Genomic DNA, 56,785 nt, shown 5'->3' with positions numbered 1-56,785 from the left:
CCGGGCCTGCTCGTCGGCACCCTCTGGGGCCGCGAGGAGCTGCGCCGCGGCACTCCCGACCGCCGAGTGACCGTCCTCCCGAACCTCAACGATCTCCGCCGGATGCGCGCCGACGGGACAGCCCCTCGGGCGGAGGACGGCCTCGTCGAGCCGACGCGCCCCGTCCTCGAGGTGCTGGGTGCGATCGCGGCGAGCGACCTCGTCGTCGGCTCGTCTCTGCACGCGATCGTCGTGGCGGAGTCGCTGGGGATCCCGGCCCGGCTGGTGGCCTCGGCGAGCGAGCCCGACTTCAAGTACCGCGACTACTACGAGGGCTCCGGCCGCGCGGGCTTCACCCCGGCCGCGACCGTCGCCGAGGCGATCCAGGCCGGGGGCGAGCCGCCCCTGCACTGGCGTCCGGACGCGCTGCTCGAGGCCTTCCCGCGCGATCTCTGGGGGAGCGTCGTCGAGGCCGCGCGGTGACGATCGCCGGTGACGCCGCCCGCGGCGCCGCTGCCACGCTCGGCGGGCAGTGGATCCGCTTCGTCCTGCAGCTGGGCGCGCTCGCGGTCCTCGCGCGCCTCCTGAGCCCGGACGACTACGGCGTGGTCTCCATGGTGCTGGCCATCGCCGGAGTCGCGACGCTCCTGGGCGACTTCGGGCTCTCCATGGCGTCGATCCAGTCCAGCGACGTGACCGACGCCCAGCGCAACAACCTGCTCTGGATCAACGTCCTCCTCGGGCTGGTGCTGGGCGGGATCGTGTTCCTGCTCGCGGTGCCGATCGCGGCGTTCTACGGGCGCGACGAGCTCGTCCCGGTCTGCCAGGCGCTGTCCGCGGTGTTCGTGGTCAACTCCGTCACGGCCCAGTTCAAGGCGGAGGTCTCCCGCCGCTTCCGGTTCCGCTGGCTCGCCGCCTCCGACGTTCTGGCGCAGCTCGTCGCCTCCACCGGCGCGGTCCTGCTCGCGCTGTCAGGAGCCGGCTACTGGGCCCTCGTCGCCCAGCAGCTGCTGGTCGCGGTCACGACCCTGGTCGTCCTGGTGATCGGTGCCGGCTGGCTGCCCGGCCTGCCCTCGCGCACGCAGGGCATGCGCGCGTTCCTCGGCTTCGGCGCGAACACGGTCGGGGTGCAGCTGGTCAATTACATCAGCGGCAACGCCGACAGTGTGCTGATCGGTCGGGTCTGGGGCGCCGGCGCGCTGGGCGTCTACGACCGTGCCTACCAGATCTTCCGGATGCCGCTCCAGCAGATCGCCGCGCCGATGACCAGGGTCGCCTTCCCCGTGCTCTCGCGGATGAAGGACAGCCCCGAGTTCGAGCGGTACGTGCAGCGGGCTCAGCTCGTGCTCGCCTACGTCATGGGCGGAGTCTTCTTCGCGGCAGCCGCGCTCGCCGACCCGATCATCGAGATCGCGCTCGGCCCCGGCTGGGACGAGTCGAAGACGATCTTCCGGATCCTCGCGATCGGCGGCGTCTTCCAGGCGCTCGGGTTCGTCTACTACTGGGTGTTCCTGGCGAAGGCGTTGACCGGGCTCCAGCTGCGGTTCAGCATCGTCTCGCGCTCGCTCATGGTCGTCTTCATGGCGATCGGAGTGGTGTGGGGGCCGATCGGCGTCGCGATCGGCAGCACCGCCGGCCTCGTCCTGAACTGGGTGGTGCTGTCGTTCTTCGCCGTGCCGCGCGCCGGCATCGACGTGAGGGCGCTCCTCCTGCAGGCCTGCCGTCCGCTCGCGCTCGGTGTCGCGATCGTCGTCGTCTCTCTGCCCGCGCTGGCGCTGACCACCGGCCTCGGCGCCCTGGGCCAGCTGCTGATCGTGGGCGCGATCGACCTGGCGATCGCCGGGCTCGCCGTCCTCCTCCTCCGCGCCTACCGGGAGGACGCGCGGCTCCTCCAGCGGACCGTCCTGGCGATCCGCCGGCGCTGACGGCGCGGAGGCGCCCTCGAGGCCCCCGGTCGCGGAGGACACCCGGCCCGGGTGCCCCGGCGGTCAGAGGGCGAGCGAGCCGCGGAGCCCGGCGAGGCGCTCCCGCCCGACGGCGAGGTCGGCCAGGAGCCGGTCCCTCTGATCGAGCAGGGCCTGCGCCCGCTCCAGGGCGTCCGCCTCGCCGGTGACGTCCTTCTCGGAGAAGGCCACCGGCAGGGTCGTGACTGCGGCGAACGTGCGGCGCACCTTCTCCGGGTCGCTCGTGGTGAAGCCGATCGGGACGGCGCCCTCGGTCATCCCGAGGATGAGGGCGTGGATCCGGTCGCTGACGACCGCGGCGCAGTCGCGGTAGAGCTCGCGCACCCGCTCCTCGTGGTCGGCGTGCGAGACGGAGGCGTCCCAGCCCAGGACCGTGCCGTCCAGGTCGCGGGCGAGCTCGGCGCAGCGCTGCTCGTCCTCCTGCATCTGATCGACGACGACGATGCGGGCGTCGAGCGAGCGGGCGAGTGCGCGCACCGTCCCGAGCCAGACTCCGGTGGGGGCCGGGCGATCGCCCCTCAGCGCGACGGCGATCGTACGGCGCTGATCCGCAGGGCGGAACCGCTCGGGCGCGCTGCCCAGCGCGAAGGCCCAGTCCGGAGCGACGGTCCCGATGCCCAGGTCGGACCGGCTGTCCGGGTCGCGCCAGCTGGTCGTCCCGGTCAGGGAGAGCATGCGTCGGAACCACCGGCGGGGGAGAGCTCCCTGGTCCCGCCGCAGCGCGATGCCGAGGGCGACGGGACGGCCGCCGCCGAGGCGCGAGCGGGTCAGCAGCGCCGTCTGCCAGGCGGAGTTGACGAGGAAGCGGCGATCGAGGACCCATTCGCCCGCGTTCAGCGCGAAGCCCATGCGGGAGCCGCGCGGGCCGACGGCGAGGGCGGCGCGGAGCCAGCTCGAGCGGGAGTGGTAGACGACGTCCTCCGCGGACAGGCCCAGTCCCGAGATGTACGCGGAGTGGGTGCCGGCGTAGACGTGCAGCTGTCCCTGGTCGCGCAGTGCATCGAGGTACGCCCGGCGGAGCACCGAGTCGCCCAGGTTCTCCTTCTGGCCGCTCGGATTGACGAAGATGCGGGTGTTCATGAGGTCCCTCTTGTTCGGCGGGCACGAGCGACGGGGGCGTCGACCGCGAGGTGGTAGGCGCGGGCGTAGGACGCGCCGACGGCGCTCCAGTCGCGTCCCGCGAGGACGGGTCCCGACGCGGGGAGATCGGCGGTCGCGCGGACGGCGGCGAGCAGGTCGTCGCGGTCGATCCCGCCGTCGAACATGCGTACCCACTCCTGCCCGACCTCGTCGGCGAGCAGGACGTTCGCCGGGGTGCGCGGCACGAGGACGGGGCGGCCGAGCGACAGCGCGACCAGCAGGATGCCCGAGTTGTGCATCTCGGTGTACGGGAGGATCACCAGCTGCGACGAGGTCATCTCGGCGACCATCTCCTCGTCCGGCACGAAGCCGAAGCGCGTCGCGACACGGGCGTCGAGAGCGGCGGCCCGCGCGATCCGCTCGGCGAGGGCCGCGGGCGCCTTGCCGACGACGCCGAGGACGAGCTCCGGATCGTCCAGCTCCCGGAAGACCTCGACCAGGCGCTCGACGTTCTTGTAGGGCTCGATGCGGCCGAAGTACAGCAGTCGTCCCGGCTGCACCGGAGCGCTGTGCTCGAGCGGGAGCACGTCCCGGTAGTGGCCGTGGGGGATGAGGACGGAGCGTGCACCGCGCGGCACCGGCGTCACCCCCGTCAGGGTCACGAAGAGGTCCGTGCGGCGCTCGAGAGCGGACAGGAGCGCCGTCTCGATGCGACCGCCGGGGGCGTGCGGCTCGAGGTTGTGCAGAGTGCGGACGATCTTTCCCCGGGAAAGCGACAAGCGAGCGAGAAAGAGCGCGAACAATGCCGTCCGTGCCGCGGCTATCGGCTTCGATCTCCCTCTCATCAGGAATTCCGGCCAGTGGACGTGGAACACGTCCCATCCGCCGATCAACGCCTTTCTCCAGGAGAAGAAGGAGAAGTCGATCTCTTCGGGAGCGAAGCGCGTCACCTGGTCGACGAATCGCGTGGTTCCGTCCGGCGGAGCGACGGAGAGGAGGACTCGGACGGTATTCCTCTTCGGGGCCGGATCGGTCACGCGTGATTCCCTTTCAATGTGTTCAGGATATGAAGTCCCCTTTGGGAATCCGATGATTGTCGGTCGGACGAACGGGTGTCATGCCACCGTCCTGCACTGTCTGTAATACTCGACGAACCGAGGTGAAGGCTAATCGATCGGACTCACGAGCGAGGTGAACGATTCTCGCCCCCATGACCCCCCAACGGGTAGCCGAACCAGTCTCGGACCCGAATTGCCCGGTGTTACCGTCAAGTGATCCGTCTGGAGAGCATCGCCCCGTGAAAGCACTGTATCTATCCGGCGCTCCGCGCCTGTCGACCAAGCCCTCCACCGAGAGTCTGGGCCCGCGCTCGCACATCCTCGGCGTGATCAACGGCCTGGAGCAGAGCGGAGTCGAGGTCGAGCGCTTCATCGTGGGGGACACCATGCCGGAGGCGGTGCACGGTCAGGGGTCCGAGAGCCGCATGTCCGGCTCGCGCCTGTCCATCGTGGCGACCGACGTCTTCCGGCTGGTCTCCCGGGTGCGCTCGCGCTTCCAGCTGAAGCGCCGGGTCTCCGGGTCGACCGCCGTCTTCGCCTACGAGCGTTACGCGCTCTTCCAGGAGCTCGGCTCCCTCGCCCGTCGCCTCACCGGGGCCGTCTGGGTCCTGGAGGTCAACGCCCTCCTCGCCGTCGAGGCGACCAGCGAGCGGCGGGCGACCACCAGCCGCGTTCTCGCCGAGTGGATGGAGGGACGCACGCTCCGCCGCGCCGACCTGATCGTCGCCGTCACGGACGCCCTCGCCGACCAGCTCACCGCCCGGTACGGCATCCCCCGGCAGCGCATCCTCGTCGTCGCCAACGGCGTCGACCACACCGTGCACCGCCCCGCAGAGATCGTGGACGGGACCCGCACCCCGCGGATCGGGTTCCTCGGCACGCTCTACCCGTGGCAGAACGTCTCCTCGCTGATCGAGCTGCTCGCCTCGGAGGACCTGGGCGAGGTCCACCTCGAGATCGCCGGCGACGGACCGGTCCGCGCCGACCTGGAGAGGCAGGTCCGCGAGCTCGGCCTCGCGGATCGCGTCACCTTCCGCGGACGGGTGCACCCCGACGACGTCCCCGCCTTCCTCGCCGGCGTCGACCTCTGCTTCGCCGGCCATTCCAGCGCCAACGGCAGCTACTTCTCCCCGCTGAAGCTCTGGGAGTACCTCGCCGCGGGCAAGCCTGTGGTCGCGAGCCGGCACGACGTGACGGCGGGCCTCCAGCGCGAGGGCTACCCCGTCGTCTGCTACGACTCGGCGGGAGAGAAGGACCTGCGCAGCGTCCTCACCGAGAGCGTCCGCTCGCTGCCGGAGCTCTCCCGGGTCGCGGCCGACCGCCAGCGCGACGTCTGGGCCGAGCACTCGTGGGCCCGCCGCGTCGAGACCATCGTCACCTCCGTGAAGGAGACCGCATGACAGCCGCTGCGCGCACCGCGCTCCCCTTCGACCTCGGTCATGTGGACGCCCGGACCGCTCCGGAGATGATCGCCGAGATCCTCGCCGGCGAGCACCGGGGCCGCATCATCGGGAACCTGAACCTGCACGGGCTCTACATGGCGCAGACCGATGAGCACTTCCGCCGGTTCTGCGAGCAGGCCGACACGGTGCTGATCGACGGCTGGCCGATCCTGGCGCTCGCCCGAGGAACGGCGGTCGACTCGCCTCTGACGCCTCAGCACCGCATCGGCAGCACCGACTGGCTGTTCCCGCTGATCGAGAACGACGAGCCTCTGGTGGTGGTCGCCGTGGGCGGCACGCCGGAGTCGTCGGCCGCAGCGGCGGAGGCGGTCGCCGCCCGCACCTCCCGGATGACCTGGCTCGCGTACGACGGATTCGACCAGCAGTGGCACGGCGCCGGCGAGGAGCGGCCGCTCGCCGAGTCGCTCGCCCGCGCCGACCTCGTCCTGGTCGGGATGGGCATGCCCCGTCAGGAGCGCTGGATCCTGGAGAACCGGGAGCTCGCCCCGCGAGCGGCGTTCGCGAACGTCGGCGGCTGCCTCGACTACATCGCCGGCACCCAGGCGCTCGCCCCGCGGTGGATGGGCGCCCTGGGCGTGGAGTGGCTGTTCCGTCTGGCCCGCGATCCGCGCCGCCTCGCGGCCCGCTATCTCCTCGAGCCGCTGCAGCTGCTCCGCATCGTCCTGTCCGGTCGTTTCCGCGCGAAGCGGACCCCCGGCCCGTGCGACGCTCCGCGGCCCTCGGGCCGGGTGTCGACCGGAGTCGGTCCGCGCTGATCCGAGCCGGCGGGCCGCGTCAGGCCTGAGCGGAGTACTTCTTCTCGGTGGCGGCCTTCGCGGGGCGCCACCAGTCCTCGTTGGCGCGGTACCAGTCGATGGTGGCGGCGAGTCCTGCGTCGAAGTCGGTGTAGCGGGGGCGCCAGTCGAGTTCGGTGCGCAGGCGGGTGGAGTCGATGGCGTAGCGGAGGTCGTGTCCGGCGCGGTCGGTGACGTGGTCGAAGGCGTCCTCGGGCTGTCCGAAGGCGGTGAGGATGCGGGTGACGACGTCGAGGTTGCTCTTCTCGCCGTCGGCGCCGATGAGGTAGGTCTCGCCGATCTCGCCGCGGTCGATGATGGCCCAGACGCCGGTGTTGTGGTCGTCGACGTGGATCCAGTCGCGGACGTTGGCGCCGGTGCCGTAGAGCTTGGGGCGGATGCCGTCGATGGCGTTGGTGATCTGGCGGGGGATGAACTTCTCGACGTGCTGGTAGGGGCCGTAGTTGTTGGAGCAGTTGGAGATCGTGGCGCGCACGCCGAAGGAGCGCACCCAGGCGCGCACGAGCAGGTCGCTGGCGGCCTTGGTCGAGGAGTAGGGGCTGGAGGGGTTGTAGGGGGTGCGCTCGGTGAAGCGCGCAGGGTCGTCGAGCTCGAGGTCGCCGTAGACCTCGTCCGTCGAGATGTGGTGGTACCGCACGTCGTGCGCGCGCACCGCCTGGAGGAGCGCGAAGGTGCCGATGACGTTCGTCGCGAGGAAGGGCGTCGGGTCGTGCAGCGAGTTGTCGTTGTGCGACTCCGCAGCGAAGTGCACCACGAGATCCGCATCGGCGACCAGCCGGTCCACGAGCTCGGCGTCGGCGACGTCGCCCTCGACCAGCCGCACGCGGTCGGCGACGGGGGCGAGGGAGTCGCGGCTGCCCGCGTAGGTGAGCTTGTCGAGCACGGTGATCCGCGCGTCGGGACGCTCGCGCAGGGTCAGGTGGACGAAGTTGCTGCCGATGAAGCCGGCACCGCCGGTGACGAGGATCCGCACGGGGTTCTCCTGGAGGTCGGGGAGGTCGGGGAGGCCGGGCTCAGCGGCCCGCGTTCACGCCTTCGAGTCTGAGAAGGCGGTGGAGGTAGGCGCCGTAGCCGCTCTTGACCAGCGGTGCGGCGAGCTCGGCGAGGCGGGTGTCGTCGATCCAGGAGTTGCGCCAGGCGATCTCCTCGATGCAGCCGATCTTGAACCCCTGCCGCTGCTCGATCACGCGCACGAACTCCGTCGCCTCGATCATCGAGTCGAAGGTCCCGGTGTCGAGCCAGGCCGTTCCCCGGTCGAGCACCTGGACGTTCAGCCGCCCCGCCTCGAGGTAGCGCTCGTTGATCGTCGAGATCTCGAGCTCGCCGCGGGCCGAGGGCGTGATCGTCCTCGCGATAGCCACGACGTCGTTGTCGTAGAAGTAGAGGCCGGGCACGGCGTAGTTGCTGCGCGGCTGCTCGGGCTTCTCCTCGATGGAGACGGCTCGGAAGTGCTCGTCGAACTCGACGACTCCGTAGGCGCGCGGGTCGGCGACCTGGTAGGCGAAGATGACGGCGCCCTCGATCGTGGTGTTCGCCGCGAGGGCGGTGCCCAGGGCGGTGCCGTGGAAGATGTTGTCGCCCAGGACCAGGGCGACGGACTCGTCGCCGATGAACTCCTCACCGATCAGGAACGCCTGCGCGAGCCCGTCGGGGGACGGCTGCACGGCGTACTCGATCCGCATGCCCAGGCTCGACCCGTCGCCCAGCAGGGCGCGGAACTGGTCGTTGTACTCGGGCGTCGTGATCACGAGGACCTCGTCGATCCCGGCCATCATCAGCGTCGACAGCGGGTAGTAGATCATCGGCTTGTCGTAGATCGGCATCAGCTGCTTCGAGATGCCCTTGGTGATCGGCCACAGGCGCGACCCCGATCCGCCTGCGAGGACGATGCCCCTCATGAGGCGACCGCCCGGGCCGCCGCGATGGGACGGAGGAGCGGCAGGCTCCCCGATCGGCGAGGAGCGGACGAGTCGGCGCGGAGTCGGATGTGCAGCACGGTCGCAACGCTACACAAGGCGATCGGTCCTCGAGAGGAGCCGACGCCCCGGAGGCGCGAAAGAGCGCAGCGGGCCACTCTTCTGACGGAACGCGCCATTGCTGCGGACCGTCCTGGGCCCGCGAATAGCCTTCGAGCGCTGTGCTCCCGTCCGTCATTCTCGACGCGAGGCGGCCCGAACCAGTGAGGAGGCGGTCCCGATCAGTCCGCGATCCGCCGGTGTCAGATCCGCCGGTGCACGATCCGCCGGTGCATCGTCTGCCCGACACGCGCGCGCGTGCGCTTCGCGCCGGCGCACAGTCAGAACGAACCCGTGCTGCACACCGCGCCCGCCGTCCCGATGACGGCCGGGTCTCCCCGGGCCGTCCCGCTTCCCGCCGCGGTCCTCCTCTGTCATGCGCTCGTCGCGGCGGCGGCCGACCGGGTGGGCGTGCGAGTGCTCTTCGTCAAAGGTCCGACGGCGCAGCTGCAAGGTCTGCGCTCCCCGAGGATCTCGTCCGACACGGACGTCCTCGTCCCCGAGGAGAGCCTGTCAGCCCTGGTCGCCGAGCTCAGCAGCAGGGGATGGCTCGTCCGCCCCGAGGATCCTGACAAGGCCTTCCTGCAGCCGCATTCCATCACGCTGTACAGCCCGAGCTGGCCCTGCGACATCGACCTGCACTTCCGGTTCCCCGGGATGGAGGAGGAGTGGGGCGCGGTGTTCGACCGTCTGTGGTCGCGACGCACGAGGGTCGATGTCGCGCACCGGGCGATCACCGTGCCGTCGTCCGGGGACCACCTCGGGATCCTCCTGCTGAACGAGCTCCGCTCGCGGTCCGACGGCTCCGCCCAGCTCGACGAGATCCGGGACCTCGCAGTGGAGCGCCCGCACGAGCTGCTGGACTTCGCGCTCGGGACGGGAGCCGTCGGTCCGCTCCGCCAGGTGCTCGAGCTGCTCCCTGAGAGCCAGGGCGTCGTCTATCCGCGCCTCTCGCGGAACTGGCGGTGGCACACCCGTACGAGCTCGGATTCGGCTCGGCGCATCATCGCCGTACTTCAGGCTCCGTGGCGGGAGAAGCCGCGGCTGGTCCTCCACTCCGTGTTCGCCCCGCTCGAGGTCGTGCGCATCACCGACCTCCGCGCCGACGCTTCACTGCGGTCGCTCGCCGTCAAGAACCTCCAGCGATGGTCCCGAGCGCTCACGCACCTGTGCGGGTCGCTGCGAGAAGTCGTCCACTACTTCCTCGCTCCACCGCGCCGCTGAGCGCGCACTGATCGGAAAGGCCACCATGCGCATCCTGTTCCTCGCGGACGACCTGCTCTTCCCCACCACCAACGGCGGACGCGTCGAGCTGCTCGGAGAGATCCGGTGCCTGGTCGAGGCGGGCCACGAGCTCGACCTGGTGGTCTTCCACCGGGAGCCCGTCGACTCCGCTGTCCGAGACCTGCATACGGCACTGGTTCCAGGTGCCGTGCTCGTTCCGCGTGGCGGGCTCGGTCACACGAGTCTCCGCCGGCCTTCACAGCCCTACCAGCTCGCATCGCGTCGTGCTCCGCGCCCCGTCCCGGAGTACCACCCCGATGTCATCGTGGCCTCCCACGAGTGGACTCTGCGCGCCGCCCGCACCTGGAGCCGGCGCACCGGGGCACCGGTCCTCCTCCGAAGCCACAACGACGAGAAGGCGTTCCTCCGGTCCCTCGCCCGCCACGCAGGAGGCGGACACGCTCTCTATCTCCGGGCCGAGGCGGCCCGCCTCGGCCTCTCCGTCCGCGCCGGCCTGCTCCACGCCGTCGCCGCGGTCGGAGTCATCTCGCCGGAGGACTCCGGCGCCTACCGTCGGTTCCGCGGCCCTGTGGAGTACCTGCCTCCGGTCTTCGACGACGCGCGGCTTCCGGTGGGCCCCACGGTCGTTGCAGAGGACCGAGTCGCCTTCGTGGGATCCCTCGACCAGTCGCACACCGAGACGGGGCTGCGCTGGTTCATCGCGGAGGTCCTCCCTCGGATCCGCCGGATCCGCCCCGACGTCCGGCTCCTGGTCGCGGGCCGCCGAGCCTCCGGCTCCCTCGCTTCCTTCCTCCGCGAGACTCCCGGAGTCGATTTCGCCGGGGAGGTCGATGATCCCGGCCCGTTCTACGCCGCGAGGGTGTTCGTCAATCCGATCTTCTCGGGCAGTGGAGTGAACATGAAGATGGGAGCACCGGGTGCGGCCGGCCAGCCGGTCGTGTCGACACGCCACGGGGTTCGCGGCCTCGGGTCCTTCGAGTCGGCCGCGCTCGTGGCCGACACCCCGGAGGAGTTCGCTCGGGCGTGCTCCCTGCTCCTGTCCGATGACGACGAGTGGGCGGATCGGTCGGCGCGGATGCGGCGGGCGGCCTCTGCGCACTCTCCTGCTCGAGTGGGCGAGGCCTGGACGCAGCTGCTCGAACGCGTCGCGGGCTGAACCGCCTCACGCGGAGCTGCGCTCGAGGAGCCCGTGCTCGAGGAGCTCGGCCAGGAAGCGCTCGACGTCCCCGGCGATCTGCTCGCTCGCGACGCGGTAGGCGTCTGCCAGCGCGTCGACGACGAGCTCGGTCGTGCAGTGGCGCGGGTCCGCCGCCGCGACCACCGACCAGATCGAGGCGGCTGTGTCGCTCAGCACCAGCGGCTCGGCGGCGCCGACGATGAGAAGCGCCACCACGGCGTCCTCCGTCCGGACCCATGCGGCGTCGTCGGAGATCCGCCATGACCAGGGCATGGTCGGAGTCACCGCCAGGGGGCGGCGCGCCGCCCGGACGGCTCGCTCGGGGTGCGCGGCGGGTCGAGGCGATGAAGGGCGAGCGGCGGCGTGACCGCACGAGCACGGCTTCTGTCGGCAGTGCCGGCGACGAGCGGACCCTCGGATCCGGTCACGGCGAAGAAGCAGAGCACCAGCGGCAGCCAGGTGCACCAGGCCAGCAGGTCGACCGTGTCGATCCGCAGCGGCGTCTCCGCGATCGAGATGCCGATCAGGGTCAGCAGGAAGTACGACACCGTGCGCATCGGGCGTCCGATCGGGAGCATCAGGACGCGAGCGACAGCCAGTCCGAACAGGACGGCGAAGAGCACGGCGGCGACGAGACCCGAGGTCGTCATCAGAGTCACGAACTCGTTGTGACCGTGATAGGAGGGAGCGCCGAGGGCCGTGGCGATGGCACCGCCGATCCCGTAGACATCGAGCCCGCTGCCGAACAGGAGCGCCGTCGGAGACCCCCAGTGCTCCCTGGAGTAGATCCAGATCTGGCCCCGTGCGGTGAAGGCCAGTGGATCGGTCGTGAGGATCGGGAGGGCCACGACCACCGACGTGATCGCCACGGCACCGAGGACGGTGAGGATCCGGAGGACCCGGCCCTTCCGCGCGGCCAGCAGGACGAGCACGACGGCGGTGCTCACGGCGAGGCCTGCCCAGGAGGTGCGGCTCGCGGTCAGCAGGAGCGCCCACAGACCCACGGCGAACGAGGCGAGGCCGAGAAGCCTCCGCTTGAAGAGGAGCATCAGAGGCATGGTCGAGCTCAGGACCATGCCGAGGATGTTCCCCTGCGGGTAGATGCCGCCGAGCGTCCTGTCGCCGATCAGCGCCTTCTCGTTGAGGGTGGCGTAGCTCTCGGACATCCACCCGGTGCCGGAGGGGATGAGCGCGAGGCTGGCGACGGCGACGAGCAGCCCGACGGCGCCGATGATCCCGAGGTCTTCGAAGCGCGGCTGCACGCTCCATCCGACGACGAGCAGGACGGCGATCGCGTAGTAGGAGAAGCGGAGGCCGGACGCCTCGTTCGCGACGAAGTCGGCCACCGTGACGACCGCGAAGAAGACGAGGAAGAGGATGAGAGCTGTCAGCTGCGGGAAGCGCCGCACCTGCGCGACGTTGGCGACGACGACGCCGAGGCAGGCCAGGACGAAGGCGGCGGCGGCGACGTTCCCGGCGAGCTCGCCCGCACCTGTCGCGACCACGGTGCCGGTCGAGGTGGCGGTAGCTGCGGCCCGTCCGCCGACCAGCAGGTTCACGACGCTTCTCGAGGACCCCAGCGCAAAGGTGACGAGCGCGATCACGAGGACCTGGCCACGCCGTCTCCGTCGATCTCTCGCCTCGGCGAGGTCCGCGGGAGCAGCGGCACCGAGCGTTGCGGGTCCGCGTCCGGTGGGCGGGACGGTCCGGGCGGTCACGATCGATCGTCTCCTTCGGATCCAGCCGAGAGGCGCCTCCCGTGCAGCGGAGGCGGCATCCGGCTTCGAGCGTCCGCCGTCCGCACTGCGGCGAGTGTAGGCGCGCTGCGGTGCCCTGAGACGGTCGGTGGCGCGTTCTGTGCGTCGGACGTGCGCGATCGGTCGCGAGGCGGCTGCGGCCTCCTACGCTGGGCGGGCTTCCTCGTCGAGGAGGCGCTCGCCGTGCGGTCCCGCGGCCGGGCCGGCGCCCTCCGGCCGGCATGCCGCCGAGCGCGCGACCATGCGTTCCCGGGCCGATCAGACGACAGAACGAGGAGATCCCGTGCCGATCCTGCCCTTCATGCGCCATGCGGCGAGCGCCGCTGCGAAGCGCGCGCGCTTCGCCCTCTGGCGGGCCACCGGCGCGGTGCGGTCGTCGCCGCTCACGGGCACCGCGCCGGTGGCCGTGTCCCTCACCTCGTTCGGGCCGCGCATCCCGGACGTCGACCTCGTCATCGAGTCGATCGGCTCCGGCTACACCCGCCCGCGCAGGCTCGTGCTGTGGCTGAGCGAGTCCGACCTGTCACGCCCCCTGCCCCGTCGGCTGCTCCGCCTGCAGCGGCGAGGACTCGAGATCGCCGCCTGCCCCGACTACCGCTCCCACAAGAAGTACTACCCCTATGCCGTGGAGGCCGAGCGGATCGAGCTCCCGCTGGTCACGGCCGACGACGACGTCCACTACGGGCGCGACTGGCTGGCGGGGCTCGTCCGGGTCAGCGCGGCCCATCCTGACGACGTCGTGGCCTACCGGTCGAAGGAGATGACGTTCGACCGCGAGGGCCGGGTGCGGCCCTATGATTCGTGGCCGATGAGAGCGTCGACCGAGGCGTCCTCCCGAGTCTTCAACACGGGAGTCGCGGGCGTCCTCTATCCCGTGGCGGTCCTCGAGGAGGCGCGGCGGCACGGCACCGCCTTCATGGACCACTGCCCCGACGGCGACGACCTGTGGCTGCACCGGTGCACCCTCCGCGCCGGAGCGGTCTCCCGGCAGGTCCGAGCTCGTGCGCTCGACGTGCCGGGGATCCCCGGCGCTCAGCGGGTCTCGCTCATGTCGGCGAACATCGAGCAGGGCGGCAACGACCGGCAGCTCAGGGCGACCTACTCCGACGCCGACCTGGCCGCGATCCGGGACGATCCCCGTGCCTGACGCGGAACAAGGACACCGGGGGGACCGACCGCGCCGCGACGCCCGCTCCCGCCCGGGCGCGCAGACCCATGAGAGCCGCGCGGTGGCCGGTGCGAAGTGGACGGCGTTCTCGGTGATCGGCGGGAGCCTCGGCCAGATCCTGCAGATCTTCGTCCTCGCCCGGATCCTCGGTCAGGAGGAGTTCGGCCTGGTCGCCATGATCACCATCCTCAACTCCCTGCTCGACGTCTTCATCGGCCTCGGCCTGACGAACGCGCTGATCGTGCGCCGCTCGGTGACGTCGTCCGAGCTGTCCTCGGTGCACTGGTTGAACGTCGGGTTCTCTGCTCTCGTCGTGCTGATCGTCGCGGGCGCGAGCCCGGCCGTCGCCGCGTTCTTCCACGCCCCGGGGGCCTGGCCCCTGCTCGTGATCGGCTCCTCCGCGTTCCTCATCACCTCCTGGGGACAGGCGGCACGGGCCATGCTCGAGAAGCGTCTGCTGTTCAAGCCGCTCGGGGTCGCCGACGTGCTCTTCGCCGCCCTGCTCCTCTCGGTGTCGCTCGTTCTGGCACTGGCCGGTGCGGGCGCGGCGAGCGCCGCCTGGGCGGTCGTCGTCGCCTCCGCCGGGCGGACCGCGGTCTTCCTCGTGGCGGGACGACGCTACTTCCGCCTCCGCCGGCGGTTCCGGTGGTCCGATACCCGCAGATTCCTGAGCTTCGGCGTGCTCCAGTCCCTCGACGGAGTCCTCAACTACATCGGCAACACCCTCAGCTCCATCTCGACCGGCCGGTTCGTCAGCACCGCCGCTCTGGGCGGCTACAACCTGGCCTTCAACGTCGGCGTGAGCATCCCCGGGCGGATCAATCCGATCATCACGCGGGTCCTCTTCCCCTACTTCGCACTGATCCAGGACGATCTCGGCCGCATCCGGCAGAACTATCTGCGCATGGTCACCCTCTGCGGTCTGGCGAGCATCCCGCTGCTCGTCGGTGTCGCACTCACCGCGGAGGACGTCATGGTCCTCGTCTTCGGGCGCACCTGGGCCGGGTACGGCGAAGTCCTGGCCCTGCTCGCGGTCGTCGGAATGCTCCGAGCACTGGGGAACCCGCTCGGATCGCTGCTGCAGGCGACGGACAACGTCCGGCTCGGCCTCGCCTTCAATCTCGTCCGGACCACTGTCAACATCCCCCTGGTCATCGTGTCCACGATGACCGGGGGAGTCCTCGGCGCGGCCTGGTCGATGGTCGCCATGGGCGCGATGAGCTACGTGATCGGATTCCTCTGCTTGCGCCGCATCACGCGCGCCACCCTCCGCGAGTACCTCGCCTCGACGCTCTCGCCGTTCCTCCACTCGGTGCCGCTCGCGCTCGCCGTGGTGGCGGTCGGACTGCTCCTGCAGTCGTCGCCGACCGTGCTCCGCTTCGCCGCGCAGGTCGTGGCCGCAGTGCTCGCGCTCCTGATCACCCTCGTCCTCTCGCGCGACGCCACCGTCGTCCTGCTGGTGGGCACGGCGAGGGCGCGGTCGTCCCGCGCGCCTGCTCGCACGGTCGCCGTGCTGCTTCCCGTCGAGGAGCGGTTCGACGGGACCGGGGGCGCCGTCGCGAGCTGGGTCCGCAACGCCTACCGCCCCCTCTCGTCCACCCTCTCCGTCGAGGTGTTCTGCCCGGCGGCCTCCCCGGACTTCGCCTCAGGGGTGCCCCTCGCACCGCTGCGCTCGTACTCCGCTCTGGACCGGCTTCTGCGCGGGGCGAGCCGCGCGGCGGGCGCTCTGACGCGGCGGAATCCCCACGGCGTCCTGCGCCTCCTCACGCTCCAGGGCGTCGTCTGGGTCTGGTGGTGCTCGCCCTCCCTCGCGCGCGCGGACGTGGTCCACATCCACAACCGTCCCGGCTACGCGGTCCAGCTGCGACGGTCCGGGTACGCCGGCCGGATCGTCCTGCACATGCACAACGACGCGGTCGACTCGGTGGAGAGCTGGGTCCGCCGCGGCTTCGGCGCTCGCCGCGGAGTCGATGAAGTCCTCCGCTCGGTCGACGACTGGGCCTTCTGCAGCGGGTACCTGAGGCGCAGGGCGGTCGACCTGCTCGGTCTACCCGGGGACCGGTCGAGCGTCCTCTACAACGGAGCCACCGTGGTGGCGGGGGCCCGGTCGGATCGTAGGCGTCCCGAGGTGGTCTCGGCGCTGTTCGCCGGGCGCCTGATCGCCGAGAAGGGAGTGGTGGAAGCTGTGCGCGTGTGCGGTGCAGCCAATCGGATCGCCCCGACGACCCTCGACGTCTACGGCGGCAAAGCGACGGGGAGCTCGACCGGGGACTCTCCGTACATCCGGCGGGTCCGCGAGGAGGCGCGGCGCGTGAACGAGGAGTGCGGCGTCGAGCGGGTGCGCGTCCACGGCTTCGTGACCCCCCATGTCCTGCTCGAGGAGATGGCACGAGCGGACGTCCTGCTCTACCCCTGTCGGTGGGAGGAGCCGTTCGGCATGGTGCTGGTCGACGCGATGTCGGTCGGGACGCCGGTCGTCGCTCCCGCCCGGGGCGGCATCCCCGAGATCATCGATGACGGGCTGGACGGTCGCCTGCTGCCACCCGATGCCGATGATCAGGAGTTCGCCGAGGCGATCGTGGGGTTGGCGCTGTCGGACCGCTATCCCGCGATGGCGCGTCGAGCTGTCGAGAAGGCGTCGACGCTGTTCTCCTGGGACTCCATCGCGGAGGAGCTGCAGCGGGTGCTGCGCGCCGATGGACCGGTACTCACAGGTGACCGGCGATGACGCGCTCGAGCGACAGCATCGCCGTGTACGACCGTGCGCGCACCGTGCACCTGGAGCGCTTCGCCCACCTCGGAGTCCGGCTGGTCTTCCGCGCCCGCAACTACGACTTCGACGAAGCCGTCGCAGGTCGGGCCTCGTACCGTCGGCTCGGACGCGTCCGGACCGCGGTGCACCTCCTCCGCACCCCGTACAGGACCGTGGAACTGAACGAGCCGTTCCAGCTGAACGCCTGGCCGGGACTCCTCCTGCACCTCGCCGCGATCCGGACCTCCGACGCGCTGCGCCGCAGGCACACCGTCGTGAGCGCGTACGCCATCGGCAACGACGATCTCGCTGCGAACATCGCGGGCTACACCCGCCTCCCTCTGTCCGTGTGCCGCCCGATCGCGGCCGCGATGATGCGGCTGCTCGTCGGCGGCTACGACCGCATCGCGTTCGGCATCCCCGCCGCGGAGCAGGTCTATCGTCGGCTGGCCGGCGCCGCTCTCGACGGCGTGAGGACCCGGCTCTTCGGCGCTCTGGCTCCGGCCTGCACCGAGCATCCGCTTCCTCCGACCCGACAGCGGCGGCTCGTCTTCCTCGGCTCCCTCGAGGCCCGCAAAGGCGTCGAGCACCTCCTCAGAGCCTGGCCGGCGATCGCCGACGGCGCCGACGGCGCCAGCATCCTCGGCAAAGGCGAGCTGGCTCCACGCGTGTCCGACCTCGCCGAGTCCGACGACAGGGTCGAGTTCCTCGAGGACCCGCCGGGGGAGACGATCCATGCGCGGCTGGCGGAGGCCTCCGTGCTGGTGCTCTTCTCGCAGCGCACCCCGCGGTGGCGCGAGCAGGTGGGCCTCCCGATCCTCGAAGGGCTGTCGCACGGGTGCACCGTCGTCGCGTCCACCGAGACGGGTATCGCCGACTGGCTGCGCGCACGCGGGCACACGGTCCTCGATGCCGACGCCGATCCGGCAGCACTCGCACACGCGATCCGCGCCGCTCTCGAGCGGCCTCTGCCCGTGTCGCAGGTGCTCGCTTCGCTGCCGGCTCAGGACACCCGGTTGGACGCTGCCGCCTGGATGATCCAGCACTGAGCTCCGCGCCGGGCGCTCCGGGATGGTCGGCGCGCGGAAGCGCAGGCCCGTCTTCCGGACTCACCCGGGACGGACCCGGATGTCCTGACCCGCCCGTGCTCGATGGCAGGTTCCCGTCGAGGTCCGCCGGCCCACATATCGGGAGAAGACTCTCCTCTGATCGAAGAACCGGGGGGCTCTTGTCGCACGTCCTATCGATCGTTCGGATGAAGGCGCGGCGCTCTGATTCCGGAGAGCATTCCCCGAAGAGAGGCACGAGTCTTCGCGACTCGGCCGCTCTTCTCCTTGAACAGCGGCTTGACGACACTCCGTAGAGTCTCGATGAGCCCCCGGCCCAGAAGGAGATCGGCTTTCCGGGTGTACTGCGAGCAGACTCTTATCCGATTGAACGCGTAGTAGTAGTAGTAAGTGGTGCTCCTGCCGATTCCGGCCGAGCTCGACCCGCCCTCGAGGTGCATGATGCGCGCCTGCGGAACGACCGTCAGCTCGATGCCCGACCGTGAGGCGCGCACCGACAGTTCGCTGTCCTCCCAGTAGAGGAAGAGGTCGTCCCGGAAGCCGCCGAGGGCGTGCCAGGTCGTCATGGTCGTCGTCATCGCCGCTCCCGTCATGAACCGGGTGGGGAACGCCCGGGTCGGAAGGCCGTCCGGCGATCGGCCGTAGCCCGAGTGGGTCGACCGGCCGGACGGGAGGGAGAGCTCGCCGCCGGCGAACCACACCCCTCCCGTCGCATCGAGGATCAGAGGAGAGGCGATGGTCCTCGGGTGCGTGGCGAGATGCTCCTCGAGCACGGCCACGCACCCGGGCGCGACGACCGTGTCGGGGTTGAGGATCCAGAGCACGTCCTGGTCGGGAGCCTCGACGCTGTCGGCGAGTCTGTTCACTCCTGCGCCGAATCCGAGGTTGGTCGGGCTGACCGAGACCTGCATCCGCTCGTCGGAGCGGGCGACCTCCTCGAGGATCCGGACCTGCTCGGGACCGGAGCCGTTCTCCAGCACGCGGATCGAGTCCACGGGCTCGTCGCGGAGCGAGGCGACAAGCGCTCTGACGAGTTCGGCGGACGCGTAGTTGACGATCAGGACGTGGACGCTGATGACGGTTCCTCCGTAGTGGTGGATGCCGGTGCCGCTCCGGCGGGTTCACCTCTGGTGGTCACGACCGGACCCAGTCGGCGAGCTGCTCCTCGAACCGGGAGCGTGCGAACATCCAGGAGTGCCGTCTGCCGGCCTCGGGATCGAGCGACAGAGCTCGGATCGCCTCGTCGGCCAGGTCCGCGGAGTCCCAGTCGTGGATGTGAACGCCCGTGACTCCGTCCACGACGGTCTCCGTCGCACCGCCGGTGTCGCTGCAGATCACGGGGGTGCCGACGGCCATCGCCTCGACCGGCATGATCCCGAAGTCCTCGACCGGTGGGAAGACGTAGGCGAGCGAGCGCTCGTAGAGCGTGAAGAGGAGTGCATCCGAAGGCCGGGGGATGAAGACGACGGGCGCCGAGGAGGCGGCCGCTGCGGCTTCGAGCCTCTCCTTCTCGGGACCTGAGCCGGCGAGCACGGCGGTCGTGCCGATGGCCTCCGCGACGCGGATGACGAGTTCGAGGGATTTGTAGGCGATGAACCGGGAGGCTCCGAGCACGAAGTCGGAGGGGAGCCGTTCGACGATCCGCTCCTCCTCGGGAGTGAGGTGCGTCGACCAGTCGGCGACCGCGTGGATCCGCTCGACGTCGACCGGTGGATGGATGACGATCGAGTCGCGGTCCCACGCCCGGTCGATCCGCTCCTTGACGTACTCGCTGATGGCGGCGATCGACGTCGCCTCCTGCGCGCGCCTGCGGTCGATGCCGCGGAACGCGGGAGCGACCGCGCGCACGGCGGCGCCGTCCCCCCGAGAGTCGAGCTCGGGATTCCACACGTAGCGGGCCGGCGTGTAGGCGTAGACGTACTTGCGGAAGCCGTCCGGCTGGTTGCGGAAGCGCACGTGGTGCGCGAACGCGTGCGAGCTGACGAGCGCCCAGTCGTAGTCGTGGAACGGCTGCGACCTCCACGTCGGCAGCATGGCGGGGAGGGAGAGCGCCTTGTGCGAGCGGAGGGGCGTGCGCGCCAGCCAGGTCTCGCGGACCACGTGGTCCGGATAGCGGTCGGGGGCGTCGTTCCACAGGCACAGGATCTCGGCGTCGCTGAACGAGTCGGCCATGGCGTCGAGAACCTTCTCCGCGCCGCCGAAGGGCTCTATCCATTCGTGGACGATGACTCCGCTCATCGATTCCTCTTCTCTCCTCTCCGCGGCCCGGATCGATGTCGTCGCAGAGAGATGCAGTGAAAGGGGACGCCTCTGCACGAGGAAGAACGTCTCGTCCCGGGGCCGACCGCGCGCAGTGCGTGGCGGCAGGGGAGAGTCGATCAGCGACGAAGAAGGCGTCCCGGATGAACGGGCTTTCGGATGCTACAACTCGCATTTCAAAAGCCGCCATTTCGCATTCATAACGCGACAGAGAAGAGAAAGGCGCCAATTCCGGCCGCATATCGCGCCAGTCCCGGATCGCGCGGCGGACGGGACCGTCGAGCGGATCCGGGCGATCCGCGGCAGGCACGACGGGCGCGCCGGTATCATCGACCCGTTATGGCACGCATCTACGACTGCTCCGTCGACACGGACCTCCTGACCGGCACCCGTCTCGCGCGGACGGCCATCGGCCGCGGCGAGCTCGTGGTGATCCCCACCGACACCGTCTACGGCGTCGCGGCCAACGCGTTCGACGCGGCCGCGGTCCAGCGCCTGCTCGACGCGAAGGGACGGACGAGGCAGTCGCCGCCGCCCGTCCTGATCGGGGACGTGGCCGCCCTCGACGCCCTCGCCGAGAACGTGCCGGAGGCGGTGCGCGACCTCGCGCGGGAGTTCTGGCCCGGCGGGCTCACCATCGTCCTGCACGCCCAGCCCTCCCTGGTCTGGGACCTGGGCGAGACGCGCGGCACCGTGGCGCTGCGCATGCCGGACAACCCGGTCACGATCGAGCTCCTCGCCGAGACGGGCCCGCTGGCGGTCTCCTCCGCCAACCGCACCGGAGCGCCCTCGGCCACGACCGCGCAGGAGGCGTTCGACCAGCTCGGCGATTCCGTCGACGTCTACCTCGACGCCGGCGCCGCCGGATCGCGCTACAGCGACCGCCCCACGGGCGCCAGCGAGTCCTCGACGATCGTCGACGCGACCGCGCTGAGCTTCGAGGGCGGCACCCTGCGCATCCTGCGCCAGGGCGTCGTGTCGGCCGAGCGGATCCGCGAGGTCGTCGGCGACCTGCTCCCGGATCCGGACGCGCCCCGTGCCGAGACGTCGGAGCCCGACGCCTCTGCGGTCGGCGCGGCGCAGGCCGGGGACCAGCAGGAGCCCGACGAGGCCGCGACCGCCGGCGACCCCTACGCCTTCGAGCGGACCCCGACAGCGCGTCCCGACTGGGCCTCCGGCGCGCGCCTGCAGGACGACTCCGCGCCCGTCGACTCCGCCGATGCGCCGGACGCCGACCCGTCGAGCACGGACGCGCCGACGCCCGGCACCGGCGCCGCCCGCACCGACCCCGCTCCGGGTGAGTAACCGGTGATCACCTTCGCCCTCGTCTCGCTCGCGGTCGCGCTCGTGACCGGAGCGCTCTCGTGGGTCATCTGGAAGCTGAGCCTGAAGTACCGGCTCTACCCGAAGATCCGCGTCAGGGACATGCACACGCGGCCGACCCCCCGCCTGGGCGGCATCGCGATGTTCCTCGGGATCCTCGTCGGCTTCGGCATCGCCTCCCAGCTGCCCTACTTCCGGCTGGTGTTCGCCAATCCCGAGCCGATCCTCGCGATCCTCGGCGCGAGCCTGCTCATCGTGCTCATCGGCGTCGCCGACGACATCTGGGATCTGGACTGGACCACGAAGCTGGCCGGTCAGCTGATCGCCGCGGGCCTGATCGCCTGGAAGGGCGTGCAGATCGTCTCCCTGCCGATCGGCGGCCTGACCGTCGGCTCGCCGTGGATGTCGCTGATCATCACCGTGCTCGCGATCGTCCTGGTCACCAACGCCCTGAACTTCATCGACGGCCTGGACGGCCTCGTGGCGGGCGTCGCCCTGATCGCCAACGGAGTCTTCTTCCTCTACAGCTACCTGCTGGTACAGCAGACCTCGCCCACCGACTACTTCAACCTGGCCTCGCTCATCGCGGTCCTGCTGGTCGGCGCCTGCGCCGGATTCCTCCCCATCAACTGGCGTCCGGCGCGGATGTTCATGGGCGACAGCGGCGCACTGCTGATCGGGATGCTGATGGCCACCTCCGCGATCGCCGTCACCGGCCAGATCGACCCGGCCCAGCTCGCGGCGAAGGAGCTCCTGCCCGCGTTCATCCCGATCATCCTGCCGTTCGCGATCCTCGTGGTGCCGCTGATGGACTTCGGCCTGGCCGTGATCCGGCGTCTGCGCGCGGGCAAGTCACCGTTCAGCGCCGACCGGAAGCACCTGCACCACCGCCTGCTCGACATGGGGCACTCCCACCTGCACGCCGTGCTGATCTTCTACGCGTGGACCGCCGTCGTCGCCGTCAGCTGCCTGCTGATGTTCGTGGTCGACGTGCTGTGGGTCCCGCTCGTCTTCCTCGGAGTCGGACTGCTGGTCTGCACCGTCGTCACGCTCGCCCCGCTCAGCCGCCGCAAGCGGCTCGAGGCGGCGGCGCAGTCCGCGGAGGCCTCACCCGTGCTCGACCCCCTCGACCGCGCGTCCTCGACGGAGCTGCTCCGTCCGCCGGCCGGACTCCCGATCGACCGGGACACGACAGCGCCGACCACGGCGCGGAAGGAAGCATCATGACCGGAGCCTCCCCGGCCACCCCCCGTCCGCAGCCCGCGTCCGTCCCCGTCCTGCGCCGCGCGCTGGTCGTGGGCGGCCTCTTCGTGCTCGCCCTGGCCGTTCTCGGCACCGTCGTCGGCGGGATCGCGGCCGGGGGAGAGGGCGCGATCGGCGCCCTCCTCGGCGCGATCGTCGGCGGTGCGATGGTGCTCCTCACCGCCGCGAGCATCCTCGTCGCCAACCGCCTCGACATCGGCGGGTTCTTCGCGGTCGTCCTCGGCACGTGGCTCGCCAAGTTCGTGCTGTTCGTGATCGCCGCTCTGGTGCTGCGCGATCAGCCGTGGTTGAACAGCACGGCGATGTTCGTCACGATCATCGTCGCCGTCCTCGGGTCCCTGGTGATCGACGTCCTCGTCGTCTCGCGCTCGCGCATGCCGAACGTCAGCGACATCGCTCGATGAGGACGAGCCGAACGGTTCCTGAGAGGACCACGATTCGGCTCTCAGGCCGTTCTGTTGCTACAGTAGGGACGAATCCCGCAGGCGAACGTGTCCTCAGATCGTCTCATCGTTGATGGCGGTCGTCGAGCACGATCGCCGTCCGAGCGGAAAACCCACCTTTCGTCGTCGCGAGAGCGTTGCGTCCGAATGATTCGATTCGGTCGGCTGCAACGTGCCACGCCCCGAATTCCAGGAGCTAGCGCTGTTTGCTAACGCTGTGACCCTGTTGGTCTCGTCCTCGACCGGTGAGAGTGACTTCCACACCCCGTCGATCTCCGAGTTCTTCCCGCCCGGTTTCCTCTTCGAGGGAACCCCTTTCGAGATCAACCGCGTCATGCTGGTCCGCTTCATCGCGGTCATCGCACTGATGCTGTTCTTCTGGCTCGGGACGCGCAAGCTGCGCCTCGTCCCCGGCCGCTTCCAGAACGTCGTCGAGCTCGCGTTCGACTTCGTCCGCGTCACCATCGCCAAGGACATCCTCGGCGAGAAGGACGCGCGCCGGTTCCTCCCGATCCTCGTCACGATCTTCTTCGCGATCATCTCGATGAACCTGACCGGCATCGTCCCGTTCCTGAACATCGCCGGGACGTCCGTGGTGGGCATGCCGCTCTTCCTCGGCCTGGTCGCCTACGTGACGTTCATCTACGCGGGCATCAAGGACCGGGGGATGGGCTTCTTCAAGAACGCCCTCTTCCCGCCCGGAGCGCCGTTCCTGATCTACTTCATCCTCACGCCGATCGAGCTGCTGCAGACGTTCATCATCCGTCCGCTCTCGCTCGCGCTGCGGCTCGTGATGAACATGATCGTCGGCCACCTCCTGCTGGTGCTGTGCTTCTCGGCCACGCAGTTCTTCCTCTTCAGCTCCCAGATCGACCCGGGCTTCAAGCTCTTCGGCGTCGTGACCTTCGCCTTCGGCGGTGCGTTCACGCTCTTCGAGCTCCTCGTCGCCGTGCTGCAGGCCTACATCTTCACCCTCCTCGCTGCGGTCTACATCCAGTTGGCCGTCGCCGAGGAGCACTGACCCCACTACTCACGGGCTCCCGCCCGTTCTCACGATCACCCCACTGAAAGGACCCACTCGTGGACTCAGTCACCGTTCTCGCCGAACTCACCGGCAACATCGCGACGGTCGGTTACGGCCTCGCAGCGATCGGCCCCGGCATCGGTGTCGGCATCGTCGCGGGCAAGACCGTCGAGGCCATGGCGCGCCAGCCCGAGATGGCCGGCCGCCTCCAGACCACGATGTTCCTCGGCATCGCGTTCACCGAGGTGCTCGCGCTCATCGGCCTCGCCACCTACTTCATCTTCGCGGTCTAGTCGTGCTCAGCACCGCTGTGAACATCGCTGCGGAAGAAGGTGACGTCCCCGCGGTCATTCTGATCCCGGAGTTCTACGACTTCTTCTGGTCGGGGGTGATCTTCCTCATCCTGCTGTTCTTCTTCTGGAGGCTGGTCCTGCCGCGCCTGCAGAAGATGCTCGATGCGCGGTCCGCTGCGATCGAGGGGAACATCGCGAAGGCCGACGAGGCCCAGCGGCAGGCCGAGGCGGCCCTCGAGAAGTACACCGCCCAGCTGGCCGAGGCGCGCGCCGAGGCCGGAGTGATCCGTGAGAAGGCGAACGCCGACGGCAACGCGATCGTGGCGGCGAAGAAGGAGCAGGCGCAGGCCGAGGCCGAGCGCATCCTCCACAACGCGCACGCCCAGATCGAGGCGGACCGTCAGGCCGCCGTCGTCTCGCTCCGCTCCGAAGTCGGAACCCTCGCCATCGACCTCGCCTCCGGCGTGATCGGCGAGAGCCTCAACGACGACGCGAAGGCGTCCGCGATCGTGGACCGCTTCCTCGCCGACCTCGAGGCCTCGGAGAAGGCGAACAACTGATGGGCAGCGCGTCCAGGCAGGCACTCGCATCGGCGAAGGCGGAGCTCTCCGCCCTCGACGGTCAGGCGTCCCTCGACACGGCCCAGCAGCTCTTCGAGGCGGCTCGGGTCATCGACGGCCAGGCGCAGCTGCGCGCGGCCCTCGCCGACCCGAGCGCCGACTCGAGCAGCAAGCAGGCTCTCGTCGCCCGCGTGTTCGGTCCCTTCGGCGAGCCGGCCAAGCGCCTGCTCACCGTGATCGTCGGTCACCGCTGGTCGAGCCCGAGCGACATGGTCGCCGGGGTCGAGGAGGTCGGGGTCCGCGCGATCGCGTCCTCCGCTCCGGAGGGCGTCAGCCTCGAGAAGGAGCTCCACTCCTTCGGCGAGGTCGTCGCCTCCGACGCCCAGCTCGAGCTCGCGCTCGGCAGCAAGCTCGCCGCCGCCGACTCGAAGGTCGCGCTCGTGCAGCGCCTCCTCGAGGGCAAGGCCGCGGCCGAGACGCTGGCGATCCTCCGGCAGCTGATCGCGCACCCGCGCGGTCGCCGCATCCCGGAGCTCGTCCGCTTCGCCGCCGGCGTGGTGGCCGACCAGGGCGGATTCATCCTCGCCACGGTCTCGGTCGCCGCACCGATCGCTCCCGAGCAGCTCGACCGGCTCCGCTCGGCGCTCACGCGCCAGTACAGCCGACCGGTCTCCGTCAACGTCGTGGTCGATCCCTCCCTCCTGGGTGGGATGCGCCTGCACGTCGGCGACGAGGTCATCGACGGAACCGTCTCCGCACGGCTGTCCGACCTGAAGCTCCAGCTCGCGTCCTGACGGGCGCACGTATCCTCAGAGGGCACTGCCCTCGACCCCCGCACCATCCAGGTCAGGCCCCGACGACCTCTTCGGCTCGCACGGACCCAACGAATAGGAATTCCCATGGCAGATATCACCATCAGCCCGGATGAGATCCGCGACGCGCTGAAGGACTTCGTCTCGTCGTACGAGCCGGGCAAGGCCTCCACCACCGAGGTCGGCTACGTCATCGACGCCGCCGACGGCATCGCCCACGTCGAGGGCCTCCCCGGCGTCATGGCCAACGAGCTCATCCGCTTCTCCAACGGCGTCCTGGGCCTGGCCCAGAACCTCGACGAGAACGAGATCGGCGTCGTCGTCCTCGGCGAGTTCTCCGGCATCGAGGAGGGCATGGAGGTCACCCGCACCGGCGAGGTCCTCTCGGTCCCCGTCGGCGACGGCTACCTCGGTCGCGTCGTCGACCCGCTCGGCAACCCGATCGACGGACTCGGCGAGATCGCCTCCGAGGGCCGCCGCGCCCTCGAGCTCCAGGCTCCCGGCGTCATGTCGCGCAAGTCGGTCCACGAGCCGCTGCAGACCGGCATCAAGGCCATCGACGCGATGATCCCGGTCGGCCGCGGCCAGCGCCAGCTCATCATCGGCGACCGCCAGACCGGCAAGACGGCCATCGCGATCGACACGATCATCAACCAGAAGGCCAACTGGGAGTCGGGCGACACCAACAAGCAGGTCCGCTGCATCTACGTCGCCATCGGCCAGAAGGGCTCGACCATCGCCTCGGTGAAGGGCGCGCTCGAGGACGCCGGAGCGATGGAGTACACGACCATCGTCGCGTCCCCCGCCTCCGACCCCGCCGGCTTCAAGTACCTCGCCCCCTACACCGGCTCGGCCATCGGCCAGCACTGGATGTACGGCGGCAAGCACGTCCTGATCATCTTCGACGACCTGTCGAAGCAGGCCGAGGCCTACCGCGCCGTGTCGCTCCTCCTGCGCCGCCCGCCGGGACGCGAGGCGTACCCCGGTGACGTCTTCTACCTGCACTCCCGTCTTCTGGAGCGCTGCGCGAAGCTGTCCGACGAGCTCGGCGCCGGCTCGATGACCGGTCTCCCGATCATCGAGACCAAGGCGAACGACGTCTCGGCCTACATCCCGACCAACGTGATCTCGATCACCGACGGCCAGATCTTCCTCCAGTCCGACCTCTTCAACGCCAACCAGCGTCCCGCGGTCGACGTGGGCATCTCGGTCTCGCGGGTCGGCGGCGACGCGCAGGTCAAGTCGATCAAGAAGGTCTCCGGCACGCTGAAGCTCGAGCTGGCGCAGTACCGCTCGCTCGAGGCCTTCGCGATGTTCGCCTCCGACCTCGACGCCGCGTCGCGCCGCCAGCTCGCCCGCGGTGCCCGCCTCACCGAGCTGCTCAAGCAGCCGCAGTACTCGCCGTACCCCGTCGAGGAGCAGGTCGTCTCGATCTGGGCCGGAACGAACGGCAAGCTCGACGAGGTCCCGGTCCCCGACGTGCTGCGCTTCGAGCGCGAGCTCCTGGACTACCTGGGCCGCAACACCCAGGTGCTGAACACCCTCCGCGACACCAACGTGCTCTCCGACGACACCGTCGCCGAGCTCAACCGTGCCGTCGACGGCTTCAAGCTCGAGTTCCAGACCGGTGAGGGCAAGCCGCTCGCCTCGGTCGGGCGCGAGGAGCACCAGGCCATCGCGGCCGACGAGGTCGGCCAGGAGAAGATCGTCAAGGGCCGTCGCTGACCAGCGGCACCCCGACGATTCGCCACTTTTAGGACAACAGGAGACACATGGGAGCGCAACTCCGGGTCTACCGGTCGAAGATCCGCTCGGCCCAGACGACCAAGAAGATCACTCGGGCCATGGAGCTGATCTCGGCCTCGCGCATCCAGAAGGCGCAGAACCGCGTCGCTGCCGCGGCGCCGTACTCGAACGCGATCACGCGCGCCGTGTCCGCTGTCGCGACCTACTCGAACGTGGAGCACCCGCTCACGACCGAGCGCGAGAAGCTGGACACGGCCGCGATCGTCATCTTCACCTCCGATCGCGGCCTCGCCGGCGCCTTCTCCTCGAGCGTGCTCAAGGAGGCCGAGGAGCTGGCCGCGCTGCTGCGCAGCGAGGGCAAGGAGGTCGTCTTCTACCTGGTCGGCCGCAAGGCGAACGCGTACTTCTCGTTCCGGAAGCGGGCCAGCGTCCGCGTCTGGACGGGCGGCACCGACCAGCCCGTGTTCGAGACGGCGAAGGAGATCGCGGACGCGGTCGTCGAGTCGTACAACCTCGATGACGAGGAGGGCGGCGTGGATGAGATCCACCTCGTCTACAACCGCTTCGTCAGCATGGTCACCCAGCAGCCGACCGTCGTCCGGCTGCTGCCGCTCGAGGTCGTCGAGGGCGCCGAGGAGCAGAACAGCGAGCTGTACCCGCTCTACGAGTTCGAGCCCGACCCCGAGACGGTCCTCGACCGCCTCCTGCCCGTGTACGTCGAGAGCCGCATCTTCAACGCGATGCTGCAGTCGGCGGCCTCGGAGCACGCGGCGCGCCAGAAGGCCATGAAGTCGGCGAGCGACAACGCGGACACGCTGATCAAGACCTACACGCGTCTCGCCAACAACGCCCGCCAGACCGAGATCACGCAGCAGATCGCCGAGATCGTCGGCGGCGCCGACGCCCTGTCCTCCTCCAAGTAAGAGGGCTCCGCTCCACACAGTTTCGACTCCGCCCTCCGGGAGCGGTGAGACCACAGAAGGAAGTAGCAATGACACTGACCGCACCTGAGGCGGCGACCGGGACGTCGGGCGGGGCCATCGGCCGCATCGCCCGCGTCACCGGCCCCGTCGTTGACATCGAGTTCCCCCACGACGCGATCCCCGAGGTCTACAACGCGCTCTACACGCACGTCGAGGTCGAGGGCGTCTCGAGCAAGCTGACCTTCGAGGTCGCGCAGCACCTGGGCGACGACCTCGTCCGCGCCATCTCCCTGAACCCCACCGACGGACTCGTCCGCGGCCAGGAGGTCCACGACACCGGCCTGCCGATCTCGGTGCCGGTCGGCGACGTGACCAAGGGCAAGGTCTTCAACGTGATCGGCGAGGTCCTCAACGCCGACGCCGACGGGAAGATCAACGGCGAGTCGTTCGAGATCACCGAGCGCTGGCCCATCCACCGCAAGCCGCCGGCGTTCGACCAGCTCGAGTCCAAGACCGAGCTGTTCGAGACCGGCATCAAGGTCATCGACCTGCTGACCCCGTACGTGCAGGGCGGCAAGATCGGCCTGTTCGGCGGCGCGGGCGTCGGCAAGACCGTCCTCATCCAGGAGATGATCCAGCGCGTCGCGCAGGACCACGGTGGAGTGTCCGTGTTCGCCGGCGTCGGCGAGCGCACTCGTGAGGGCAACGACCTCATCGCCGAGATGGAGGAGGCGGGCGTCTTCGACAAGACCGCGCTCGTCTTCGGCCAGATGGACGAGCCGCCGGGAACGCGTCTGCGCGTCGCCCTGTCGGCGCTGACCATGGCGGAGTACTTCCGCGATGTGCAGAAGCAGGACGTGCTGCTCTTCATCGACAACATCTTCCGCTTCACGCAGGCCGGCTCGGAGGTGTCGACCCTCCTGGGCCGCATGCCCTCCGCGGTGGGCTACCAGCCGAACCTCGCCGACGAGATGGGTGTGCTCCAGGAGCGCATCACTTCGACGCGCGGACACTCGATCACCTCGCTGCAGGCGATCTACGTGCCCGCCGACGACTACACCGACCCGGCGCCGGCGACCACCTTCGCCCACCTCGACGCGACCACCGAGCTCTCCCGCGAGATCGCGTCGAAGGGTCTCTACCCGGCCGTCGACCCGCTCACGTCCACCTCGCGCATCCTCGACCCCCGCTACCTGGGCGCCGACCACTACCGCGTGGCGACGAACGTGAAGCAGATCCTGCAGAAGAACAAGGAGCTGCAGGAGATCATCGCGATCCTCGGTGTCGACGAGCTGTCGGAGGAGGACAAGATCACGGTGTCGCGTGCGCGCCGGATCCAGCAGTTCCTCTCGCAGAACACCTACATGGCGAAGAAGTTCACCGGTGTCGAGGGTTCGACCGTCCCGCTGAAGGACACGATCGAGTCGTTCGACGCGATCACCAAGGGCGAGTTCGACCACGTGGCCGAGCAGGCGTTCTTCAACGTCGGCTCGATCTCGGACGTCGAGGAGAAGTGGACCCAGATCCAGAAGGAGAACGGCTGATCATGGCCGGGACCCTGAAGGTCAGCGTCGTGTCCGCGAACGCCGAGGTGTGGTCCGGAGAGGCGAAGCAGCTCACGGCTCGCACCGTCGAGGGCGAGATCGGCATCCTCGCCGGCCACGAGCCGATGCTCGCGATCCTCGCCACCGGCGAGGTGCGCGTCACGGCCCTGGACGGCACGCGTCTCACCGCTCAGGCGGACGACGGCTTCCTGTCCGTCGAGAACGACGTGGTGACCGTGGTCGCCCGTCAGGCCTCGCTGGTCTAGTACACCGCCGCCCACCGCGGCACGGAGGGGCCGGACGATCATCGCGATCGTCCGGCCCCTCCGTCGTGCCGTCCTCCCCTCTTGTCCGAAGGAGTCCTGTGCACGTCCTGCTCCCACCGTCCGAGACGAAGCGGGACGGAGGCGACGAGCCGTTCGTGCTCGAGTCGCTCGCCTTCCCCGAGCTCCATGCGAAGCGGCGCGAGCTGGCGGAGGCGCTGATCGCCCTGGCCGGAGACCGCGAGCTCTCGGCGCGGGCGCTGAAGCTCGGTCCGCGCCAGCTCGGCGAGATCGATCGCAACGCCGCCCTCGCGACGGCGGTCGGCCTCCCCGCGGTCGACCGCTTCGACGGGGTGCTCTTCGATGCGCTCGACGCGCGCAGCCTCGATTCCGGTGCTCGGGAGACGCTCGGCCGGACGGCGATCGTGCAGTCCGCGCTCTGGGGGCCGATCCGGGCGCTGGACTCGATCCCCGCGTACCGGCTCTCGCACGATTCCCGCGTCCCGGGGATGCCGCTCAAGCGCTGGTGGGCGGCGGAGGCCGGGCGGGTGCTGAGCGCGCTGGACGGGCTCGTCCTGGATCTGCGGAGCGAGGCGTACGCGGCGCTCGGACCGGTACCTGCGGGCGAGGGGCGGTTCTTCGTCCGTGTCCGCTCGCGCGGAGCCGACGGTGCTCTCCGGTCGCTGAACCACTTCAACAAGCAGGGCAAGGGCCGCTTCGTCAGGGCCCTGGCCGAGGACCGGGTGGCGACGGAGTCGCTCGGCGAGCTCTCGGCGTGGGCAGCCGGGCGCGGGTTCCTGCTCGCCGAGAACCGGGAGACGGGAGAGCTCGACCTCGTCGTGCCGGAGTCGTAGGCGTCAGCGTCGGCGCCAGCAGCCGGTGAGGTGGTCGTCGACGACTCCGGCCGACTGCATCAGGGCATAGGCGGTGGTCGGTCCGACGAAGCGGAGCCCGGCGGCCTTCAGCGCTCGCGCGAGCGCCGTCGACGCGAGCGTCGTCGCCGGGACGTCGGCGGCTCGGACCACCCGATCCTCGTCGTCCGGATCGTGGAAGGACCACACGAGCCTGTCGAGCGCGCCCTCTCCGCCCTGCTCGAGGAGCGCGAGCACGGCCCGGGCGTTGTCCCGGGTGGCGATGATCTTCGCCCGGTTCCGGATGATGCCGCTGTCCTCCATCAGCCGCTCGACATCGGCGTCGTCGTACCGTGCGACCAGTGCCGGATCGAAGCCGTCGAAGACCTCGCGGAACCGCGGCCGCTTGCGGAGGATCGTGATCCAGGAGAGGCCGGACTGGAACGCCTCGAGGGAGATCTTCTCGAACAGTCGGCGATCCCCGTGCAGCGGGGTGCCCCATTCCTCGTCGTGGTAGCGGCGGTACTCCGCATCCGCGCCGCTCCAGGCGCAGCGGAGAAGGCCGTCCTCTCCCTCGACGAGCCCGTCGGCCGTGCTCATCGGTGGGGGATCCCCTCGTGATCGAGAAGCCAGGCCTTCGTGGCGACGCCCTCGCCCGCGCTGAAGCCGGTGATCCGTCCGTCGCTCGCGAGCACGCGATGGCAGCCCACGATGATCGGCACCGGGTTCGCGCCGACCGCCCCGCCGATCGGCCGGCCCGCTCGGGGGCGACCGGCGGCCGCGCCCAGTGCGCCGTAGGAGGTGATCTCCCCGAACCTCAGAGCCTGGAGCCGCTGCCAGACCTCGAGCTGGAAGGGCGTGCCGCGCAGAGCGACCGGCAGATCGAACGAGCGGCGGGTCCCGTCGAAGTACTCGTCCAGCTGCTCGACGGCCCGCAGGAGCACCGGGAGATCCGATTCCGCGAGGTGCTCGTGCGGGAGCAGGCCGGCCTGCTCGATGGCGAGCGAGACGATCGCATCGCCGTCGCTGCCCACCTCGATGCGGCCGAGGGGGCTCGTCGTCCGTCGGACGTGGAGGGGAGTCGTTCTCATGCGTCGAGAGTATCCGCGGGACTCCGGACCGACCGGCGGGAATCGGACACCGGTGCAGAACTCGGCGGCTCGGGTCCTGTGGAGGGACCCCTGGTCGGAGGGCGTGCTCCGCGCGCCGGTGATCCGGTGTCGGCCGCGACCTCTCCCTCCACAGGCGTCGATCCCGGGATCCTTCTGATGATCACGGGAGAGCGTCGATCCCGGCGAGTGCAGTGGTCGGCAGGATCGCGGCATGACCTCCTCAGCGCTCCTCCTCCGTCTCACTCCCGCCTCGCGCGTGCCGGCTCCGCCCGACGACGCCGCGCTGCTCCCTGCCGTTCACGGGTCCCGACAGGACAGGTCGGAGGCGACTCTCGTGCTCGTCCCGTTCCGCTCCGGAGCGCCGAGCGGCTCGCTCCGCTTCGAACTGACGGGAGCTGATCCGTCCCTCGTCGCGCGGGCCTGCCTCGGTGCGCTCGGCCGGTTCGGGCGGGTGCAGCGAGCACTCGCGCTGGTGCATCCCGGCGAGGCGGGTCCGGAGTCGTGCGAGGGTCTCGTCGCCGCCCTCGAGGAGCGTGCGCGCGGGCTCCCCGGCCTCGCCCTCCGTGTCGCCGTGCTCCCGTCGTCCGGCCGCGATGCCGGTCGCGAGGCCTGTGACCGGGACGACTCGCGAGCGGTGGCCGCCGCGGTCGATCGCCTCCTCGACCGCCACCCGCGGGCCGAACTGCCAGACGTCCTGCTGCACGGTGTCGACGACCTCGTCCGGCGAGCTCTCGACAGTCCCGATCCCGACGTCCGGCCAGCGGGCCTGGCCGCGCTCATCGTGGCCGTGCAGCGCGGCCGCGGTGCGGATCGCGTGCTGCGGTCGGCGCGGAGCGGTGACCCCGGCGTGGCGGGAGCGCTCGCTCCGCTGCTCCGCCGTGCCGCCGTCGTCGCACCCGCGAGCGAGCGAGCCGGAGTGCTCGTCCTCCTCGCGCGGCTCCTCGCCGGCGAGGGCCGTGCCGAGGATGCCGGGCGGTTCGCCGACGAGGCCGTCGCGCTCGATCCGCACCACGCGGGTGCACGCCGAGTCGCGGCCGCGCTCGCCGCCGCTCGGCGGGAGCGCGCCGCGTGAGGGTGCTAGAGCCGCGACCAGGCCTCGGTGAGGACGCTCCGGAGGATCTGCTCGATCTCGTCGAACTCGCGCGGGCCGATGGTGAGCGGCGGCGCCAGCTGCACGACGGGATCGCCTCGGTCGTCCGCCCGGCAGTACAGCCCCGCGTCGAAGAGCCCCTTCGAGAGGAATCCGCGCAGCAGCCGCTCCGACTCGTCCTCGTCGAAGGTCTCCTTCGTCGCCTTGTCCTTCACCAGCTCGATGCCGAAGAAGTAGCCGTCGCCCCGGACGTCGCCGACGATCGGCAGGTCGAGCAGCTTCTCGAGCGTGGACCGGAAGACGGGGGAGTTCTCGCGCACGCGCTCGTTCAGGCCCTCCTCCTCGAAGATGTCGAGGTTCTCGAGCGCGACCGCGGCCGAGACGGGATGGCCGCCGAAGGTGTAGCCGTGCGGGAAGACGACCTGACCGTGGCGGAAGGGCTCGTAGATCCGATCGCTGACGATCGTCGCGCCGATGGGGGAGTAGCCGCTGGTCATCCCCTTCGCGCAGGTGATCATGTCCGGCACGTAGCCGTACTCGTCGCAGGCGAACATGTGCCCGATGCGGCCGAACGCACAGATCACCTCATCGGACACCAGCAGCACGTCGTGCTTGTCGCAGATCTCGCGGACCCTCTGGAAGTACCCGGGAGGGGGCGGGAAGCAGCCGCCCGAGTTCTGCACGGGCTCCAGGAACACGGCGGCCACCGTGTCCGGCCCCTCGAACTCGATCATCTCCTCGATGCGGTTCGCCGCCCACAGGCCGAACGCCTCCAGGTCGTCGCCGTGCTCGGGAGCCCGGTAGAAGTTGGTGTTGGGGACGCGGAAGCCGCCCGGCACCAGCGGCTCGAACATCGACTTCATCCCGGGGATGCCCGTGATCGCGAGCGCCCCCTGGGGGGTGCCGTGATACGCGACCGAGCGGGAGATCACCTTGTGCTTGCCCGGCTTGCCCTGCAGCTTCCAGTAGTGCTTGGCGAGCTTGAACGCCGTCTCCACCGCTTCGCCGCCGCCGGTCGAGAAGAAGACCCGGTTCAGGTCGCCCGGCGCGTGGTCGGCGAGCCGGTCGGCCAGCTCGATCGCCGAGGGGGTCGCGTAGGACCAGAGCGGGAAGAAGGAGAGCTCCGACGCCTGCTTCGCCGCGGCCTCCGCCAGTCGGCGCCGCCCGTGTCCGGCATTGACGACGAAGAGGCCGGACAGGCCGTCGAAGTACTCGCGCCCGGTGCTGTCCCAGATGTGGTGGCCCTCGCCGCGCGTGATGATCGGCACGCCTGCGCCGGAGTCCATCGTCGACTGACGCGTGAAGTGCATCCAGAGGTGGTCCTTCGCCTTCTTCTGCAGGGAGGCGTCGTCGATCCCCCCTGGCGCGTCCGTCCCGCGGACGGGGTCGCCCGACTCGAGGCCGGAGGTCGAGAAGGCTGTCTCGGTGGTCATCTTTTACCGCGTTCCCCAGTTGTAGAACTGCTTGTGGAGCTTCAGATAGACGAAGGTCTCGGTCGAGAGCACGCCGGGAAGCGACCGGATCTCCTGGTTGAGCAGGGCGATCAGATCGTCGTCGTTCTCGCACACGACCTCGGCGAGGATGTCGAAGGAGCCGGCCGTCAGCACGACGTAGTCGACGGCGGGGATGGAGGCGAGCCGGTCCGCGACGTCGCGGGTGTCGCCGGTGACCCGCACCCCGATCATCGCCTGGCGGTAGAAGCCGAGCTGCATCGGATCCGTCACGGCGACGATCTGCATCACGCCCGACTCGGTGAGCTTCTGCACCCGCTGCCGGACGGCCGCCTCGCTCAGGCCCACGGCCTTGCCGATCTCGGCGTACGAGCGCCGCCCGTCGGCCTGCAGCTGCTCGATGATCGCCTTCGAGACCTCGTCGAGCTGGACAGGGCGCTGAGAGGGAGGGCGGGAAGGGGCCATGCGGCGATTCTGGCAGTCCACAGGGGTCCGGGCAAGTGGATCCGCACGTCGGAGCTCTGTCCGGCGTCGGATCCGGTGGTCGGAGCGCCCGACCCTCCGTGCGACGGGCATCGCGGGGAGTGGACAGCGGGCGGGCTCGGCGGAGGGTCGTCAGCGACTACCATCGGGAGGCGGCCGGGCACCCCGGAGCCGGCGGTCACGGGCCGTCGGACCGGACGGCCACGGGCCACGGGGAGGCGAGGAGCAGCGATGACGCAGATCGGCCGCAGCCGCGCGTCCGTCATCGTCCCCGTCTCCGCCTGGAGCTCCGACTCGCCCTCGGCCGAAGTGACCCTCGGCTGGGCCGCGCGCACCGAGACCGGCCACGTGCGCAGCGCGAACGAGGACAGCTACCTCGCCAAGAGTCCGCTCTTCGCCGTCGCCGACGGAATGGGCGGGCATGCGGCGGGAGAGGTCGCCAGCGACGCGGTGGTGTCGCGCCTGTCCACGGCGGCGCTCGGCGCGACCGTCGGAGCGGAGGAGATCGACCGCGCGCTGCGGGAGGCGGTCGGAGACATCGCCCGGCAGTCGCACACGGCCGACGTCGGCACCGGGACCACGGTCACCGGGATCGCGCTCACGGTGGTCGGGGGAGAGCCCTACTGGTCCGTCTTCAACATCGGCGACTCGCGCGTGTACTTGAGCGTCTCCGGGACCCTCGTGCAGCTCACCGTGGACCACTCCATCGTCCAGGAGCTGGTCGACGCGGGCCTGATCACCCGCGACGAGGCCGACGTGCATCCGCACAGCAACGTGATCACCCGCGCGGTCGGCTTCCACGAGGCTCCCGTCCCCGACTACCGGCTGGTGCCCGTCCTCGCCGGATCGCGTCTGCTGATCTGCTCGGACGGCCTCACGAAGGAGCTGACGGACGCCGGCGTCGGCCACCTGCTCAGCGGCACCGGCTCCGCGCAGGAGGCGGCCGACGCCCTGGTCGACGCCGCGCTGGACAACGGCGGGCGCGACAACGTCACCGTGATCGTCGTCGACGTCCTCGCGGTCACCGGCGACGAGGAGGCCGGCGCACCGGTCTGACGAGCAGCTCTCCGGCACGGGACGGCCGTGCGGTCGCGGTGCCGCCGAACCGCCCGCACTCGCCGAACAGCCGCACGACGGTCCCGGGCCTGCCGGTTCGCGTCGGGTTCGGCCGGCTCGGGGCTGCCCGCGCCGACGCTGGGTACGATGGGGAGCGGAAGGGCGTTCTCGGTGATCTGCAGCACGTGTGGCTCCAACCTCGCTCCCGGGGCGATCCTCTGCGGCGAGTGCGGTTCGTCGGTGGCGGCGCACGCCACGACGGGTGCGTCCCGACCCTCCTCCTCCGGCGACACGACGGTCCTCGATCCGTCCCGCCGCGCCTGGCTGCCGGGCCTGGCCCCCGGCCGGCACCGGCGTCCCGCCCCCGGCGCTCCGATGGCACCGCCCTCGCAGGGGCTCGTCCGCCTCAGCTTCGCGACCGGGCAGCACGCGATCGTGACCGGCAACGGCCTGATCGGACGCCAGCCGCTCCCGGACCCCAACGAGACGTTCCGGCACATCCTCGCGATCCCGGATCCGTCGCGATCCCTCTCCAAGACCCACCTCGAGTTCGGCTTCGACGAGGGCGGGCTCTGGGTCAGGGACCGCTGGTCGGCCAACGGGTCCGTGCTGGTCGCGCCGACCCAGGCGCCGCTCCCGCTCGAGGCCGGCCGCCGCTACCGCGCGAAGCTCGGCAGCCGGATCCTGCTCTCCTCCGTGGAGATGGCGGTCGAGCGCGTCGACGGGTCCGCCGGCGGCTCGGGACGCCCGCCCCTCACTCGCTGAGGGCACGGCCTCCGGGGACCGAATCGGCGGTCGACACGGCCTCCGGGTGCGGAATTCGTGACGATCATGTTTCCGGATGAGCGTTCTCCTCCGTTCGCCGTGACAGGCGGACGAGCGCTGTGCCAGTATTTCCCCACGTTCGGCCCTTGAGGCACGAGCCCCGACGCAGTCAGGAGCCCCCGCCATGACCCGTCCCCTCCCGAGGGATCCCGTCCTCCGCCGGGCCGTCGCCGCGGCACGCTCGCACGAGCGCGAGCGCCGGGCGGTCCTCTCGCGTCGGGCGGTCCTCGGCGGGATCGGCCTCGGAGCGGGTGCCCTCGCCCTGGCCGCCTGCGCCCCGCAGACCCGTGCCGCTCCGACCGCCGCCGCCGACGGATCGGCCGACGACCCGCGCCTGGTCTGGGACAACTGGCCCGCCTACATGGACGAGGACGACGACGGGAACTACCCCACGCTCCAGGGCTTCGAGGAGCAGACGGGCATCGCGGTGACCTACAACGTCGCCGTCGACGACAACAACTCCTACTACGGCAAGGTGAAGGACCAGCTCGCGCTCGGTCAGTACATCGGCGCCGACACGGTCTGCCTGACGGAGTGGATGGTCTCGCGCCTGGTCCGCCGCGGCTACGTGCAGGAGCTCGACCACGCGAACATCCCGAACATCGCCAACCTCACCCCCTCGCTGGCGAACCCCGACTTCGATCCGGGCCGTCGGCTCTCCCTCCCCTACCAGGCGGGGTTCTCGGGCATCTGCTGGAACAAGGAGAAGCTGCCGAACGGCCTCTCGAGCATCGAGGAGCTGTGGGATCCGTCGCTCCGAGGCCGCGTCGGCGTGCTGAGCGAGATGCGCGACACGATCGGGCTGATCATGCTCGCGCAGGGGACAGACATCGCCGGCTCCTGGGGCGACGACGAGTACATGAACGCGATCGACGTCTTCCGCGAGCAGGTCGACGCCGGTCAGATCCGCAACATCAAGGGGAACGCGTACCTCAACGACCTGCAGAACGAGGACACCCTCGCGGCGATCTGCTGGTCCGGCGACATCACCCTGATCAACGCCGAGGCCGGCGACAAGTGGGAGTTCGCCTTCCCCGACTCGGGCGGCGCACTCTGGAACGACACCTTCGTCGTCCCGATGGGCTCCGAGCGCAAGGCCAACGCCGAGGCCCTGATGAACTACTACTACGAGCCCGAGGTCGCCGCCGAGGTGGCCGCCTGGGTCAACTACATCACCCCCGTGGATGGAGCGAAGGACGTCATGGAGAGCATCGATCCGGAGCTGGCCGAGAACCAGCTGATCTTCCCCGACGAGGACACGCTCGCGCAGGCGCACGTGTTCCGGACCCTGACCGCCGCGGAGGAGAAGGAGTACCAGGCCGAGTTCCAGAAGGTGCTCCTGGGCATCTGATGGCGATCGGGACCTTCGCCGAGAGCGGCGCCGACCTCCAGCTGGTCGGGATCAGCAAGCAGTACCCCGGCTTCACCGCCATCGACTCCCTGGACCTCACCATCCCGGCGGGCTCCTTCTTCGCCCTGCTGGGCCCCTCGGGCTGCGGCAAGACGACGACGCTGCGGCTGGTCGCCGGGCTCGAGGAGCCCTCCGCCGGCCGGATCCTCATCGGCGGGCGGGACGTCACCGAGACGAAGACCTACCAGCGGCCCGTCAACACCGTGTTCCAGTCGTACGCGCTGTTCCCGCACATGTCGATCCTCGAGAACGTCGCCTTCGGCCTGAAGCGGCGGAGGATCGCCGACCCCGTCGGCAAAGCGCACGAGGCGCTCCGCCTGGTCGAGCTCGACCACCTCGCCCAGCGCCGCCCCGCGCAGCTCTCCGGTGGCCAGCAGCAGCGGGTCGCCCTCGCGCGCGCCCTCGTCAACCGGCCCGCACTGCTCCTGCTCGACGAGCCGCTCGGGGCCCTCGACCTCAAGCTCCGCCGGCAGATGCAGCTCGAGCTCAAGTCGATCCAGGAGGAGGTGGGCCTCACCTTCCTCCACGTCACGCACGACCAGGAGGAGGCCATGACGATGGCCGACACCGTCGCGGTGATGAACAAGGGCAGGATCGAGCAGATGGGCGCGCCGGAGGAGCTCTACGAGCTCCCGCGCACCGCGTTCGTCGCGAACTTCCTCGGCCAGTCCAACCTCTTCACGGGGGAGGTGGTCGGCAGCACCGACCGCGCGCTCACCGTCGACGCGGGCGGGCACCGGATCGTCGTGCCCGTCGCCCGCTGCGCCCGCACGAGCGGCGAGATCACCGTCGGCGTCCGCCCCGAGAAGCTCCTGCTGCTGACGCAGGAGCCGCCGGCGGACTCCGACCGGAACGTGCTCGGGCCCGGCCGCGTGGTCGACGTCTCCTTCAGCGGGGTCAGCACCCAGTACACGATCCGGATGCCGGGCCTGGGCCCGGTGGTCGTCTTCGCGCAGAACATGGTCTTCGGGCCGGTCGTCGGCGAGGGAGCGGAGGTGTGGGTCGGCTTCAGCACCGAGCACGGCTTCGGACTCGCGGACGAGCCGGGCTCGGTCGCGCGCTTCGAGGCGGACGACTCCACCAGCGCCATCGCCGTGCAGCGCCGGGGGCTCCTGGCCGGCCGCAGCGGGGGAGCGTAGGCATGGCCTTCGCCGCCTTCGCCACGGGGCAGGCGGATCCTCAGGACGCTCCGGTCCGCCGGCGGTCGACGATCGCGCTGGTCCTGCTGCTGCCGGGCATCGCCTACATGCTGCTGTTCTTCCTGGCACCGCTGATCTCACTCGTGCTCACGTCGTTCCAGGCCGAGGTGCCGGACGGGGACATCGGCGAGTACGCACCCGGGTTCGCCTGGCAGAACTACCTCGTGGTGATGGGCGACTACTGGCCGCACGTGCTCCGCTCCTTCGGCTACGCGCTGATCGCGACGGTGCTCGCGCTGGTGATCAGCTACCCGCTGGCCTACTTCATCGGCGTGAAGGCGCGGCCCTGGCCGCTGCTGCAGAACCTGCTCCTCACGCTGGTGATCGCGCCCTTCTTCATCAGCTTCCTGCTGCGGACGCTGGCATGGAAGCAGATCCTCGCGGACGAGAGCCCGCTCGTGCAGGCGCTCAAGGCCGTGGCGGTGCTGCCGAGCGACGGCCATCTCACGGGGACGCCGATCGCCGTGATCTTCGGCATCACCTACAACTTCATCCCGTTCATGACGCTGCCGCTGTACACGACGCTCGAACGCCTCGACGTGCGCTTCCTGGAGGCCGGGTCGGATCTCTACGCTCACCCCGCCTCCGTGTTCTGGAGCGTGACCGTCCCCCTGTCGATGCCGGGCATCGTCTCGGGCACCCTGCTGACGTTCATCCCCGCGGCGGGCGACTACATCAACGCGAGCCGGGACTTCCTCGGCTCGTCGCAGACCTCGATGGTGGGCAACGCGATCGAGGCGAACTTCCTCACGCTCGAGAACTACCCGGCGGCCGCCGCGCTCTCGATCGTGCTGATGGCCGTGATCCTGGTCATCGTCGGCTTCTACGTGAAGCGCAGTGGAACGGAGGACCTCCTGTGACCGCGACGGCCGACCGTCCGCTCGCGAGCGCCCAGGAGGCGCTCGGCGCGCCACCCCCCGCCCCGGTCCGGGGCCGCCGCCGCTTCCGGGGCCTCGGCCTCGGCGTCTACACGGCGTTGGCGCTGCTCTTCCTGCTCATCCCGATCGGGTACACCTTCGTCTTCTCCTTCAACGACTCCGGGAAGAGCAACCTCGCCTGGCGCGGTTTCACCCTCGACAAGTGGGTGTCGGCCTGGACCAGCGAGGAGGTGATGACCGCCTTCGGGAACAGCCTGCTGGTCGGGGTGATCGCCACCGTGCTGGCCACCGCGCTCGGCACCATGATCGCCATCGCCCTGGTGCGGTTCCGCTTCCGGTTCCGCTCGGCGATCAGCCTGCTGCTGTTCCTCCCCATGGCGACTCCGGAGGTGGTGCTCGGAGCCGGCCTCGCCGCGCAGTTCCTCAGCGTGGGCGCCGAGAAGGGACTGGTCACGATCGTGCTGGCGCACACGATGTTCTGCATCAGCTTCGTCGTGGTCACCGTGAAGGCGCGGGTGGCGAGCCTGGACCCGAAGCTGGAGGAGGCGGGACGAGACCTGTACGCGTCGCCGAACCAGGTCTTCTGGCGGATCACCTTCCCGCTGCTGCTGCCCGGCATCCTCGCCGCGGCGCTGCTCTCGTTCGCGCTGAGCTTCGACGACTTCATCATCACGAACTTCAACTCCGGATCGGTCACCACGTTCCCGAAGTACATCTACATCGCGGCGGCGCGCGGCATCCCGGCGGAGGCGAACGTCATCGCATCGGCGGTGTTCGTCCTGGCCATCCTCGTGGTGGTGGTCACGCAGGTCTCCGCGGCGGCCCGGGCGAAGCGGCTCGCGCGCGAGCAGTAGCGCGTGTGCCCGGGTCAGACGTAGGAGGCGCGGATCGCGCCGACCGGACGCCCGCCGCCCGAGACGACCGGGTTCAGCCGCACGAGCACCTCGTTCGCCGCGGTCCGGTCCACCGCGTCCGCCTCGACCAGGAGCTTCAGCGCGACCACGGTCGCCGCGCGCAGGCTCCCGTCGAGGATCTTCAGGGCGACCGTGGTGCCGTCGGGCGAGGCCATCACGAGCACGCCCTCGGCGCCGAGCTTGGCGACCAGACCCAGGCGCTCGATCACGACGGTGTTGTCCCGGCCCGGGCCGTCGATCGCCCAGGCGTTCTCGAGGATCGCGGCCGTGAGGACGCCGGCCTGGCGGTAGAGGCCGAACGGGGAGGCGGGGGAGGAGGACACGATGCGCGAGACGCCCTTCGCCAGCGCGGTCAGAGGAAGGGCGTGCACGGGAGCGCCGCAGCCGTCGATCCCCGAGGCCACGATGCGCTCGCCGGTGAGGCGCTCGATCGTGTCGACGATGTGCTGCTGCAGCGGGTGCGTCCGCTCGAGGTAGTCCTCGGTGCTCCAGCCGTTCTGCACGCAGGCCAGCAGCATCGCCGCGTGCTTGCCCGAGCAGTTCATGTAGAGCGGGTCCGGAGTCGCGCCCGCCCGCAGAAGCTGAGCGCGGGTCCCCGAGTCGCCGGGCCAGTCGGCCGGGCACTGGAGGGCGGTGTGATCGAGGCCGGCGCGGAAGAGCAGGTTCTGGACCAGTGCGACGTGCTGGGGGATGCCCGCGTGGCTCGCCGTGGCGATCACCGCCTCCGCACCGTTCAGCTCCACTCCCGCGGTCATCACCGCGAGGGCCTGGAACGGCTTGAGGCAGGAGCGGGGGAAGACGGGCGCTGTCGGCGTTCCGAGACTGCGGGCGACGCGGCCCTCGGAGTCGAGGAGCACGGCGGAGCCGGCGTGGCGCGACTCGACGAACCCGGATCTCTCGACGACGGCCAGCTCGACGGACTCGGCGACGGTGAAGGTTCCTGCTGGCATCCCCCCATCCTGCCCGATGCGCCGACCGGTCCCGCGCTCCCGGGGACGCCGAAGGCCACCGAGGAGCGCCTCGGCGCCCGCGGTGGCCTTCGGGGGATCGCGCCTAGAGGGTGGCGAACGCGTCGGCGATGACCGACACGGCGTCGTCGAGCAGATCGTCGGTGAGGGCGAGGCTGGGGAGGAAGCGGACCACGTTGCCGTAGGTGCCGGCACTCAGCACGAGGACGCCGTGCTGCGCGGCGTAGTCGATGATCGCCTGCACGGCCGCGGTGTTCGGCTCCTTCGTGGTGCCGGCGGTGCCGGGCTGGACCAGCTCCATCGCCATCATCGCGCCGATGCCGCGGACGTCGCCGATGATGTCGTAGCGCTCCTGCAGGCCGCGCAGAGCGGCGCCCAGGCGCGCGCCGATCCGGTCGGCCTCGGCGAGGAGGCCCTCCCGCTCGATGCGCTCGAAGACCGCGACCGCGGCGGCGGCGGCGACGGGGTTCCCGCCGAAGGTGCCGCCGAGTCCGCCGGCCTGCGCCGAGTCCATGATCTCGGCCCGGCCGGTCACGCCGGCGAGCGGGAGGCCGCCGGCGATGCCCTTGGCCGACAGGACGAGGTCGGGGACGAGACCCAGGTGCTCGCTGGCGAACCAGGCGCCGGTGCGGGCCATGCCCGACTGGATCTCGTCGGCGACGAAGACGATGCCGTTGGCCGTGCACCACTCCTGGAGCGCCGGGAGGAAGCCCTCGGCGGGGACCATGAAGCCGCCCTCGCCCTGGATCGGCTCCGCCACGAGGCAGGCCAGGGCGGAGGCGCCGACCGTCTTCTCGAGGTAGGAGATGGCGCGCTGGGCGGCCTCGGCTCCCGACAGGCCGTCGTGGTACGGGTAGGAGCTCGGCGCGCGGTGGACGTCGCTCGCGAAGGGCCCGAAGCCCAGGCCGTACGGCAGGGCCTTGAAGTTCATGGCCATCGTGAGGTTGGTGCGGCCGTGGTACGCGTGGTCGAGCACCGCGACGCCGGGGCGGCCGGTGTGCTTGCGTGCGATCTTGACGGCGTTCTCGACCGCCTCCGCGCCGGAGTTGACCAGGACCGTCTTCTTCGCGAAGTCGCCCGGGGTGTGCTCGGCGAGCAGCTCCGCCACGCGGATGTAGGGCTCGTACGGAGTGACCGTGAAGAGGGTGTGCGTGAGGCGCGCGAGCTGCTCCGCGGCGGCCGCCACGACGGAGTCGTCGGTGTGCCCGATCGTCGTCACGCCGATGCCGGCGCCGAGGTCGATGAAGCTGTTGCCGTCGACGTCGACCAGGATCGCGCCGTGCGCGCGGTCGATGTAGACGGGGAGCGCTGTGCCGACACCGGTGGGCACGACGGCGAGGCGGCGCTCGTGCAGGGCCCGGGATCGCGGCCCGGGGATCTCGGTCGCGACGCGCCGCTCCTGGGGGACTGCTGACGTGGGAACCTGGGGGGCGAGCGTGTCTGTCATGGTCCTCGGAGTCTACCCGCGGGGGTCCCGCGTCCAGAGGTCCAGACCGGCGCGACCGGCCTGATCCACCGCCGTCGAGGAGGAGCCCGATGAAGTCCGAGCACGAGTACGCGGTGTCCGTCGTCTGGGAGGGCGACCGGGGCACCGGCACGAGCGGCTACCGCGAGTACGGGCGCCAGCTGACCGTCACGGCGGAGGGCCCGGCGCCCATCCTCGCCTCGGCCGACACGCCCTTCCGGGGCGACGCGGACCGCTGGAACCCGGAGCAGCTGCTGCTCGCGGCGCTCGCGCAGTGCCACCTCCTCTCCTACCTGCACGTGGCCGTGAAGAACGGAGTCGTCGTCACCGGCTACACCGACGACGCGGTGGGCTCGATGCTGCAGGAGGGGGAGAGCGGCCGTTTCACCTCGGTGACCCTCCGGCCCCGTGTCACTGTCGCCGAGGAGTCGATGGTGGCGATCGCCCAGACGCTGCACGCCGAGGCCTCCCGGCTCTGCTTCATCGCGAACTCGGTGAACTTCCCCGTCGCCCACGAGCCGGAGGCGTCCGCGCGCTGAGGCTCAGCGGCGCTCGTGCGGAAGCGCCCGGCGGATGCGCTCGACCGTGGTCGTCGGCGGAGACTCGTTGTACGCTCCGGCGAGCTCCTGGCCCGAGAGCGCGTGGACGGCCGCCATCACCTCGTCGGTGGCGTGGCGTCGGGCGCGGCCGGAGTCGGCGGAGCCGTGCCGCGAGAGGTCCAGCGGAGCCCCGAAGCGGACCGTGATCCGGTGCAGGCGCGGCACCCGCGTGCCCACCGGCTGGAGCTCCTGCGTGCCGATGATGCCGACGGGGACCACCGGGGCGCCCGTGGTGAGGGCGAGCCACGCCACTCCGGTGCGGCCCTTGTAGAGGCGCCCGTCCCGCGAGCGGGTGCCCTCGGGGTAGACGGCGAACGCCTCGTCCCGCTCGAGGATCGCCCGGCCGAGGTCCAGCGCCTCTTGAGCGGCCTGGCCGGCGCCGCGCTCGACCGCCACGGCTCCGACGCTCGTGAAGAAGGCGCGCGAGAGGGCGCCCCGCACCCCGGTGCCCGTGAAGTAGTCCGACTTGGCCAGGAACTGCACCGGCCGCGGAGCGAGCAGCGTCAGCACCGGCGAGTCGATGAACGAGAGGTGGTTGGCGGCCAGGATCACGCGTCCCTCGGCCGGGACGTTGTCCCGACCCTCCACGATCGGCCGGTAGACCAGCCGGCCGACGCCGCCGATGGACAGGCGCGCCAGACGCGCGGAGAGGCCGATCCCCGGGGGAGTCGGCCTCTCGTGGTCGTCGTCGATCCGCATTCCGACGAAGCTACCGGGGCGTCCATGCCGCTCCGGTCATGCGGCGGCTCAGCCGAACTGGGCGAGCGCCTCCTCGATCACCGTCGCGGCGTCGTCGATCAGCTCCTCGCTGATGACCACGCTCGGCATGATCCGCAGCACACTGTCCCAGCTGCCCGCGTCGAGGACGATCACGCCGTTCGTGGTGGCGTGCTTCAGGATCGCGGTGAGCGCCTCCGGGTACTGCTTCCTCGTGCCCGGGTGGACGAGCTCGACGCCCCACATGGCGCCCTTGCCGCGGACCTCGCCGACGACTGCGAAGCGCTCGGCCCAGTCGCCGATCCGCGCCTGCAGCAGGCGCTCGACGCGCTGCGCCTCCTCGAGGAGGCCCTCGGACTCGATGGCCTCGAACGTCGCGAGCGCCGCGGCGGTGGAGACGGGGTTGCCGCCGAACGTGCCGCCGATGCCGCCGGGCTGCACGGCGTCCATGATCTCGGCGCGGCCCGTGACGGCGGCGAGCGGGAAGCCGCCCGCGATGCCCTTGGCCGTCGTGATCAGGTCCGGGACCACGCCGTGGTGCTCGATGGAGTACCAGGTGCCGGTGCGGGCGATGCCGGCCTGGATCTCGTCCGCGACGAAGACGATGCCGTTCTCGGTGCAGAACTCGGACAGGCGGCGGAAGTAGCCCGGTGCGGGGATGATGATGCCGCCGTCGCCCTGGATCGGCTCGACGAAGAGCGCGGCCAGCTCCTGCGCGCCGATGTGGGTCGTGATGTAGTCGATGGTGCGCTCGGCCGCCTCCTCGCCCGTCATGCCCTCGGGGTCGCGGAACGGGTAGCTGATCGGGAGGCTGTAGATCTCGCCCGGGAAGGGGCCCATGCCCGCGCGCTCCGGCCAGGGGCGGTAGGTCATCGCCATCGTGAGGTTGGTGCGGCCGTGGAAGGCGTGGTCGAGCGTCGCGATGGCGCGGCGGCCGGTGAACTTCCGCGCGATCTTGACGGCGTTCTCGACCGCCTCCGCGCCGGAGTTGACCAGGATCGAGTGCTTCTCGAAGTCACCGGGGGTGATCTCGGCGAGCTTCTCGGCGACCCGGACGTAGTTCTCGTACGGAGTGACGGTGAAGAGGGTGTGCGTCAGCTTCTCGGCCTGCGCGGCCGCGGCCGCCGCGACCGCGGGGTGCGCGTGGCCGATGGTGGTCACTCCGATGCCGCAGCCGAGGTCGATCAGGCGGTTGCCGTCGACGTCGACCAGGACCGCGCCCGACGCGTGGTCCATGTAGATGTTCGCGAGCGTCCCGGCGCCGCGGGAGACGCTGGCGACGCGGCGCTCCTGGAGGGCGACGGAGCGCGGGCCGGGGAGCTCGGTGACGAGCTCTCGGGACTGGGGGACCGAGAATTCACGCATGCTCCGATGGTAGGCCTGGACCGTTCGAGGACCCGCACCCAGCGCGTTGCGAGGCGCGCCGTGCAGGATGGAGGCGATCCCCGAACGTCCACCGGCCGCCGCCGGTCACGAAAGGTGCCCCTGTGCGCAGAACCCTCGCGATCCTCGCCGTCCTCGGCGCCTCCCTGAGCCTGGCGGCCTGCACCCCGGGGGAGCCGGGCGCGGCACCGTCCGCCTCCGCCACCCCGCTCGGCTGCGCGACCGAGGGCGACGCGACCGCCGCGGTGCAGACCAGCGGCGACTTCGCCACCAAGCCGGTCACCGTGTTCCCCAGCCCGGTCAGCGTGGACGCCACCGAGCGCTCCGTCGCGATCGAGGGCACCGGCGAGGAGGTCGCCGAGGGCGACACCGTGCTGGTCGACTACACGCTCTACAACGGGACGAGCGGTGCCGAGTTCTCGGCGAGCAGCTACGCGTCCGGTGGCCGCGCGGCCTTCGAGGTCGACACCGACCAGTACCTCGCGGGCCTCGTCAAGGCCGTCAACTGCGCGACCGTCGGCTCGCGCGTCGTCGCCGTCGTTCCCCCGGCCGACGCCTTCGGCGACGCCGGGCAGAGCCAGTTCGGCATCGCCGCGACCGACTCGATCGTCATGGTGATCGACGTCGAGCAGATCGTGCCGACCGCCGCCGACGGCGAGCCGCAGCCCCCGGTCGACGGCCTGCCGACGGTGGCGCTCGCCGAGGACGGGGCGCCCACCGTCACCATCCCCTCGACCGACCCGCCCGCCGACCTGCAGCTCGCCGTCCTCAAGAAGGGGAGCGGCGCGACCGTGGCCGACGGCGACCAGCTGATCGTGCAGTACCAGGGCGTGGTCTGGGGAACCGGCGAGGTGTTCGACCAGAGCTGGGGCAAGCCCGCTCCCGCCGCCTTCGGCACCGGCGACGTGATCGAGGGCTTCAAGGAGGCCGTGGTCGGCCAGACCGTCGGCTCGCAGGTGCTCGTCACCATCCCGCCGTCGAAGGGCTACGGCGATCAGGGCAACCAGAACGCGGGGATCAGCGGGACCGACACCCTCGTCTTCGTGGTCGACATCCTCGCCGTCAGCTGACCGGGAGGCGCTCGGCGCTCCGTGCCAGGATGGGCGGATGCGCAGGGTCATCATCCTCGGCTCGACCGGGTCCATCGGCACGCAGGCTCTCGACGTCATCGGCGCGAACCGCGAGCGGTTCGAGGTCGTCGGACTCGCCGCCGGCTCGAACCGGGCGGCGGTCGCCGAGCAGGCGTCCGCGTTCGGCGTCGAGCACACGGCGTTCGGCGCGGAGGAGGCCGAGCAGCTGATCCGCTCGGTCGACGCGGACGTCGTGCTGAACGGGATCACCGGCTCGGTGGGACTCGGTCCGACCCTCGCGGCGCTCGAGGAGGGCCGGACGCTCGCCCTGGCCAACAAGGAGTCGCTGATCGTCGGCGGCGAGCTCATCACTTCGCTCGCCGCTCCCGGCCAGATCGTGCCGGTCGACTCCGAGCACTCCGCGATCGCCCAGGCCCTCCTCGCGGGCGAGCACCGGGAGGTCCGCCGCCTCGTGTTGACCGCGTCCGGCGGCCCGTTCCGGGGACGCGACCGCGCCTCCCTCCGCGACGTCAGCCCGGCGCAGGCTCTCGCGCACCCGACCTGGGACATGGGCCTGGTCGTCACGACCAACTCCTCCACCCTGGTCAACAAGGGGCTCGAGGTGATCGAGGCGCACCTGCTCTTCGACGTGCCCTACGACCGGATCGACGTCACCGTGCACCCGCAGTCCGTGATCCACTCGATGGTCGAGTACGTCGACGGCTCCACGATCGCCCAGGCCTCGCCGCCGGACATGCGGCTCCCGATCTCGCTCGGCCTCGACTGGCCGCACCGCGTCGCCGGGGTCGGCGTCCCGCTCGACTGGACCCGCTCCCACTCCTGGACATTCGAGCCGCTGGACGAGGAGGCGTTCCCCTCGGTCCGGCTCGCGAAGCGCGTCGGGGAGGCGGGCGCCTCCTACCCGGCCGTGTTCAACGCGGCGAATGAGCAGGCCGTGCAGGCGTTCCACGCCGGGCGGCTCGGGTACCTCGACATCCTCGAGACGGTCGAGGCGGTGGTCGATGCGCACAGCGTCGACGGCGCGCTGACCCGCGAGTCGCTGGCCGCGGCCGAGGACTGGGCGCGCCGCGCGGCGGACCAGCGGATCGCCGTCGTCTGACCAGAGGTCGCCCGGACGGGCTCCGCCTCCGCGGATTCGTCTCGGCCGACGTCGCGCCGCTGATCCGCTCGGGCGCGGAGTTCATCGGATCCGTGCAGGCGGACCCCAGCGTGGACGGGCGGCCCCGGCCTACAGTGTGTCGGTGGAATCCGTGCTGCTCTTCGTCCTCGGCGTCGTCATCATCGCCGTCGGCGTCGCCCTCTCGATCGCGCTGCACGAGGTCGGGCACCTGCTCCCCGCCAAGCTGTTCGGGGTCAAGGTCACGCAGTACATGATCGGCTTCGGGCCGACGATCTTCTCCCGGCGCCGCGGCGAGACCGAATACGGCGTCAAGGCGATCCCGCTCGGCGGCTACATCGCCATGATCGGCATGTACCCGCCGAAGCACCCGGGGGACCGGCCCACGGAGTCGAGCACCGGCTTCTTCAACGGCCTCGCGTCCTCCGAGGCCCAGCTCGAGGAGCCCAAGCGCGGCGCCTACGCCACGATGATCGACGAGGCCCGCGCCGCGAGCGCCGAGACGATCGGCGAAGGCGAGGACCACCGCGCGTTCTACCGGCTCCCCGTGTGGAAGCGCGTGATCGTCATGGCCGGAGGTCCCTTCATGAACCTCGTGATCGCCACGGTCCTCTTCACCGTCCTCCTCTGCGGCATCGGGATCCCGCAGAGCACCAGCACCCTCGCCGCGGTCTCGCAGTGCGTGGTCCCGGAGTCGCAGCGCGCGACCGCGACCTGCACCGCCGACGACCCGCTGGCACCCGGAGCCGCGGCGGGCCTGCTGCCCGGCGACACGATCACGGCCATCGACGGCACTCCGGTGAGCACCTGGAACGATCTGACCCCGATCATCCAGCGCTCCGCGGGCGTCCCGCTCAGCGTGTCCGTCCAGCGCGACGGCGCCCCGCTGACCCTCACGATCACCCCCGCCGAGAACGAGGTCGCGGTGACCGACGCGAACGGTGCCCCCGTCACCGACGCCTCCGGTGCCATCGAGACGCAGACGGTCGGCTTCATCGGCATCTCGCCCACGTCGGCCCTCGCACAGCAGCCGATCACCGCGGTGCCCGAGACGGTCTGGTCGAACATCACGAGCGTCGCCCACGTCATCCTCAACCTGCCGCAGCGCCTCATCGACGTCGCCCAGGCGGCGTTCGGCTCGGAGGCGCGCGACGCCAACGGTCCGATCAGCGTCGTCGGAGTCGGCCGGATCGCGGGCGAGATCGCCGCCTCCGACCAGCTCCCCGTCGTGTCGAAGGTGCAGACGATGGTCGGCGTCCTCGCCTCGCTCAACATCGCCCTCCTCGTCTTCAACCTGGTGCCGCTGCTCCCCATGGACGGCGGCCACATCGCCGGCGCTCTCTGGGAGGGCCTGCGCCGCCGGATCGCCAAGCTCTTCGGCCGCCGCGACCCCGGCCCCGTCGACATCGCCCGCCTGCTGCCGCTGACCTACGTCGTCGTGCTCGTGCTCGGCGGAATGAGCGCCCTGCTGATCTACGCCGACATCGTCAAGCCGATCACGCTGTTCTGAGCCGTATCCACGCCGGTGCCCGACCGGCGTGGCGCGGTCGGCGCTGCGGGTGGGCGCTGCGGGTGGGCGCTGAGGGCGGGCGCTGCGGGGTGAGCTCTGCGGGGTGAGTGCGTGGGAGGGCTGGGATGCCGGCGGCTGGGGCGGATCGCTGAGAGGTTCTTCACCCGACGGCCTCGGGTGCGTGCGCCGTGAGACGCGGTGGTGCGCGGACGGGTGGCGGGTGCGGTCGTGCCGTTCCGGTGCGATCTGCAGGGGATCCGGGGGATGCGCTGCGGACGGACTGCCGTGGGAGCGCTTTCCCGGGTGAGGGGCCTGCAGATGGTACGGATGCCTGGAGATCGCACGAGGGCCTGCAGATGGTGCGGACCGCCGGTCAGGTCACGGGCGTCCTCTTCCGGTGCGGTGTGCAGGGGATCTGGGGGGTGCGTGACGGACGGACTGGTGTGGAAGCGCTTTCCGGGGTGACGGGCCTGCAGATGGTACGGATGCCTGCAGATGGCACGGGGGCCTGCAGACGGCACGGGCGCCGGTCAGGCCGCGCGCGTCCTGTTCCGGTGCGATGTGCAGGGGATCCGGGGGATTCTCGGCGGGCTGACTGGGGTGGAAGCGCTTTCCCGGGTGACGGGCCTGCAGATGGTACGGATGCCTGCAGATGGCACGCGGGCCTGCAGATCGCACGGGGGCCTGCAGATCGCACGGGGGCCTGCAGATCGCACGTCGGCCTGCAGATCGCACGCGGCGGCGCGCGGGCGGAGCCCCGGGCGAGGGGCGGCGGCTGGGAAGACGCGGCGAGCGGACGAGGGGTCCCGCGGCGCGCGTACGATGGGGCGCGTGCCAGCAGTGAATCTGGGTCTTCCCAAGGTCCCCATGACCCTCGCCCCCCGCCGCAAGTCCCGCCAGATCAAGGTGGGAAAGGTGCTCGTGGGCGGTGACGCGCAGGTCAGCGTCCAGTCGATGTGCACCACACCGACGACGAACATCAACGCGACCCTCCAGCAGATCGCCGAGCTCACCGCGTCCGGGTGCGACATCGTCCGCGTCGCGGTGCCGAGCCGCGACGACGCGGAGGCGCTGCCGATCATCGCGAAGAAGAGCCAGATCCCGGTCATCGCCGACATCCACTTCCAGCCGAACTACGTCTACGCCGCGATCGACGCCGGTTGCGCCGCGGTCCGCGTGAACCCGGGCAACATCCGCAAGTTCGACGACCAGGTCGGCAAGATCGCCGCCGCCGCGAAGGCCGCCGGCGTCTCGATCCGCATCGGCGTGAACGCCGGCTCGCTCGAGCCGAGCATCCTGCAGAAGTACGGCAAGCCCACCCCCGAGGCCCTCGTCGAGAGCGCCGTCTGGGAGGCCAGCCTCTTCGAGGAGCACGACTTCCACGACTTCAAGATCTCGGTCAAGCACAACGACCCCGTCGTCATGGTGAAGGCGTACCGCCAGCTCGCCGAGCGCGGCGACTGGCCCCTCCACCTCGGCGTCACCGAGGCGGGCCCCGAGTTCCAGGGGACCATCAAGTCCGCCACCGCCTTCGGCATCCTGCTCGGCGAGGGCATCGGCGACACCATCCGCGTGTCCCTCTCGGCCCCGCCCGCGCAGGAGGTCAAGGTCGGCCTGCAGATCCTGCAGTCGCTGAACCTCCGCGAGCGCAAGCTCGAGATCGTCTCCTGCCCCAGCTGCGGCCGCGCGCAGGTCGACGTCTACACGCTCGCCAACGACGTCACCGCCGGCCTCGAGGGCATGAGCGTCCCGCTGCGCGTCGCCGTCATGGGCTGCGTCGTCAACGGACCCGGCGAGGCCCGCGAGGCCGACCTGGGCGTCGCCTCCGGCAACGGCAAGGGCCAGATCTTCGTCAAGGGCGAGGTCATCAAGACCGTCCCCGAGGCCGAGATCGTCCAGACCCTCATCGAGGAGGCCAACCGCCTGGCCGCCGAGATGCCGGCCGACGACACCTCGACCGGGGCCCCGGTCGTCACCGTCGGCGCGAACTGAGACGGTGCGGGGCGGATCGACGTGGTCCGCCCCGCACTGCGCCTCGCGCTCGTGGTCGTCGCCGCCGCGCTCCTCGCCTCCGGTGTCGCCGCACTCCGCAGCGGCCCGTCGTCCGAGGCCGGCGAGTGCATCGACAGCCGCACCCCGCAGGACCCCTTCGGCTGCGACCGCTGGGTGCTGACCGCGGCCGAGGGGGAGACCCCCTACACGGCGTGGGTCGAGGACGCCCGTGTCCGCCTCCGCTCCGAGAGCGTCGGGGGTGCGCCGACCCTGGTCGTCGGCACCGGCTGCCTCGTGGTCAGCGCCGCCTACCGGATCGACGCCGGCGTGCTGGTCCCCGGTGACGAGGTGACCGGATCCGACACCTGCTCCGACACGCCGAGCCCCGAGGCCATCCGGCTCCGGGCGCTCCTCTCCGGCCCGATGACGATCGGCGGCACCCCCGACGACGTGCTGCTGGACGGCACGGGCGGAGCCGTCGTCTTCTCCCGGATCCCGGACTGAGGCTCCCGGCGCCCTCGCGAGCCGGGGGAGCGCAGCGGATAGGATCGTCCCTCGTGGTCACCCGTCTCTCGCATCTGTTCGTCCGCACGCTCCGGGAGGACCCCGCCGACGCCGAGGTCGCGGGCCACCGCCTCCTCGTCCGCGCGGGCTACATCCGCCGTCAGGCGCCCGGCGTCTTCGCCTGGCTGCCGCTGGGCCTGCGCGTCAAGCGCCGCATCGAGCGGATCATCCACGAGGAGATGGAGGCGGCCGGCGCCCAGGAGGTGCACTTCCCCGCGCTCCTGCCCCGCGAGCCCTACGAGCTCTCGGGCCGCTGGACCGAGTACGGCGACGGCGTGTTCCGCCTGAAGGACCGCAAGGACGCCGACTACATGCTGGCTCCCACGCACGAGGAGTTCTTCACGCTGCTCGTGAAGGACCTCTACTCCTCCTACAAGGACCTGCCCCTGTCGATCTACCAGATCCAGGACAAGTACCGGGACGAGGCGCGGCCCCGCGCGGGCCTCCTGCGCGGCCGCGAGTTCACGATGAAGGACGCCTACTCCTTCGACTACACCGACGCCGGGCTCGACGCGAGCTACCAGCGCCAGCGCGACGCCTACGAGCGGATCTTCGCGCGCCTGGGCCTGGAGTACGTGATCGTGCAGGCCGACGCCGGAGCGATGGGCGGCTCGCGGAGCGAGGAGTTCCTGCACCCCACCCCCGTCGGCGAGGACACCTTCGTCCGCTCGGCGGGAGGGTACGCGGCGAACGTCGAGGCCTACCGCACGCCCGTCCCCGCAGCGCTGCCCGTCGAGGGCCTGCCGGAGGCGCGCGTCTTCGACTCGCCCGACACCCCGACCATCCAGACCCTGGTCGACCTGGCGAACGCGACGCAGCCCCGGCCCGACGGCCGCGCGTGGACCGCCGCGGACACGCTGAAGAACGTCGTCCTCGCGCTCACCGCGCTCGACGGCACCCGCGAGCTCGTGATCGTCGGCCTGCCCGGCGACCGCGACGTCGACCTCAAGCGCGCCGAGGTGGCCTTCGCCCCGGCCGAGGTCGAGGCCGCGACCGCGGAGGACTTCGCGAAGCACCCCGGACTGGTCAAGGGCTACATCGGCCCCTGGTCGGCCGAGGGAGCCGTCCTGGGCGAGGAGTCCGCGACCGGCGTCCGCTACCTGCTCGACCCGCGCGTGGTCGACGGCACCGCCTGGATCACCGGGGCCAACGTCTCCGGGCAGCACGTCCTCGACCTGGTCGCCGGCCGCGACTTCCACGGCGACGCCACCGTCGAGGTCGCGGACGTCCGCACGGGCGACGAGGCGCCCGACGGCTCGGGCCCGATCGAGACCGCCCGCGGCATGGAGATCGGCCACGTCTTCCAGCTCGGCCGCAAGTACGCCGACGTCCTCGGGCTGAAGGTCCTCGACGAGAACGGGAAGCTCGTCACCGTCACGATGGGCTCCTACGGCATCGGCGTGACCCGCATCCTCGCCATCATCGCCGAGGCCACCCACGACGACCGCGGACTGCTCTGGCCCGCGAACGTCGCGCCGTTCGACGTGCACGTGATCGCGACCGGCAAGGACGCGGCGGCTCTCGAGCTCGCCGAGTCGGTCGGCGCCTCCCTCGAGGCCGCCGGCCGCGACGTGCTCGTCGACGACCGCCCGAAGGTCTCGCCCGGCGTGAAGTTCGGCGACGCCGAGCTGATCGGCGTGCCCGTGATCGTCATCGCCGGGCGTGGAGCGGCCGACGGGATCGTCGAGCTGTGGGACCGCCGGTCCGGCGAGCGCGAGCAGCTCCCGGTCGCCGACGCGCTCGCCCGGCTGGGCGCCTAGTCCCGACACGCCGAGGGCCCCGCCACCGCTTCCCGCGGCAGGCGGGGCCCTTTCCGCGTCGGCAGGATCCGCGGGTGGAACCCCGGGCCGCATCGGGTACCCTTGAGGGCTGATCCGGGTGAGAGCCCGACAGGCGAACGATCGCGGTCACCACCGCGGCATCCAAGTGAATAGAGAGAAAGGCCCGCCCGTGGACATCGACCTGAGCGTTCTGCGACTCATGGAGCGCGAGCGCGAGATCCCCTTCGAGGAACTCGTGCAGATCATCGAGCAGGCGATCCTGACTGCCTACCTCAAGCACATCGGCCAGGCCGACGACGCCGACAAGGCCACCGCCGTCGACGCGCGCGTGCACCTCGACCGCAAGACCGGTCACGTCTCGGTCTTCGTGCCCGAGCTCGACGAGGAGGGCGCCGTCGTGGGCGAGGCCGAGGACTCCCCGCGCGACTTCGGCCGCATCGCCGCCTTCGCCGCGAAGCAGGTCATCAACCAGCGCCTGCGCGACATCGCCGACGAGCACGTGCTCGGCGAGTTCAAGGGCCGCGAGGGCGACATCGTCGCCGGCGTCATCCAGCAGGGCCCCAACCCGCGGATGATCCACGTGGACCTCGGCTCCATCGAGGCGATCCTCTCGCCCGAGGAGCAGGTGCCCGGCGAGGACTACAGTCACGGCCGCCGCATCCGCGTCTACGTCACGAGCGTCGGCCGCGGACCCAAGGGCCCGTCGGTCCAGGTGTCCCGCACCCACCCGTCGCTGGTGCGCAAGCTGTTCGCGCTCGAGGTCCCCGAGATCGCGTCCGGCGTGGTGGAGATCGTCTCCCTCGCCCGCGAGGCCGGCCACCGCACCAAGATCGCGGTGCGCGCGACCGAGCCCGGCGTGAACGCCAAGGGCGCCTGCATCGGCGAGCTCGGCCAGCGCGTGCGCGCGGTGACCGCCGAGCTCAACAACGAGAAGATCGACATCGTCGACTACTCCTCCGACCTGCCGACCTTCGTCGCCAGCGCGCTCTCGCCCGCCAAGGTGACCAGCGCGTTCGTGATCGACCAGAGCCTGAAGGCCGTCCGGGCGCTCGTCCCCGACTACCAGCTCTCGCTCGCCATCGGCAAGGAGGGCCAGAACGCCCGCCTCGCCGCCAAGCTGACCGGCGCGAAGATCGACATCCAGCCCGATTCGGTGATGGACGGGGAGTGATCCCCGAGCATCGGCCGTGCGGGGGAGCGGTCCCGGAGGGGAGGGAGTAGAGTGGAAGCCGTCAGAACGTGCGTCGGCTGCCGTCTGCGCGCCCCCCGGGCCTCTCTTCTGAGGCTGGTCCTCCACTCGAACGTCCTCGCGGTAGACCCGCGTGCCGTCCGTCCTGGTCGGGGAGCGTGGCTCCACGACACAGCCGACTGCTACGAGCTCGCGGTCAAGCGCCGCGCGTTCGGAAGAGCGTTCCGGACACGCGAGAGCGTGGACGCGAGCGAGCTGGAGCAGTACGTCGCACGATCCGACCGGCTCGGCCCCTCAACCGGAGGGCCCGGAGCAGCGCACGATCACACCATAGAGAACAGGCAGAACGGCCCGTGAACTGATCATGAGCGAAGACTGATGAGCGGCTCGAAATGAGACCCGTCCGTTCGTGACGCCTGCCCCCGTCTTGGGTGCAGGCCCAAGACAGGAGAGAAGTGGCAAAACCACGCGTACACGAGATCGCATCCGAACTGGGTGTCGATAGCAAGGTCGCACTTGCGAAGTTGAAGGAGCTCGGCGAGTTCGTCAAGGGCCCGTCCTCGAGCATCGAACCCCCGGTGGCGCGCAAGCTCCGCCAGGCCCTCCAGGGCCAGGGTGGATCCACCGCGGGAACGTCGGCGACCCCGGCCGCCCCCGCCGCCGGCGCTCGTTCCGGAGCCCCGCGCCCCTCCGGCGCCCGTCCGTCCGCGCCCACGCCCGGCCCGGCCAAGCCGCCCGCTCCGGCGCCGGCACCGCCGATGTCGGTCGCCGAGCGCCAGGCCCAGGCTCAGGCAGCCCAGGAGGCTGCGGCCGCTCAGCGCGCCCAGGCCGCCAAGGACGCGCCCGCTGAGGCCGCCGCTCCGGCTCCGACCGAGGCCCCCGCGGCTCCGGCCGCCGCCGAGAAGCCGGCGTCCGGCCCGACCCCCGGCGGACCCAAGCCCGTGACCCCGCGTCCGGCTCCCGCCGCGAGCACCCCGCGCCCCGGCGGCGCCTCGGGCGGCTCCAACCGTCCCGGCGGCACCCCGCGCCCGGGCAACAACCCGTTCGCCAGCAACCAGGGCATGGGACAGCGTCCGGCCGCCCCGCGCCCCGGCAACAACCCCTTCGCCAGCTCGCAGGGCATGGGATCGCGTCCGACCCCGGGCAACATCCCCCGCCCCGCTGCTC

54 protein-coding genes (1 of these 54 cut by a window edge) are annotated in these 56,785 nt (G+C 70.8%); 37 read left to right on the top strand and 17 right to left on the bottom strand.

Going from position 1 to position 56,785, the window contains the following annotated elements; translation table 11 throughout:
- A protein-coding gene (locus C5D44_RS03550) for a polysaccharide pyruvyl transferase family protein (protein ID WP_104277105.1) crosses the window boundary here: on the top strand, positions 1–462 show its 3' portion. 372 nt of this gene lie to the left of the window's left edge; only the last 462 of its 834 coding nucleotides appear in the window; its start codon lies beyond the left edge, outside the window; it ends in the stop codon at positions 460–462.
- The gene (locus C5D44_RS03545) at positions 459–1,904 is read left to right on the top strand and encodes a lipopolysaccharide biosynthesis protein (RefSeq protein WP_181109933.1); all 1,446 of its coding nucleotides are present in this window, start codon (positions 459–461) and stop codon (positions 1,902–1,904) included. Before C5D44_RS03550 ends, C5D44_RS03545 begins: the two co-directional genes overlap by 4 nt.
- A 63-nt stretch (positions 1,905–1,967) precedes the next feature.
- Here C5D44_RS03545 and C5D44_RS03540 read toward each other — a convergent pair whose 3' ends face one another.
- Both C5D44_RS03540 and C5D44_RS03535 read right to left on the bottom strand, forming a co-directional pair.
- Positions 1,968–3,023, bottom strand: a complete 1,056-nt coding sequence (locus tag C5D44_RS03540; RefSeq protein WP_104280857.1) for a polysaccharide pyruvyl transferase family protein — start codon at positions 3,021–3,023, stop codon at positions 1,968–1,970.
- Complete coding sequence (locus tag C5D44_RS03535; protein ID WP_181109936.1) at positions 3,020–3,802, bottom strand: glycosyltransferase; 783 nt, start codon at positions 3,800–3,802, stop codon at positions 3,020–3,022. Before C5D44_RS03535 ends, C5D44_RS03540 begins: the two co-directional genes overlap by 4 nt.
- A 518-nt stretch (positions 3,803–4,320) precedes the next feature.
- Here C5D44_RS03535 and C5D44_RS03530 point away from each other — a divergent pair.
- Together C5D44_RS03530 and C5D44_RS03525 are read left to right on the top strand one after the other, a co-directional pair.
- Complete coding sequence (locus C5D44_RS03530) at positions 4,321–5,481, top strand: glycosyltransferase (protein ID WP_181118437.1); 1,161 nt, start codon at positions 4,321–4,323, stop codon at positions 5,479–5,481.
- Entirely contained in the window at positions 5,478–6,299 is an 822-nt protein-coding gene (locus C5D44_RS03525; RefSeq protein WP_104280855.1) for a WecB/TagA/CpsF family glycosyltransferase, read from the top strand. The genes C5D44_RS03530 and C5D44_RS03525 overlap by 4 nt, the downstream gene beginning before the upstream one ends.
- Positions 6,300–6,318: 19 nt before the next feature.
- On the opposite strand, the gene rfbB is transcribed toward C5D44_RS03525, so the two are convergent.
- Together rfbB and rfbA are read right to left on the bottom strand one after the other, a co-directional pair.
- The gene (rfbB, locus tag C5D44_RS03520) at positions 6,319–7,311 is read right to left on the bottom strand and encodes a dTDP-glucose 4,6-dehydratase (RefSeq protein WP_104277110.1); all 993 of its coding nucleotides are present in this window, start codon (positions 7,309–7,311) and stop codon (positions 6,319–6,321) included.
- Positions 7,312–7,351: 40 nt separating this feature from the next.
- Positions 7,352–8,236, bottom strand: a complete 885-nt coding sequence (rfbA, locus tag C5D44_RS03515) for a glucose-1-phosphate thymidylyltransferase RfbA (protein ID WP_104277111.1) — start codon at positions 8,234–8,236, stop codon at positions 7,352–7,354.
- A gap of 411 nt (positions 8,237–8,647) precedes the next feature.
- Between rfbA and C5D44_RS03510 the strand changes: the two genes are divergently transcribed.
- Both C5D44_RS03510 and C5D44_RS03505 read left to right on the top strand, forming a co-directional pair.
- Entirely contained in the window at positions 8,648–9,577 is a 930-nt protein-coding gene (locus C5D44_RS03510; RefSeq protein ID WP_104355547.1) for a nucleotidyltransferase family protein, read from the top strand.
- Positions 9,578–9,602: 25 nt separating this feature from the next.
- A complete protein-coding gene (locus tag C5D44_RS03505; protein ID WP_104280854.1) occupies positions 9,603–10,754 on the top strand; it encodes a glycosyltransferase in 1,152 nt (383 codons plus the stop codon).
- 6 nt (positions 10,755–10,760) lie between these two features.
- On the opposite strand, the gene C5D44_RS17875 is transcribed toward C5D44_RS03505, so the two are convergent.
- Entirely contained in the window at positions 10,761–11,048 is a 288-nt protein-coding gene (locus C5D44_RS17875; protein ID WP_181109942.1) for a PqqD family protein, read from the bottom strand.
- Between the two features lie 8 nt (positions 11,049–11,056).
- On the bottom strand, positions 11,057–12,493 hold the full coding sequence (locus tag C5D44_RS17870; RefSeq protein WP_181118436.1) for an O-antigen ligase: 1,437 nt from the start codon (positions 12,491–12,493) through the stop codon (positions 11,057–11,059).
- A gap of 322 nt (positions 12,494–12,815) precedes the next feature.
- Here C5D44_RS17870 and C5D44_RS17595 point away from each other — a divergent pair, with 322 nt between their 5' ends.
- The 3 genes from C5D44_RS17595 to C5D44_RS03490 all read left to right on the top strand — a co-directional run bounded on the left by C5D44_RS17595 (position 12,816) and on the right by C5D44_RS03490 (position 17,501).
- A complete protein-coding gene (locus C5D44_RS17595; RefSeq protein WP_146087966.1) occupies positions 12,816–13,679 on the top strand; it encodes a hypothetical protein in 864 nt (287 codons plus the stop codon).
- Positions 13,680–13,761: 82 nt separating this feature from the next.
- Positions 13,762–16,428: an MOP flippase family protein gene (locus C5D44_RS03495; protein WP_146087965.1), complete on the top strand. Its 2,667-nt coding sequence runs from the start codon at positions 13,762–13,764 to the stop codon at positions 16,426–16,428.
- Positions 16,425–17,501 (top strand): glycosyltransferase family 4 protein, encoded by a 1,077-nt coding sequence (locus C5D44_RS03490; protein WP_104280852.1) that lies wholly within the window; start codon positions 16,425–16,427, stop codon positions 17,499–17,501. The genes C5D44_RS03495 and C5D44_RS03490 overlap by 4 nt, the downstream gene beginning before the upstream one ends.
- 191 nt (positions 17,502–17,692) lie before the next feature.
- On the opposite strand, the gene C5D44_RS03485 is transcribed toward C5D44_RS03490, so the two are convergent.
- Both C5D44_RS03485 and C5D44_RS03480 read right to left on the bottom strand, forming a co-directional pair.
- A complete protein-coding gene (locus C5D44_RS03485) occupies positions 17,693–18,577 on the bottom strand; it encodes a glycosyltransferase family 2 protein (RefSeq protein ID WP_258067871.1) in 885 nt (294 codons plus the stop codon).
- A gap of 76 nt (positions 18,578–18,653) precedes the next feature.
- Positions 18,654–19,757 carry a glycosyltransferase gene (locus tag C5D44_RS03480; protein ID WP_104277117.1) on the bottom strand — a complete coding sequence of 368 codons (1,104 nt, stop codon included), beginning with the start codon at positions 19,755–19,757 and terminating at the stop codon, positions 18,654–18,656.
- A gap of 360 nt (positions 19,758–20,117) precedes the next feature.
- Between C5D44_RS03480 and C5D44_RS03475 the strand changes: the two genes are divergently transcribed.
- The 12 genes from C5D44_RS03475 to C5D44_RS03420 all read left to right on the top strand — a co-directional run bounded on the left by C5D44_RS03475 (position 20,118) and on the right by C5D44_RS03420 (position 30,826).
- Positions 20,118–21,083 carry an L-threonylcarbamoyladenylate synthase gene (locus tag C5D44_RS03475; RefSeq protein WP_104277118.1) on the top strand — a complete coding sequence of 322 codons (966 nt, stop codon included), beginning with the start codon at positions 20,118–20,120 and terminating at the stop codon, positions 21,081–21,083.
- A 3-nt stretch (positions 21,084–21,086) separates the two neighbouring features.
- Positions 21,087–22,328: an MraY family glycosyltransferase gene (locus tag C5D44_RS03470; RefSeq protein WP_181065442.1), complete on the top strand. Its 1,242-nt coding sequence runs from the start codon at positions 21,087–21,089 to the stop codon at positions 22,326–22,328.
- Positions 22,325–22,768, top strand: coding sequence for a hypothetical protein (locus C5D44_RS03465; RefSeq protein ID WP_104277119.1), 444 nt, complete (start codon positions 22,325–22,327; stop codon positions 22,766–22,768). The genes C5D44_RS03470 and C5D44_RS03465 overlap by 4 nt, the downstream gene beginning before the upstream one ends.
- Positions 22,769–23,024: 256 nt before the next feature.
- The gene (atpB, locus tag C5D44_RS03460; RefSeq protein ID WP_068254016.1) at positions 23,025–23,828 is read left to right on the top strand and encodes a F0F1 ATP synthase subunit A; all 804 of its coding nucleotides are present in this window, start codon (positions 23,025–23,027) and stop codon (positions 23,826–23,828) included.
- A 59-nt stretch (positions 23,829–23,887) separates the two neighbouring features.
- Positions 23,888–24,124 (top strand): ATP synthase F0 subunit C, encoded by a 237-nt coding sequence (locus C5D44_RS03455; protein WP_104277120.1) that lies wholly within the window; start codon positions 23,888–23,890, stop codon positions 24,122–24,124.
- Positions 24,125–24,126: 2 nt separating this feature from the next.
- Positions 24,127–24,684 (top strand): F0F1 ATP synthase subunit B, encoded by a 558-nt coding sequence (locus C5D44_RS03450; protein ID WP_104277121.1) that lies wholly within the window; start codon positions 24,127–24,129, stop codon positions 24,682–24,684.
- Positions 24,684–25,478 carry a F0F1 ATP synthase subunit delta gene (locus C5D44_RS03445; RefSeq protein WP_104280850.1) on the top strand — a complete coding sequence of 265 codons (795 nt, stop codon included), beginning with the start codon at positions 24,684–24,686 and terminating at the stop codon, positions 25,476–25,478. The genes C5D44_RS03450 and C5D44_RS03445 overlap by 1 nt, the downstream gene beginning before the upstream one ends.
- Before the next feature lie 105 nt (positions 25,479–25,583).
- Positions 25,584–27,221: a F0F1 ATP synthase subunit alpha gene (gene atpA, locus C5D44_RS03440; RefSeq protein ID WP_104223023.1), complete on the top strand. Its 1,638-nt coding sequence runs from the start codon at positions 25,584–25,586 to the stop codon at positions 27,219–27,221.
- Positions 27,222–27,268: 47 nt separating this feature from the next.
- Positions 27,269–28,165 (top strand): F0F1 ATP synthase subunit gamma, encoded by an 897-nt coding sequence (locus tag C5D44_RS03435; protein ID WP_104223024.1) that lies wholly within the window; start codon positions 27,269–27,271, stop codon positions 28,163–28,165.
- A gap of 68 nt (positions 28,166–28,233) precedes the next feature.
- A complete protein-coding gene (gene atpD / locus C5D44_RS03430) occupies positions 28,234–29,709 on the top strand; it encodes a F0F1 ATP synthase subunit beta (protein WP_104277123.1) in 1,476 nt (491 codons plus the stop codon).
- Positions 29,710–29,711: 2 nt separating this feature from the next.
- A complete protein-coding gene (locus C5D44_RS03425) occupies positions 29,712–29,975 on the top strand; it encodes a F0F1 ATP synthase subunit epsilon (RefSeq protein ID WP_104223026.1) in 264 nt (87 codons plus the stop codon).
- A 98-nt stretch (positions 29,976–30,073) separates the two neighbouring features.
- Positions 30,074–30,826: a YaaA family protein gene (locus C5D44_RS03420; protein WP_104277124.1), complete on the top strand. Its 753-nt coding sequence runs from the start codon at positions 30,074–30,076 to the stop codon at positions 30,824–30,826.
- A gap of 3 nt (positions 30,827–30,829) precedes the next feature.
- Here C5D44_RS03420 and C5D44_RS03415 read toward each other — a convergent pair whose 3' ends face one another.
- The 5 genes from C5D44_RS03415 to C5D44_RS03395 form a co-directional block, all read right to left on the bottom strand.
- Entirely contained in the window at positions 30,830–31,423 is a 594-nt protein-coding gene (locus C5D44_RS03415; protein ID WP_104280849.1) for a DNA-3-methyladenine glycosylase I, read from the bottom strand.
- Complete coding sequence (locus C5D44_RS03410; RefSeq protein ID WP_104277126.1) at positions 31,420–31,914, bottom strand: methylated-DNA--[protein]-cysteine S-methyltransferase; 495 nt, start codon at positions 31,912–31,914, stop codon at positions 31,420–31,422. The genes C5D44_RS03415 and C5D44_RS03410 overlap by 4 nt, the downstream gene beginning before the upstream one ends.
- A gap of 241 nt (positions 31,915–32,155) precedes the next feature.
- Positions 32,156–32,947 (bottom strand): hypothetical protein, encoded by a 792-nt coding sequence (locus C5D44_RS03405; RefSeq protein WP_104280848.1) that lies wholly within the window; start codon positions 32,945–32,947, stop codon positions 32,156–32,158.
- A gap of 65 nt (positions 32,948–33,012) precedes the next feature.
- Positions 33,013–34,458 carry an aspartate aminotransferase family protein gene (locus tag C5D44_RS03400; RefSeq protein ID WP_104280847.1) on the bottom strand — a complete coding sequence of 482 codons (1,446 nt, stop codon included), beginning with the start codon at positions 34,456–34,458 and terminating at the stop codon, positions 33,013–33,015.
- A 3-nt stretch (positions 34,459–34,461) separates the two neighbouring features.
- On the bottom strand, positions 34,462–34,941 hold the full coding sequence (locus C5D44_RS03395) for an Lrp/AsnC family transcriptional regulator (RefSeq protein WP_104223032.1): 480 nt from the start codon (positions 34,939–34,941) through the stop codon (positions 34,462–34,464).
- 249 nt (positions 34,942–35,190) lie between these two features.
- On the opposite strand from C5D44_RS03395, the gene C5D44_RS03390 reads away from it, so the two are divergent.
- The 6 genes from C5D44_RS03390 (at position 35,191) to C5D44_RS03365 (ending at position 41,182) form a co-directional block, all read left to right on the top strand.
- Positions 35,191–36,015: a PP2C family serine/threonine-protein phosphatase gene (locus C5D44_RS03390; RefSeq protein ID WP_104277129.1), complete on the top strand. Its 825-nt coding sequence runs from the start codon at positions 35,191–35,193 to the stop codon at positions 36,013–36,015.
- A gap of 147 nt (positions 36,016–36,162) precedes the next feature.
- On the top strand, positions 36,163–36,780 hold the full coding sequence (locus C5D44_RS03385) for a hypothetical protein (RefSeq protein ID WP_146087964.1): 618 nt from the start codon (positions 36,163–36,165) through the stop codon (positions 36,778–36,780).
- 184 nt (positions 36,781–36,964) lie between these two features.
- Positions 36,965–38,191: a PotD/PotF family extracellular solute-binding protein gene (locus C5D44_RS03380; protein ID WP_104277130.1), complete on the top strand. Its 1,227-nt coding sequence runs from the start codon at positions 36,965–36,967 to the stop codon at positions 38,189–38,191.
- On the top strand, positions 38,191–39,390 hold the full coding sequence (locus C5D44_RS03375) for an ABC transporter ATP-binding protein (protein WP_104277131.1): 1,200 nt from the start codon (positions 38,191–38,193) through the stop codon (positions 39,388–39,390). The genes C5D44_RS03380 and C5D44_RS03375 overlap by 1 nt, the downstream gene beginning before the upstream one ends.
- A gap of 2 nt (positions 39,391–39,392) precedes the next feature.
- Positions 39,393–40,310, top strand: a complete 918-nt coding sequence (locus C5D44_RS03370) for an ABC transporter permease (RefSeq protein WP_104223037.1) — start codon at positions 39,393–39,395, stop codon at positions 40,308–40,310.
- Positions 40,311–40,426: 116 nt separating this feature from the next.
- The gene (locus C5D44_RS03365; protein ID WP_258064999.1) at positions 40,427–41,182 is read left to right on the top strand and encodes an ABC transporter permease; all 756 of its coding nucleotides are present in this window, start codon (positions 40,427–40,429) and stop codon (positions 41,180–41,182) included.
- 14 nt (positions 41,183–41,196) lie between these two features.
- On the opposite strand, the gene C5D44_RS03360 is transcribed toward C5D44_RS03365, so the two are convergent.
- Together C5D44_RS03360 and gabT are read right to left on the bottom strand one after the other, a co-directional pair.
- Positions 41,197–42,192: an asparaginase gene (locus tag C5D44_RS03360; protein WP_104277133.1), complete on the bottom strand. Its 996-nt coding sequence runs from the start codon at positions 42,190–42,192 to the stop codon at positions 41,197–41,199.
- 103 nt (positions 42,193–42,295) lie between these two features.
- Positions 42,296–43,657: a 4-aminobutyrate--2-oxoglutarate transaminase gene (gene gabT / locus C5D44_RS03355; protein ID WP_104280846.1), complete on the bottom strand. Its 1,362-nt coding sequence runs from the start codon at positions 43,655–43,657 to the stop codon at positions 42,296–42,298.
- Between the two features lie 89 nt (positions 43,658–43,746).
- Here gabT and C5D44_RS03350 point away from each other — a divergent pair, with 89 nt between their 5' ends.
- Positions 43,747–44,214, top strand: coding sequence for an OsmC family protein (locus tag C5D44_RS03350; protein WP_104223041.1), 468 nt, complete (start codon positions 43,747–43,749; stop codon positions 44,212–44,214).
- Positions 44,215–44,217: 3 nt separating this feature from the next.
- On the opposite strand, the gene C5D44_RS03345 is transcribed toward C5D44_RS03350, so the two are convergent.
- Together C5D44_RS03345 and C5D44_RS03340 are read right to left on the bottom strand one after the other, a co-directional pair.
- Positions 44,218–44,973 carry a 1-acyl-sn-glycerol-3-phosphate acyltransferase gene (locus tag C5D44_RS03345; protein ID WP_104277135.1) on the bottom strand — a complete coding sequence of 252 codons (756 nt, stop codon included), beginning with the start codon at positions 44,971–44,973 and terminating at the stop codon, positions 44,218–44,220.
- Between the two features lie 48 nt (positions 44,974–45,021).
- Positions 45,022–46,356 carry an aminotransferase class III-fold pyridoxal phosphate-dependent enzyme gene (locus tag C5D44_RS03340; protein ID WP_104280845.1) on the bottom strand — a complete coding sequence of 445 codons (1,335 nt, stop codon included), beginning with the start codon at positions 46,354–46,356 and terminating at the stop codon, positions 45,022–45,024.
- Between the two features lie 122 nt (positions 46,357–46,478).
- Here C5D44_RS03340 and C5D44_RS03335 point away from each other — a divergent pair, with 122 nt between their 5' ends.
- The 9 genes from C5D44_RS03335 to C5D44_RS03295 form a co-directional block, all read left to right on the top strand.
- Positions 46,479–47,444 carry an FKBP-type peptidyl-prolyl cis-trans isomerase gene (locus C5D44_RS03335; RefSeq protein WP_104280844.1) on the top strand — a complete coding sequence of 322 codons (966 nt, stop codon included), beginning with the start codon at positions 46,479–46,481 and terminating at the stop codon, positions 47,442–47,444.
- Positions 47,445–47,481: 37 nt separating this feature from the next.
- Positions 47,482–48,564, top strand: coding sequence for a 1-deoxy-D-xylulose-5-phosphate reductoisomerase (locus C5D44_RS03330; RefSeq protein WP_104280843.1), 1,083 nt, complete (start codon positions 47,482–47,484; stop codon positions 48,562–48,564).
- A 142-nt stretch (positions 48,565–48,706) separates the two neighbouring features.
- Positions 48,707–50,092 carry an RIP metalloprotease gene (locus C5D44_RS03325; RefSeq protein ID WP_258064994.1) on the top strand — a complete coding sequence of 462 codons (1,386 nt, stop codon included), beginning with the start codon at positions 48,707–48,709 and terminating at the stop codon, positions 50,090–50,092.
- A gap of 831 nt (positions 50,093–50,923) precedes the next feature.
- On the top strand, positions 50,924–52,084 hold the full coding sequence (gene ispG, locus C5D44_RS03320; protein ID WP_173244694.1) for a flavodoxin-dependent (E)-4-hydroxy-3-methylbut-2-enyl-diphosphate synthase: 1,161 nt from the start codon (positions 50,924–50,926) through the stop codon (positions 52,082–52,084).
- Positions 52,085–52,105: 21 nt separating this feature from the next.
- Complete coding sequence (locus C5D44_RS03315; RefSeq protein ID WP_104280841.1) at positions 52,106–52,588, top strand: hypothetical protein; 483 nt, start codon at positions 52,106–52,108, stop codon at positions 52,586–52,588.
- Between the two features lie 53 nt (positions 52,589–52,641).
- On the top strand, positions 52,642–54,408 hold the full coding sequence (locus tag C5D44_RS03310) for a proline--tRNA ligase (protein ID WP_104280840.1): 1,767 nt from the start codon (positions 52,642–52,644) through the stop codon (positions 54,406–54,408).
- 190 nt (positions 54,409–54,598) lie between these two features.
- Positions 54,599–55,600: a transcription termination factor NusA gene (gene nusA, locus C5D44_RS03305; protein WP_104225180.1), complete on the top strand. Its 1,002-nt coding sequence runs from the start codon at positions 54,599–54,601 to the stop codon at positions 55,598–55,600.
- A 51-nt stretch (positions 55,601–55,651) separates the two neighbouring features.
- Positions 55,652–55,975, top strand: coding sequence for a YlxR family protein (locus C5D44_RS03300; RefSeq protein ID WP_104277141.1), 324 nt, complete (start codon positions 55,652–55,654; stop codon positions 55,973–55,975).
- Positions 55,976–56,073: 98 nt separating this feature from the next.
- Positions 56,074–56,785: translation initiation factor IF-2 N-terminal domain-containing protein (locus C5D44_RS03295; protein ID WP_181118435.1), on the top strand; the 712-nt coding region annotated here is incomplete at its 3' end.

Source organism: Rathayibacter sp. AY1B5, from assembly GCF_002932795.1.
Lineage (GTDB): Bacteria > Actinomycetota > Actinomycetes > Actinomycetales > Microbacteriaceae > Rathayibacter.
Note: the sequence above shows the minus strand (reverse complement) of the source record. Positions and strands in the feature narration are given on the sequence as shown.

What these genes read in the sequence shown, in the direction of transcription:
- C5D44_RS03540 (WP_104280857.1), bottom strand. Translation starts at nt 3,023, where the DNA reads ATGAACACCCGCATCTTCGTCAATCCGAGCGGCCAGAAGGAGAACCTG.
- C5D44_RS03525 (WP_104280855.1), top strand. Translation starts at nt 5,478, where the DNA reads ATGACAGCCGCTGCGCGCACCGCGCTCCCCTTCGACCTCGGTCATGTG.
- rfbA (WP_104277111.1), bottom strand. Translation starts at nt 8,236, where the DNA reads ATGAGGGGCATCGTCCTCGCAGGCGGATCGGGGTCGCGCCTGTGGCCG.
- C5D44_RS03505 (WP_104280854.1), top strand. Translation starts at nt 9,603, where the DNA reads ATGCGCATCCTGTTCCTCGCGGACGACCTGCTCTTCCCCACCACCAAC.
- C5D44_RS17875 (WP_181109942.1), bottom strand. Translation starts at nt 11,048, where the DNA reads ATGCCCTGGTCATGGCGGATCTCCGACGACGCCGCATGGGTCCGGACG.
- C5D44_RS03490 (WP_104280852.1), top strand. Translation starts at nt 16,425, where the DNA reads ATGACGCGCTCGAGCGACAGCATCGCCGTGTACGACCGTGCGCGCACC.
- C5D44_RS03480 (WP_104277117.1), bottom strand. Translation starts at nt 19,757, where the DNA reads ATGAGCGGAGTCATCGTCCACGAATGGATAGAGCCCTTCGGCGGCGCG.
- C5D44_RS03475 (WP_104277118.1), top strand. Translation starts at nt 20,118, where the DNA reads ATGGCACGCATCTACGACTGCTCCGTCGACACGGACCTCCTGACCGGC.
- C5D44_RS03465 (WP_104277119.1), top strand. Translation starts at nt 22,325, where the DNA reads ATGACCGGAGCCTCCCCGGCCACCCCCCGTCCGCAGCCCGCGTCCGTC.
- C5D44_RS03445 (WP_104280850.1), top strand. Translation starts at nt 24,684, where the DNA reads ATGGGCAGCGCGTCCAGGCAGGCACTCGCATCGGCGAAGGCGGAGCTC.
- atpA (WP_104223023.1), top strand. Translation starts at nt 25,584, where the DNA reads ATGGCAGATATCACCATCAGCCCGGATGAGATCCGCGACGCGCTGAAG.
- C5D44_RS03435 (WP_104223024.1), top strand. Translation starts at nt 27,269, where the DNA reads ATGGGAGCGCAACTCCGGGTCTACCGGTCGAAGATCCGCTCGGCCCAG.
- atpD (WP_104277123.1), top strand. Translation starts at nt 28,234, where the DNA reads ATGACACTGACCGCACCTGAGGCGGCGACCGGGACGTCGGGCGGGGCC.
- C5D44_RS03425 (WP_104223026.1), top strand. Translation starts at nt 29,712, where the DNA reads ATGGCCGGGACCCTGAAGGTCAGCGTCGTGTCCGCGAACGCCGAGGTG.
- C5D44_RS03415 (WP_104280849.1), bottom strand. Translation starts at nt 31,423, where the DNA reads ATGAGCACGGCCGACGGGCTCGTCGAGGGAGAGGACGGCCTTCTCCGC.
- C5D44_RS03410 (WP_104277126.1), bottom strand. Translation starts at nt 31,914, where the DNA reads ATGAGAACGACTCCCCTCCACGTCCGACGGACGACGAGCCCCCTCGGC.
- C5D44_RS03400 (WP_104280847.1), bottom strand. Translation starts at nt 34,458, where the DNA reads ATGACCACCGAGACAGCCTTCTCGACCTCCGGCCTCGAGTCGGGCGAC.
- C5D44_RS03395 (WP_104223032.1), bottom strand. Translation starts at nt 34,941, where the DNA reads ATGGCCCCTTCCCGCCCTCCCTCTCAGCGCCCTGTCCAGCTCGACGAG.
- C5D44_RS03390 (WP_104277129.1), top strand. Translation starts at nt 35,191, where the DNA reads ATGACGCAGATCGGCCGCAGCCGCGCGTCCGTCATCGTCCCCGTCTCC.
- C5D44_RS03385 (WP_146087964.1), top strand. Translation starts at nt 36,163, where the DNA reads ATGGGGAGCGGAAGGGCGTTCTCGGTGATCTGCAGCACGTGTGGCTCC.
- C5D44_RS03380 (WP_104277130.1), top strand. Translation starts at nt 36,965, where the DNA reads ATGACCCGTCCCCTCCCGAGGGATCCCGTCCTCCGCCGGGCCGTCGCC.
- C5D44_RS03375 (WP_104277131.1), top strand. Translation starts at nt 38,191, where the DNA reads ATGGCGATCGGGACCTTCGCCGAGAGCGGCGCCGACCTCCAGCTGGTC.
- C5D44_RS03370 (WP_104223037.1), top strand. Translation starts at nt 39,393, where the DNA reads ATGGCCTTCGCCGCCTTCGCCACGGGGCAGGCGGATCCTCAGGACGCT.
- C5D44_RS03360 (WP_104277133.1), bottom strand. Translation starts at nt 42,192, where the DNA reads ATGCCAGCAGGAACCTTCACCGTCGCCGAGTCCGTCGAGCTGGCCGTC.
- gabT (WP_104280846.1), bottom strand. Translation starts at nt 43,657, where the DNA reads ATGACAGACACGCTCGCCCCCCAGGTTCCCACGTCAGCAGTCCCCCAG.
- C5D44_RS03350 (WP_104223041.1), top strand. Translation starts at nt 43,747, where the DNA reads ATGAAGTCCGAGCACGAGTACGCGGTGTCCGTCGTCTGGGAGGGCGAC.
- C5D44_RS03345 (WP_104277135.1), bottom strand. Translation starts at nt 44,973, where the DNA reads ATGCGGATCGACGACGACCACGAGAGGCCGACTCCCCCGGGGATCGGC.
- C5D44_RS03340 (WP_104280845.1), bottom strand. Translation starts at nt 46,356, where the DNA reads ATGCGTGAATTCTCGGTCCCCCAGTCCCGAGAGCTCGTCACCGAGCTC.
- C5D44_RS03330 (WP_104280843.1), top strand. Translation starts at nt 47,482, where the DNA reads ATGCGCAGGGTCATCATCCTCGGCTCGACCGGGTCCATCGGCACGCAG.